Source organism: Pseudomonas sp. MWU13-2100, from assembly GCF_023242365.1.
In the GTDB taxonomy this organism is placed as follows: Bacteria; Pseudomonadota; Gammaproteobacteria; order Pseudomonadales; family Pseudomonadaceae; genus Aquipseudomonas.
Genome location: NZ_JALLIX010000021.1, coordinates 1 through 56,834, shown reverse-complemented (window position 1 = coordinate 56,834; position 56,834 = coordinate 1). Strand labels below are relative to the sequence as shown.

Annotated in this window: 52 protein-coding genes and 2 tRNA genes (1 of these 54 running past the window's edge); 32 read left to right on the top strand and 22 right to left on the bottom strand. The window is 61.8% G+C overall.

The features are described from left to right. The 14 genes from folP to M5B99_RS16110 form a co-directional block, all read left to right on the top strand. Positions 1-707: the 3' portion of a dihydropteroate synthase gene (gene folP / locus M5B99_RS16175; RefSeq protein ID WP_248804984.1), read on the top strand. It extends 145 nt beyond the left edge of the window; 707 of the gene's 852 nt are visible here — the last part of the coding sequence; its start codon lies beyond the left edge, outside the window; the stop codon is at positions 705-707. A 16-nt stretch (positions 708-723) separates the two neighbouring features. After that, positions 724-2,061, top strand: a complete 1,338-nt coding sequence (gene glmM, locus M5B99_RS16170) for a phosphoglucosamine mutase (RefSeq protein WP_248804983.1) — start codon at positions 724-726, stop codon at positions 2,059-2,061. A gap of 66 nt (positions 2,062-2,127) precedes the next feature. Further along, the gene (tpiA, locus tag M5B99_RS16165) at positions 2,128-2,883 is read left to right on the top strand and encodes a triose-phosphate isomerase (protein WP_248804982.1); all 756 of its coding nucleotides are present in this window, start codon (positions 2,128-2,130) and stop codon (positions 2,881-2,883) included. Between the two features lie 4 nt (positions 2,884-2,887). Further along, positions 2,888-3,268: a preprotein translocase subunit SecG gene (gene secG, locus M5B99_RS16160; RefSeq protein WP_248804981.1), complete on the top strand. Its 381-nt coding sequence runs from the start codon at positions 2,888-2,890 to the stop codon at positions 3,266-3,268. A gap of 29 nt (positions 3,269-3,297) precedes the next feature. Then, positions 3,298-3,383 (top strand) — tRNA-Leu (locus tag M5B99_RS16155). A 96-nt stretch (positions 3,384-3,479) separates the two neighbouring features. Further along, a tRNA-Met gene (locus M5B99_RS16150) sits at positions 3,480-3,556 on the top strand. Between the two features lie 143 nt (positions 3,557-3,699). Beyond that, positions 3,700-4,158: a ribosome maturation factor RimP gene (rimP, locus tag M5B99_RS16145; RefSeq protein ID WP_157815186.1), complete on the top strand. Its 459-nt coding sequence runs from the start codon at positions 3,700-3,702 to the stop codon at positions 4,156-4,158. Positions 4,159-4,205: 47 nt separating this feature from the next. After that, a complete protein-coding gene (nusA, locus tag M5B99_RS16140; RefSeq protein ID WP_100939596.1) occupies positions 4,206-5,687 on the top strand; it encodes a transcription termination factor NusA in 1,482 nt (493 codons plus the stop codon). A gap of 27 nt (positions 5,688-5,714) precedes the next feature. Beyond that, on the top strand, positions 5,715-8,240 hold the full coding sequence (gene infB / locus M5B99_RS16135) for a translation initiation factor IF-2 (RefSeq protein WP_248804980.1): 2,526 nt from the start codon (positions 5,715-5,717) through the stop codon (positions 8,238-8,240). A 158-nt stretch (positions 8,241-8,398) separates the two neighbouring features. Then, the gene (gene rbfA, locus M5B99_RS16130; RefSeq protein ID WP_248804979.1) at positions 8,399-8,815 is read left to right on the top strand and encodes a 30S ribosome-binding factor RbfA; all 417 of its coding nucleotides are present in this window, start codon (positions 8,399-8,401) and stop codon (positions 8,813-8,815) included. 3 nt (positions 8,816-8,818) lie between these two features. Continuing rightward, positions 8,819-9,736, top strand: coding sequence for a tRNA pseudouridine(55) synthase TruB (truB, locus tag M5B99_RS16125; RefSeq protein WP_248804978.1), 918 nt, complete (start codon positions 8,819-8,821; stop codon positions 9,734-9,736). Positions 9,737-9,879: 143 nt separating this feature from the next. Next, the gene (rpsO, locus tag M5B99_RS16120; protein ID WP_002555121.1) at positions 9,880-10,149 is read left to right on the top strand and encodes a 30S ribosomal protein S15; all 270 of its coding nucleotides are present in this window, start codon (positions 9,880-9,882) and stop codon (positions 10,147-10,149) included. Positions 10,150-10,360: 211 nt separating this feature from the next. Then, on the top strand, positions 10,361-12,466 hold the full coding sequence (gene pnp, locus M5B99_RS16115; protein ID WP_248804977.1) for a polyribonucleotide nucleotidyltransferase: 2,106 nt from the start codon (positions 10,361-10,363) through the stop codon (positions 12,464-12,466). Positions 12,467-12,760: 294 nt separating this feature from the next. Then, positions 12,761-13,114 carry a BON domain-containing protein gene (locus M5B99_RS16110; protein WP_248804976.1) on the top strand — a complete coding sequence of 118 codons (354 nt, stop codon included), beginning with the start codon at positions 12,761-12,763 and terminating at the stop codon, positions 13,112-13,114. Positions 13,115-13,387: 273 nt separating this feature from the next. Here M5B99_RS16110 and M5B99_RS16105 read toward each other — a convergent pair whose 3' ends face one another. The 16 genes from M5B99_RS16105 to dksA all read right to left on the bottom strand — a co-directional run bounded on the left by M5B99_RS16105 (position 13,388) and on the right by dksA (position 34,067). Next, positions 13,388-13,687: a DUF2845 domain-containing protein gene (locus M5B99_RS16105; RefSeq protein WP_248804975.1), complete on the bottom strand. Its 300-nt coding sequence runs from the start codon at positions 13,685-13,687 to the stop codon at positions 13,388-13,390. Beyond that, positions 13,684-16,614 carry a DUF748 domain-containing protein gene (locus tag M5B99_RS16100; protein WP_248804974.1) on the bottom strand — a complete coding sequence of 977 codons (2,931 nt, stop codon included), beginning with the start codon at positions 16,612-16,614 and terminating at the stop codon, positions 13,684-13,686. Before M5B99_RS16100 ends, M5B99_RS16105 begins: the two co-directional genes overlap by 4 nt. Before the next feature lie 108 nt (positions 16,615-16,722). Further along, positions 16,723-17,739: a class I SAM-dependent rRNA methyltransferase gene (locus tag M5B99_RS16095; protein ID WP_248804973.1), complete on the bottom strand. Its 1,017-nt coding sequence runs from the start codon at positions 17,737-17,739 to the stop codon at positions 16,723-16,725. A 46-nt stretch (positions 17,740-17,785) separates the two neighbouring features. Then, entirely contained in the window at positions 17,786-18,658 is an 873-nt protein-coding gene (locus M5B99_RS16090) for an oxygenase MpaB family protein (RefSeq protein WP_248804972.1), read from the bottom strand. Between the two features lie 48 nt (positions 18,659-18,706). Beyond that, positions 18,707-20,644, bottom strand: a complete 1,938-nt coding sequence (gene acs / locus M5B99_RS16085; protein WP_248804971.1) for an acetate--CoA ligase — start codon at positions 20,642-20,644, stop codon at positions 18,707-18,709. A gap of 201 nt (positions 20,645-20,845) precedes the next feature. Next, the gene (pgi, locus tag M5B99_RS16080; protein ID WP_248804970.1) at positions 20,846-22,510 is read right to left on the bottom strand and encodes a glucose-6-phosphate isomerase; all 1,665 of its coding nucleotides are present in this window, start codon (positions 22,508-22,510) and stop codon (positions 20,846-20,848) included. A gap of 248 nt (positions 22,511-22,758) precedes the next feature. Beyond that, positions 22,759-23,139: an aspartate 1-decarboxylase gene (gene panD, locus M5B99_RS16075; RefSeq protein ID WP_248804969.1), complete on the bottom strand. Its 381-nt coding sequence runs from the start codon at positions 23,137-23,139 to the stop codon at positions 22,759-22,761. A gap of 104 nt (positions 23,140-23,243) precedes the next feature. Then, positions 23,244-24,104: a pantoate--beta-alanine ligase gene (panC, locus tag M5B99_RS16070; protein WP_248804968.1), complete on the bottom strand. Its 861-nt coding sequence runs from the start codon at positions 24,102-24,104 to the stop codon at positions 23,244-23,246. After that, positions 24,101-24,901 carry a 3-methyl-2-oxobutanoate hydroxymethyltransferase gene (gene panB, locus M5B99_RS16065; RefSeq protein ID WP_248804967.1) on the bottom strand — a complete coding sequence of 267 codons (801 nt, stop codon included), beginning with the start codon at positions 24,899-24,901 and terminating at the stop codon, positions 24,101-24,103. The genes panC and panB overlap by 4 nt, the downstream gene beginning before the upstream one ends. Positions 24,902-25,338: 437 nt before the next feature. Continuing rightward, positions 25,339-25,821: a 2-amino-4-hydroxy-6-hydroxymethyldihydropteridine diphosphokinase gene (folK, locus tag M5B99_RS16060; protein ID WP_248804966.1), complete on the bottom strand. Its 483-nt coding sequence runs from the start codon at positions 25,819-25,821 to the stop codon at positions 25,339-25,341. A gap of 4 nt (positions 25,822-25,825) precedes the next feature. Further along, positions 25,826-27,214, bottom strand: a complete 1,389-nt coding sequence (locus M5B99_RS16055) for a polynucleotide adenylyltransferase PcnB (protein WP_248804965.1) — start codon at positions 27,212-27,214, stop codon at positions 25,826-25,828. 762 nt (positions 27,215-27,976) lie between these two features. Continuing rightward, positions 27,977-29,413 (bottom strand): sigma-54-dependent transcriptional regulator, encoded by a 1,437-nt coding sequence (locus M5B99_RS16050; RefSeq protein WP_248804964.1) that lies wholly within the window; start codon positions 29,411-29,413, stop codon positions 27,977-27,979. 22 nt (positions 29,414-29,435) lie between these two features. Beyond that, positions 29,436-32,390 (bottom strand): sensor histidine kinase, encoded by a 2,955-nt coding sequence (locus M5B99_RS16045; RefSeq protein WP_248804963.1) that lies wholly within the window; start codon positions 32,388-32,390, stop codon positions 29,436-29,438. Then, positions 32,374-32,550, bottom strand: a complete 177-nt coding sequence (locus M5B99_RS16040) for a hypothetical protein (RefSeq protein ID WP_003176118.1) — start codon at positions 32,548-32,550, stop codon at positions 32,374-32,376. Before M5B99_RS16040 ends, M5B99_RS16045 begins: the two co-directional genes overlap by 17 nt. A 77-nt stretch (positions 32,551-32,627) precedes the next feature. Further along, positions 32,628-33,518 carry a tRNA glutamyl-Q(34) synthetase GluQRS gene (gene gluQRS / locus M5B99_RS16035; protein WP_248804962.1) on the bottom strand — a complete coding sequence of 297 codons (891 nt, stop codon included), beginning with the start codon at positions 33,516-33,518 and terminating at the stop codon, positions 32,628-32,630. A gap of 102 nt (positions 33,519-33,620) precedes the next feature. Next, a complete protein-coding gene (dksA, locus tag M5B99_RS16030) occupies positions 33,621-34,067 on the bottom strand; it encodes an RNA polymerase-binding protein DksA (RefSeq protein WP_100939578.1) in 447 nt (148 codons plus the stop codon). Positions 34,068-34,404: 337 nt separating this feature from the next. Here dksA and M5B99_RS16025 point away from each other — a divergent pair, with 337 nt between their 5' ends. Further along, positions 34,405-35,577 (top strand): pyridoxal phosphate-dependent aminotransferase, encoded by a 1,173-nt coding sequence (locus M5B99_RS16025; RefSeq protein WP_248804961.1) that lies wholly within the window; start codon positions 34,405-34,407, stop codon positions 35,575-35,577. After that, positions 35,577-36,284, top strand: coding sequence for a DNA/RNA nuclease SfsA (sfsA, locus tag M5B99_RS16020; protein ID WP_248804960.1), 708 nt, complete (start codon positions 35,577-35,579; stop codon positions 36,282-36,284). Before M5B99_RS16025 ends, sfsA begins: the two co-directional genes overlap by 1 nt. A gap of 4 nt (positions 36,285-36,288) precedes the next feature. Here sfsA and M5B99_RS16015 read toward each other — a convergent pair whose 3' ends face one another. Next, on the bottom strand, positions 36,289-36,606 hold the full coding sequence (locus M5B99_RS16015) for a Rieske (2Fe-2S) protein (protein ID WP_248804959.1): 318 nt from the start codon (positions 36,604-36,606) through the stop codon (positions 36,289-36,291). A 207-nt stretch (positions 36,607-36,813) separates the two neighbouring features. Here M5B99_RS16015 and deoC point away from each other — a divergent pair, with 207 nt between their 5' ends. Beyond that, positions 36,814-37,596 carry a deoxyribose-phosphate aldolase gene (gene deoC, locus M5B99_RS16010; RefSeq protein WP_248804958.1) on the top strand — a complete coding sequence of 261 codons (783 nt, stop codon included), beginning with the start codon at positions 36,814-36,816 and terminating at the stop codon, positions 37,594-37,596. 258 nt (positions 37,597-37,854) lie between these two features. Here the strand turns inward: deoC and M5B99_RS16005 are convergent, their stop codons facing one another. The 4 genes from M5B99_RS16005 to M5B99_RS15990 all read right to left on the bottom strand — a co-directional run bounded on the left by M5B99_RS16005 (position 37,855) and on the right by M5B99_RS15990 (position 41,187). Next, positions 37,855-38,655, bottom strand: coding sequence for a Crp/Fnr family transcriptional regulator (locus tag M5B99_RS16005; RefSeq protein ID WP_248804957.1), 801 nt, complete (start codon positions 38,653-38,655; stop codon positions 37,855-37,857). A gap of 15 nt (positions 38,656-38,670) precedes the next feature. Continuing rightward, on the bottom strand, positions 38,671-38,943 hold the full coding sequence (locus M5B99_RS16000) for a TfoX/Sxy family protein (protein WP_100939569.1): 273 nt from the start codon (positions 38,941-38,943) through the stop codon (positions 38,671-38,673). A 260-nt stretch (positions 38,944-39,203) separates the two neighbouring features. Beyond that, positions 39,204-39,545, bottom strand: a complete 342-nt coding sequence (locus M5B99_RS15995; protein WP_248804956.1) for a pentapeptide repeat-containing protein — start codon at positions 39,543-39,545, stop codon at positions 39,204-39,206. Positions 39,546-39,633: 88 nt separating this feature from the next. Further along, on the bottom strand, positions 39,634-41,187 hold the full coding sequence (locus tag M5B99_RS15990) for an AAA family ATPase (RefSeq protein ID WP_248804955.1): 1,554 nt from the start codon (positions 41,185-41,187) through the stop codon (positions 39,634-39,636). Positions 41,188-41,303: 116 nt separating this feature from the next. Here M5B99_RS15990 and mrcB point away from each other — a divergent pair, with 116 nt between their 5' ends. The 3 genes from mrcB to M5B99_RS15975 are packed head-to-tail and all read left to right on the top strand — an operon-like array spanning position 41,304 to position 44,762. After that, positions 41,304-43,634, top strand: coding sequence for a penicillin-binding protein 1B (mrcB, locus tag M5B99_RS15985; protein ID WP_248804954.1), 2,331 nt, complete (start codon positions 41,304-41,306; stop codon positions 43,632-43,634). Positions 43,635-43,650: 16 nt separating this feature from the next. Then, positions 43,651-44,433 (top strand): tetratricopeptide repeat protein, encoded by a 783-nt coding sequence (locus tag M5B99_RS15980; RefSeq protein ID WP_248804953.1) that lies wholly within the window; start codon positions 43,651-43,653, stop codon positions 44,431-44,433. After that, entirely contained in the window at positions 44,433-44,762 is a 330-nt protein-coding gene (locus M5B99_RS15975) for a YqcC family protein (RefSeq protein ID WP_248804952.1), read from the top strand. The genes M5B99_RS15980 and M5B99_RS15975 overlap by 1 nt, the downstream gene beginning before the upstream one ends. Positions 44,763-44,849: 87 nt before the next feature. Here M5B99_RS15975 and M5B99_RS15970 read toward each other — a convergent pair whose 3' ends face one another. After that, positions 44,850-45,281 (bottom strand): DUF4124 domain-containing protein, encoded by a 432-nt coding sequence (locus M5B99_RS15970; RefSeq protein ID WP_248804951.1) that lies wholly within the window; start codon positions 45,279-45,281, stop codon positions 44,850-44,852. 402 nt (positions 45,282-45,683) lie between these two features. On the opposite strand from M5B99_RS15970, the gene M5B99_RS15965 reads away from it, so the two are divergent. From M5B99_RS15965 to msrQ, 12 genes are all read left to right on the top strand, one after another. Beyond that, the gene (locus M5B99_RS15965) at positions 45,684-47,408 is read left to right on the top strand and encodes an acetolactate synthase 3 large subunit (RefSeq protein WP_248804950.1); all 1,725 of its coding nucleotides are present in this window, start codon (positions 45,684-45,686) and stop codon (positions 47,406-47,408) included. 2 nt (positions 47,409-47,410) lie between these two features. Next, entirely contained in the window at positions 47,411-47,902 is a 492-nt protein-coding gene (gene ilvN / locus M5B99_RS15960; protein ID WP_057008762.1) for an acetolactate synthase small subunit, read from the top strand. Positions 47,903-47,950: 48 nt separating this feature from the next. Further along, positions 47,951-48,967, top strand: coding sequence for a ketol-acid reductoisomerase (gene ilvC, locus M5B99_RS15955; protein ID WP_003212125.1), 1,017 nt, complete (start codon positions 47,951-47,953; stop codon positions 48,965-48,967). A gap of 175 nt (positions 48,968-49,142) precedes the next feature. Next, complete coding sequence (locus M5B99_RS15950; RefSeq protein ID WP_248804949.1) at positions 49,143-49,814, top strand: YjfI family protein; 672 nt, start codon at positions 49,143-49,145, stop codon at positions 49,812-49,814. A gap of 22 nt (positions 49,815-49,836) precedes the next feature. After that, the gene (locus tag M5B99_RS15945) at positions 49,837-50,541 is read left to right on the top strand and encodes a PspA/IM30 family protein (RefSeq protein ID WP_248804948.1); all 705 of its coding nucleotides are present in this window, start codon (positions 49,837-49,839) and stop codon (positions 50,539-50,541) included. 97 nt (positions 50,542-50,638) lie between these two features. Then, positions 50,639-51,298, top strand: a complete 660-nt coding sequence (locus tag M5B99_RS15940; RefSeq protein ID WP_248804947.1) for a DUF2491 family protein — start codon at positions 50,639-50,641, stop codon at positions 51,296-51,298. 13 nt (positions 51,299-51,311) lie between these two features. Beyond that, entirely contained in the window at positions 51,312-51,737 is a 426-nt protein-coding gene (locus M5B99_RS15935; protein ID WP_248804946.1) for a DUF350 domain-containing protein, read from the top strand. Between the two features lie 27 nt (positions 51,738-51,764). Beyond that, the gene (locus M5B99_RS15930) at positions 51,765-52,505 is read left to right on the top strand and encodes a DUF1190 domain-containing protein (protein ID WP_248804945.1); all 741 of its coding nucleotides are present in this window, start codon (positions 51,765-51,767) and stop codon (positions 52,503-52,505) included. 13 nt (positions 52,506-52,518) lie between these two features. After that, positions 52,519-53,676 carry a glutathionylspermidine synthase family protein gene (locus M5B99_RS15925; RefSeq protein ID WP_248804944.1) on the top strand — a complete coding sequence of 386 codons (1,158 nt, stop codon included), beginning with the start codon at positions 52,519-52,521 and terminating at the stop codon, positions 53,674-53,676. A gap of 126 nt (positions 53,677-53,802) precedes the next feature. Next, positions 53,803-54,660, top strand: coding sequence for a CDP-diacylglycerol--serine O-phosphatidyltransferase (gene pssA, locus M5B99_RS15920; protein WP_248804943.1), 858 nt, complete (start codon positions 53,803-53,805; stop codon positions 54,658-54,660). A 63-nt stretch (positions 54,661-54,723) separates the two neighbouring features. Then, on the top strand, positions 54,724-55,737 hold the full coding sequence (msrP, locus tag M5B99_RS15915) for a protein-methionine-sulfoxide reductase catalytic subunit MsrP (protein ID WP_248804942.1): 1,014 nt from the start codon (positions 54,724-54,726) through the stop codon (positions 55,735-55,737). After that, on the top strand, positions 55,737-56,363 hold the full coding sequence (msrQ, locus tag M5B99_RS15910; RefSeq protein WP_248804941.1) for a protein-methionine-sulfoxide reductase heme-binding subunit MsrQ: 627 nt from the start codon (positions 55,737-55,739) through the stop codon (positions 56,361-56,363). Before msrP ends, msrQ begins: the two co-directional genes overlap by 1 nt. Positions 56,364-56,834 lie beyond the last annotated feature (471 nt).

The following is a 56,834-nucleotide window of genomic DNA, read 5'->3' as shown; positions in this document are numbered from 1 at the left end:
GCCACGCGCAGGCCATGGTCGAGGCGGGCGCGACGCTGATCGATGTCGGTGGCGAGTCGACCCGTCCTGGTGCTCCGGTGGTGTCTCCTCTCGAGGAATTGGAGCGTGTCGCGCCGGTGGTCGAGCGTATCCATCGAGAGCTGGATGTGATTATCTCGGTCGATACGTCCACTCCACAGGTCATGCTGGAGAGTGCCAGGTTGGGCGCGGGCCTGATCAATGATGTGCGCTCGTTGCAGCGTGACGGTGCCTTGCAGGCCGCCGCTGCGACCGGCTTGCCGGTCTGCCTGATGCACATGCTCGGTGAACCGGGCAATATGCAGGACAACCCCCATTACGACGATGTCACGCGCGAGGTGGTGGACTTTCTCGCCGAGCGCATGGCGCTGTGTGCGGCAGCCGGTATTGCCGCCGAGCGCATTGTGCTTGACCCGGGGTTTGGCTTTGCCAAGACCCTGGCGCACAACCTGAGCCTGTTCAAGCATATGGAAACATTGCACGCCCTGGGGCGGCCGCTGTTGGTCGGTGTCTCGCGCAAGAGCATGATAGGGCTGGCTCTGGGGCGCCCAGTGGGTGAGCGCCTTTACGGCGGCCTCGCCCTGGCGGCGCTGGCGATGAGTAAAGGGGCGCGGATTCTTCGCGTGCATGATGTCGCCGAAACGGTCGACGTGGTACGCATGATTGCTGCTGTTGAAGCTGCGCAATAAGAACGATGGAGCACTGATGAAAAAAAAATACTTCGGCACCGACGGTATTCGCGGGCGCGTAGGGCAATTCCCGATCACCCCTGAGTTCATGCTCAAGCTCGGCTGGGCCGCTGGCATGGCATTCCGCAAGCTGGGTGCATGCCGGGTGCTGGTCGGCAAGGACACGCGGATCTCCGGCTACATGTTCGAGTCCGCCCTGGAAGCCGGTCTTTCCGCCGCCGGCGCCGATGTGCTGCTGCTGGGGCCGATGCCGACGCCGGCCATTGCCTACCTGACCCGGACCTTTCATGCCGAGGCGGGGATCGTGATCAGTGCTTCGCACAATCCCCATGACGACAACGGCATCAAGTTCTTCTCCGGCGCGGGCACCAAGCTGCCGGATGAAGTCGAGTTGATGATCGAAGAGCTGCTCGATGCGCCGATGACCGTGGTCGAGTCGGAAAAGCTCGGCAAGGTCTCGCGGATCAATGACGCAGCCGGTCGCTATATCGAATTCTGCAAGAGCAGCGTGCCGACGGGAACCGATCTCGCGGGCCTGAAGATTGTTATCGACTGTGCCCACGGTGCTACCTACAAGGTCGCGCCGAGTGTGTTCCGCGAGCTGGGCGCGCAGGTCGTCGCCTTGTCGGCGGCGCCCAACGGGCTGAACATCAACGACAACTGCGGTTCGACGCATATGAAACCGCTGCAGGCGGCCGTGCTCGCCGAGCAGGCGGACCTGGGTATCGCGTTCGACGGCGACGGCGATCGGGTGCTGATGGTCGATCACACCGGTGCCGTGGTCGATGGTGACGAGCTGGTGTTCATCATTGCCCGGGACATGGCCGAGCGCGGCAAGCTCAATGGTGGCGTGGTCGGTACCCTGATGAGCAACCTGGGCCTCGAGCTGGCCTTCAAGGAATTGGATATTCCGTTCGTGCGCGCCAATGTCGGCGACCGCTATGTGATTGCCGAGCTGCTGGAGCGCAACTGGCTGGTGGGTGGTGAAAACTCCGGGCACATTCTCTGCCTGAACCACACCACCACTGGCGATGCGATCATCGCGGCCCTGCAAACCCTGATGGCCCTGCGTCGCCGTGGCGAAAGTCTGGCCCAGGCGCGCCAGGCGTTGCGCAAGTGCCCACAGGTGTTGGTCAATGTGCGCTTCGCCGGTGGTGTCGACCCGGTCAAGCACCCGAAGGTGGTGCAGGCCTGCGATCAGGTGACCCAGGCCATGAATGGTCGCGGCCGCGTGCTGTTGCGCAAGTCCGGTACCGAGCCGCTGGTGCGGGTAATGGTCGAAGGCGAAGACGAAGTGGTGGTCCGTGGCCACGCCGATGCACTGGCAAAACTGGTGACTGAAGTTTGCGCCTGATTTCGGCTTGCCAGCCAGGATGCGGTTGGGTAACATCTGCGCCCACTTTGACCTGCGAGGTACAGCATGCGTCGCCCAATGGTAGCTGGTAACTGGAAGATGCACGGTACCCGCGCCAGCGTCGTCGAGCTGATCAAGGGCCTGCGTAACCTGGCCTTGCCGAGCGGTGTGGACGTGGCGGTATTCCCGCCTTGCCTGCATATCAGCCAAGTGGTTGAAGGCTTGAAAGGCAAATCGATTTTGGTCGGTGCGCAGAACTCGGCGGTGGAATCCATGCAGGGTGCCCTGACCGGTGAGACTGCACCGAGCCAGTTGCTCGATGCAGGATGTTCCCTGGTGTTGGTTGGGCATTCCGAGCGTCGCCTGATCATGGGCGAGTCGGATCGCACCCTCAATCGCAAGTTTGCGGCAGCGCAGGCCTGTGGTTTGATTCCGGTGCTCTGTGTAGGGGAGACCCTGGAGCAGCGTGAGGCCGGCAAGACGCTGGAAGTGGTTTCGCGTCAGCTGGGCAGTATTATCGAGGAGCTGGGTGTCGGCGCTTTTGCCAAGGCTGTCATCGCTTACGAACCGGTCTGGGCCATTGGCACCGGGCTGACAGCTTCGCCGCAACAAGCGCAGGATGTGCACGCCGCCATTCGCGCGCAGTTGGCGGCAGAGAATTCTGAGGTCGCACAAGGTGTGCGGCTTCTATACGGCGGCAGCGTGAAGGCGGCCAATGCGGTCGAACTGTTCGGCATGCCGGATATCGATGGGGGGCTCATTGGTGGGGCTTCCCTGAATGCAGATGAGTTCGGTGCGATCTGTCGCGCCGCGGGAAACTGAAAAAATGCTGGAAACAGTCGTAGTCGTTCTTCATCTGTTGGGTGCGCTGGGCGTTGTCGCTCTGGTATTGCTGCAACAGGGTAAAGGTGCGGACGCTGGTGCGTCTTTCGGGGCAGGTGCTTCAAATACTGTGTTCGGAAGCCAAGGTTCCTCTACCTTTCTTAGTAAGTTTACTGCTATACTTGCCGCAGGTTTCTTCATAACCAGCTTGGGGTTAGGTTACTTTGCTAAAGAGAAAGCTCATGAGCTGACTCAAGCAGGTTTGCCAAAACCGGCAGTGTTGGAAGTGCCAAAGCAGAAACCGGCATCTGATGATGTACCGGTGCTCCAGGAGCAGAAGTCGGCCTCACCGACTGATGTACCCAAGGCTCCAGAGCAGAAGTAAAATGGGTTTCATGCTGTAAACGTTGTATTGCCGAGGTGGTGGAATTGGTAGACACGCAACCTTGAGGTGGTTGTGCCCATAGGGTGTAGGGGTTCGAGTCCCCTTCTCGGTACCAATTATCAGGAGAGCCCGCTGTTGCGGGCTTTCTTGTAGGTGGAAGGTTACATTGACCCTGCAAGGGATCGGTCGTATACTTCCGCCCCAGCTTTGTCGCGGGGTGGAGCAGTCTGGTAGCTCGTCGGGCTCATAACCCGAAGGTCGTCGGTTCAAATCCGGCCCCCGCAACCAGTTTTAGCGGAGCCCCTTTTCAGGGGCTTTTTGTTGGCTGGGTACTTCATGACGCCGCTGTTCGACGGCGTTTCAGGGATGGGCGATTCGCCCATTTTTTGTTTATTTCAATTGCATGCACAGAGATGCACGAGGGGGTTCAGGTGTCGAGCAAGCTAGAACAGTTGCAGGCCTTGTTGGCCCCGGTGGTCGTGGCCCTTGGCTATGAATGCTGGGGTATTGAGTATTCGGCTCAAGGTCGCCATTCCGTGTTGCGCGTTTATATCGATAAAGAAGGCGGTGTGCTGGTGGACGACTGTGCCATCGTCAGCCGCCAGATCAGTGGTGTGCTGGACGTCGAAGACCCCATCACCAGTGAATACACCCTTGAGGTTTCCTCTCCTGGCATGGAACGCCCGCTGTTCACCCTTGAACAGTTTGCCTCGCATGCCGGCGAACAAGTGAAGATAAAGTTGCGCTCGCCTTTCGAAGGTCGACGTAATTTTCAGGGCCTTCTGCGCGGAGTGGAAGAGCAGGACATCGTGGTGCAGGTGGAAGACCATGAGTTTCTGTTGCCGATCGATTTGATCGACAAGGCCAACATTATTCCCAGTTTTGACTGAGACGCGGATCCCGCGGATCCAATGGCTTGCGAAAGGCGAGGCGTACGATGAGCAAAGAAGTATTGCTGGTTGTTGAGTCGGTATCCAACGAAAAGGGTGTACCGGCAAGCGTGATTTTTGAGGCGCTGGAGATTGCTCTGGCGACCGCTACCAAGAAGCGCTTTGAAGACGAAGTTGACCTGCGTGTGGAAATCAACCGCCACACCGGTGCCTATGAGACTTTCCGTCGCTGGACAGTCGTCGAGGAAGCCGATCTTGATGATCCGGCGATCGAGACCTGGCCGAGCAAGGTCGCAGAGACCCACCCGGGTGCCAAGGTCGGCGACGTCGTCGAGGACAAGATCGAGTCCATCGAATTCGGTCGTATCGCCGCTCAGACCGCCAAGCAAGTCATTGTGCAGAAGGTTCGCGAAGCCGAGCGCGCACAGGTTGTCGACGCCTATCGCGAGCGCCTGGGGGAAATCATCTCCGGCACCGTGAAGAAAGTCACCCGCGACAACGTCATCGTTGACCTGGGTAACAATGCCGAAGCGCTGCTGGCCCGCGAAGACATCATTTCCCGCGAGACTTTCCGCGTCGGTGTGCGCGTGCGCGCCCTGCTCAAGGAAATCCGCACCGAGAACCGCGGCCCTCAGCTGATCCTGTCGCGTACCGCGCCGGAAATGCTGATCGAGCTGTTCCGCATCGAAGTGCCGGAAATCGCCGAAGGCCTGATCGAAGTGATGGCCGCCTCCCGTGACCCGGGTTCGCGTGCCAAGATCGCGGTCCGCTCCAAGGACAAACGCATCGACCCGCAAGGCGCGTGCATTGGTATGCGCGGTTCGCGCGTCCAGGCCGTCTCCGGCGAGTTGGGTGGCGAGCGCGTGGACATCGTCCTGTGGGACGACAACCCGGCGCAGTTCGTGATCAACGCCATGTCGCCGGCGGAAGTCGCGGCAATTATCGTTGACGAGGATGCCCATGCAATGGACATCGCCGTCGGCGCAGACAATCTGGCTCAGGCCATCGGTCGCGGTGGTCAGAACGTGCGTCTGGCCAGCCAGTTGACCGGCTGGACCCTGAACGTGATGACCGAATCGGACATCCAGGCTAAGCAGCAAGCAGAGACCGGTGACATTCTGCGCAACTTCATCGACGAGCTGGAAGTCGACGAAGATCTGGCGCAGGTACTGGTTGATGAAGGCTTTACCAGCCTGGAAGAGATTGCCTACGTACCGTTGGAGGAAATGCTCAACATCGATGGCTTTGACGAAGACACCGTCAACGAGCTTCGCGCTCGGGCCAAGGATCGTTTGTTGACTAAAGCCATCGCTACTGAGGAAAAGCTGGCAGACGCCCATCCGGCCGAAGACCTGCTCTCGCTTGAGGGTATGGACAAGGATTTGGCGATGGAACTGGCGGTGCGCGGCGTAATTACCCGCGAAGACCTGGCCGAGCAGTCTATTGACGACCTGCTCGACATCGACGGCATCGACGACGATCGTGCCGGCAAGTTGATCATGGCCGCCCGAGCCCATTGGTTCGAGTAATTAGGCGCGGCCTGAGGAGAGAAGTGCATGACGCAAGTCACGGTGAAACAACTGGCCGATGAGGTCAAAACACCGGTAGAGCGCCTGTTGCAGCAGATGCGTGAGGCAGGTCTGCCGCACACCGCCGCCGAGGAACATGTGACCGACAGTGAGAAGCAATCGCTGCTGACTCACCTGAAAAGCAGCCACAAGGCGAAAGTGGAAGAGCCGCGCAAGATTACCTTGCAGCGCAAGACCACCAGCACCCTGCGTGTTGCCGGTAGCAAAAGCATCAGCGTTGAAGTACGCAAGAAGAAAGTCTTCGTACAACGCAGCCCGGAAGAAATCGAAGCCGAGCGCAAGCGTGAGCTGGAAGAACGTCGTGCCGTAGAGAATGCGGCCCGTCAAAAGGCTGAAGAAGAAGCCAAGCGTCGCGCCGAAGAAGAAGCGCGCCGCCAGCCTGCTGCTGCTCCGGGGAACGCTGCGGTGGTCGACGCGGTTGCCCAGGCACCTGTTGTCGCTGCCGAGCCTGTTCGCGAAGCCGTGGCGGCCGCTCCTGCGCCGGCCGTCGAGCGCAAGCGCGAAGAGCCGCGTCGTCCAGACAAGCCGCGTGCCGACGATAGCAATCGTCGTAGCGGCGGAGCTGATGGCGAGCGCAAGAACGCTCCGCATCGTGCTTCGGTCAAGGAAAAGGCTCCGGCGCCACGTGTGGCTCCGCGCACTACCGACGAAGAAAGCGACGGTTTCCGTCGTGGCGGTCGCGGCAAGGCCAAGCTGAAGAAACGCAACGCTCACGGTTTCCAGAGCCCTACCGGCCCTATCGTGCGTGAAGTGAAGATCGGCGAGACCATCACTGTTGGCGATCTCGCCCAGCAGATGTCGGTCAAGGCTGCCGAAATCATCAAGTTCATGTTCAAACTGGGTACCCCAGCCACCATCAACCAGGTACTGGACCAGGAAACTGCCCAACTGGTTGCTGAAGAACTGGGCCACAAAGTGACCCTGGTCAGCGACACCGCCCTGGAAGATTCCCTGGCCGAGTCCCTGAAGTTCGAAGGTGAAGCGTTCTCCCGTGCACCGGTTGTGACCGTCATGGGCCACGTCGACCACGGTAAGACCTCGCTGCTCGACTACATCCGTCGTGCCAAGGTTGCTGCCGGCGAAGCCGGTGGTATCACCCAGCACATCGGCGCGTACCACGTTGAAACCGATCGCGGCATGGTCACGTTCCTCGACACCCCGGGTCACGCCGCGTTTACCGCGATGCGTGCCCGTGGTGCCAAGGCCACTGACATCGTGATCCTGGTGGTTGCAGCGGACGACGGCGTGATGCCGCAGACCATTGAAGCGGTCCAGCACGCCAAGGCTGCCGGTGTTCCGCTGGTGGTCGCGGTGAACAAGATCGACAAGCCGGGCGCCGATCTCGATCGCATCCGTAGCGAGCTGTCGGTTCATGGCGTGACCTCGGAAGAGTGGGGCGGCGACACCCCGTTCGTCTCGGTTTCGGCGAAAGTCGGTACTGGCGTGGACGAGTTGCTCGAAGCGGTTCTGCTGCAAGCCGAAGTCCTGGAACTGAAAGCGACTCCATCGGCTCCTGGCCGTGGCGTCGTGGTTGAATCGCGTCTCGACAAGGGGCGTGGCCCGGTGGCAACCGTTCTGGTCCAGGACGGCACCCTGCGCCAAGGCGATATGGTCCTGGTCGGTTCGAACTATGGCCGTGTACGGGCCATGCTCGACGAGAACGGCAAGTCGATCAAGGAAGCCGGTCCTTCCATCCCTGTCGAGATCCTCGGCCTGGACGGTACCCCGGACGCTGGCGATGAGATGAGCGTGGTGGCCGACGAGAAGAAAGCCCGTGAAGTGGCTCTGTTCCGTCAAGGCAAGTTCCGCGAAGTCAAACTGGCTCGCGCCCATGCTGGCAAGCTGGAAAACATCTTCGAGAACATGGGCCAGGAAGAGAAGAAGACGCTTAACATCGTCCTCAAATCCGACGTCCGCGGTTCCTTGGAAGCGTTGAACGGCGCCTTGAACGGCCTGGGTAACGACGAAGTGCAAGTGCGTGTTGTCGGTGGCGGTGTCGGTGGTATTACCGAGTCCGATGCCAACCTGGCACTGGCCTCCAACGCTGTACTGTTCGGCTTCAACGTGCGTGCCGATGCTGGCGCACGGAAGATCGTCGAGCAGGAAGGCCTGGATATGCGTTACTACAACGTGATCTACGACATCATCGAAGACGTCAAGAAAGCGCTCACCGGTATGCTTGGCAGCGATGTTCGCGAGAACATCCTGGGTACCGCTGAAGTGCGTGACGTGTTCCGCTCGCCGAAGTTTGGCGCGATCGCCGGTTGCATGGTGATCGAAGGTGTTGTTCACCGTAACCGTCCAATCCGTGTACTGCGTGAAGACATCGTTATCTTCGAAGGCGAGCTGGAATCCCTGCGCCGCTTCAAGGATGACGCTTCCGAAGTGCGTGCCGGCATGGAATGCGGTATCGGCGTGAAGAGCTACAACGACGTCAAGGTCGGTGACAAGATCGAAGTCTTCGAGAAGGTCCAGGTTGCTCGCAGCCTCTGACTCGCGCACTTCAAGGGCCACGCCGAGCCGCCGCATGCCAATGCGCGGCACTGCGTCAGGACTCTAAACGCAACGCCCGGTCCGGCTTCTGCCAGGCCGGGCGTTTGCCGCTTTCAGACCCGCGGGTTTCACCGCAGGGCAGCTACAGGTAACAAGACATGGCAAAAGAATACAGCCGTACCCAACGTATCGGCGACCAGATGCAGCGTGAGCTCGCGCAACTGATCCGTCGTGAAGTCAAAGACCCGCGCGTCGGCCTGGTGACCATTACTGCCGTCGACGTCAGCCGTGACGTCGGCCACGCGAAGATCTTCATCACCGTGATGGGCCAGGACAACCCGGAAGACATCGCCCAGAGCATCAAGGTGCTCAATGCGGCGGCGGGCTTCCTGCGTATGCAACTGGCTCGCGAGATGAAGCTGCGCAGCGTGCCGCAGTTGCACTTCCACTATGACGAAAGCGTCGTGCGTGGCGCACACCTGTCGGCGTTGATCGAGCGTGCCGTGGCCGAAGACAATCAGCATGTCGACGGTGCGGCGCCAGCAGACAACGCTCCAGAAGACGGCCGGGAGTAATCGGTGGCTCAGGTCAAGCGTATCCGTCGTAATGTCAGTGGCATCATTCTGCTGGACAAGCCGTTGGGGTTCACCTCCAACGCCGCCTTGCAGAAGGTCCGCTGGTTGCTCAACGCCGAGAAGGCCGGCCATACCGGCAGCCTCGATCCGTTGGCCACCGGGGTGCTGCCGCTGTGCTTCGGCGAGGCCACCAAGTTCTCGCAATACCTGCTCGATTCCGACAAGGGTTACGAAACCCTCGCGCAATTGGGCAAGACCACTACCACCGCGGACGCCGAAGGCGATGTTTTGCAGACGCGCCCGGTGACCGTTGGTCGTGCCGATATCGAAGCGGTGTTGCCGGAATTTCGCGGTCAAATCAGTCAGATACCGCCGATGTACTCGGCGCTCAAACGTGACGGACAGCCGTTGTACAAGCTGGCCCGTGCCGGTGAAGTAGTGGAGCGCGAACCGCGTTCTGTTACTATTACGCGCTTGGAATTGCTCGCCTGCGAAGGTGATACTGCGCGGCTGGCGGTGGACTGCAGCAAGGGCACCTATATTCGGACCCTGGTGGAGGATATCGGTGAGAAGCTCGGGTGTGGCGCGTACGTGGCTGAATTGCGACGGACCCAGGCCGGCCCCTTCACCCTGGCCCAGACCGTCACGCTGGAAGAGCTCGAGGCGGTGCATGCCGAGGGCGGCAACGAGGCGGTTGATCGCTTCCTCATGCCTTCGGACAGCGGTCTGTTAGACTGGCCGCTGCTGCACTTTTCCGAGCACAGTGCGTTCTACTGGCTCAACGGCCAGCCGGTACGTGCGCCGGATGCGCCGAAGTTCGGCATGGTGCGGGTACAAGATCATAACGGTCGCTTTATCGGTATCGGTGAAGTGAGCGAAGACGGGCGTATCGCGCCGCGTCGACTGATTCGGTCAGAATGACCGGAAACCAGTCTGTGTCAAAGCAGGCTGGAGAGGGTGGCTGTCAACAGGCACGGTCACTACTCATTTATAGATACAGGGATTTGTCCCTGGCCTGTTGAAACTGTTTTTCTGAAACAGTTTCTTGATAAAAGGATTGCCTCATGGCTCTCAGCGTTGAAGAAAAAGCTCAAATCGTTACCGACTACCAGCAAGCCGTTGGTGATACTGGTTCGCCAGAAGTGCAAGTTGCACTGCTGACCGCCAACATCAACAAACTGCAAGGTCACTTCAAGGCCAACGGTAAAGACCACCACTCCCGTCGTGGTCTGATCCGCATGGTTAACCAGCGCCGTAAGCTGCTGGACTACCTGAAAGGCAAGGACGTGAGCCGTTACAGCGCTCTGATCGGTCGCCTGGGTCTGCGTCGCTAATCAGCGATTGCGCTATGAGGTTGGTTGTTTGCTGTGCGTCAGCGGGTTTCCCGTCGGCGCATGGCAAGCTCCCAGCCTCTAGTTTTATCTGAGTACCTGTTTTACTCCGAGACAGCATCTGGACAATGACAGTCGGGCCGATTCCCGGCGTTGCCCAAGAATTTCGCAAGAAGACAAGTTCCCCAAGAGCCACAAAAGAAGGTAGGACACCGTGAACCCGGTTATCAAAAAATTCCAGTTCGGTCAGTCGACCGTCACCCTCGAGACAGGCCGTATCGCCCGTCAGGCTTCCGGCGCAGTATTGGTCACCGTTGACGACGACGTCAGCGTATTGGTGACCGTGGTCGGTGCCAAGCAAGCGGACCCGAGCAAAGGCTTCTTCCCGCTGTCCGTGCACTACCAGGAAAAAACCTACGCTGCCGGCAAGATCCCTGGTGGCTTCTTCAAGCGTGAAGGCCGTCCTTCCGAAAAAGAAACCCTGACTTCGCGCCTGATCGACCGTCCGATCCGCCCGCTGTTCCCTGAAGGTTTCATGAACGAAGTGCAGGTTGTCTGCACCGTCGTCTCCACCAGCAAGAAGACCGATCCGGACATCGCTGCGATGATCGGTACCTCGGCAGCCCTGGCCATCTCCGGTATTCCTTTCGATGGCCCGATCGGCGCCGCGCGCGTGGCTTTCCACGAAAGCACCGGCTATCTGCTGAACCCGACTTACGAGCAACAGAAAGCCTCGAGCCTGGACATGGTCGTTGCCGGTACCTCGGAAGCGGTACTGATGGTTGAATCGGAAGCCAAAGAGCTGACCGAAGACCAGATGCTGGGCGCAGTACTGTTCGCCCACGACGAATTCCAGGTCGTCATCCAGGCCGTGAAAGAGCTGGCCGCCGAAGCTGCCAAGCCAACCTGGTCCTGGACTGCCGCGCCTGAAGCCACCGCGCTGCTGGGCGCGATCCGTGCCGAGTTCGGCGACGCGATCTCCCAGGCTTACACCATCACCGTCAAGGCCGACCGTTACGCGCGTCTGGGCGAGCTGAAAGACCAGGTGGTTGCCAAGCTGTCCGGTGAAGAAGGCCAGCCTTCTTCCAGCGAAGTGAAAGCCGCTTTCGGCGAAATCGAATACCGCACCGTTCGCGAAAACATCGTCAACGGCAAGCCACGTATCGACGGCCGCGACACCAAGACCGTACGTCCGCTGAACATCGAAGTCGGTGTGCTGCCCAAGACCCACGGTTCGGCCCTGTTCACCCGTGGCGAAACCCAGGCCCTGGTTGTGGCAACCCTGGGTACTGCCCGTGACGCCCAACTGCTGGACACCCTGGAAGGCGAGAAAAAAGACCCCTTCATGCTGCACTACAACTTCCCGCCGTTCTCGGTCGGCGAATGTGGTCGCATGGGCGGTGCCGGTCGTCGTGAAATCGGTCACGGTCGTCTGGCCCGTCGTTCGGTCCAGGCCATGCTGCCGGATGCCGCTGAATTCCCGTACACCATCCGTGTGGTTTCGGAAATCACCGAATCCAACGGTTCGAGCTCCATGGCTTCGGTCTGCGGCGCTTCCCTGGCCCTGATGGACGCCGGTGTACCGATGAAGGCACCGGTTGCCGGTATCGCCATGGGTCTGGTCAAGGAAGGCGAGAAATTCGCCATCCTGACCGACATCCTGGGTGACGAAGACCACCTCGGCGACATGGACTTCAAGGTAGCCGGTACCGCCAAAGGCGTGACCGCGCTGCAGATGGACATCAAGATCAAGGGCATTACCGAAGAGATCATGGAGATCGCCCTGGGCCAAGCCCTGGAAGCGCGCCTGAACATCCTCGGTCAGATGAACCAGATCATTGGTCAGTCCCGCACCGAACTGTCGGAAAATGCTCCGACCATGATCGCGATGAAAATCGACACCGATAAAATCCGCGATGTCATCGGTAAAGGCGGCGCGACCATTCGTGCGATCTGTGAAGAGACCAAGGCTTCGATCGACATCGAAGACGACGGCTCGATCAAGATCTTCGGCGAAACCAAGGAAGCGGCTGAAGCGGCTCGTCAGCGCGTCCTGGGCATCACCGCGGAAGCTGAAATCGGCAAGATCTACGTCGGTAAGGTTGAGCGCATCGTCGACTTCGGCGCATTCGTCAACATCCTGCCGGGCAAGGACGGTCTGGTGCACATCTCCATGCTGAGCGACGCTCGGGTAGAGAAAGTCACCGACATCCTGAAAGAAGGCCAGGAAGTGGAAGTGCTGGTACTGGACGTGGACAACCGCGGCCGTATCAAGCTGTCCATCAAGGACGTTGCAGCAGCCAAGGCCTCGGGCGTTTAATCGCGCTCGGACTTCACGCTGAGAAAAAGCACCCCCCCGGGGTGCTTTTTTTATGCGCATTGGAAAAGCCCCATGTTCCCGCGGCGTGCTCGTCGCGCAAACCCGCAACTTGCACGCAGTTTGGCGACCGGTCATGCAATCTGCACGATTACGATTTTTGCGTTAAATCTTAACTTATTGATTTGTATGGTTTTATTATGTTTTCGTGGGTTGGCACAGCGCCTGCAACCTTACAGATAACCCTGCCGCCAGGACTACGGCGCAGACTTTTCCAGAAGAACAGGAGTTACTTGTATGAAGAAGTTCGCTATCGCTGCCGCCACTGCCACCGCGCTGACCCTGACCTTGGCCAATGCTGCATTCGCCGCTCAACCGACTTCTCAAGCTCCGATGGTTGTCGCGGCCGGTGAAGTCACCAAGGCCAAGGAAGAGACTTCCGACACCTGGATCACCACCAAGGTCAAGGCCGACCTGATCACCGAAAAAGGCATCCCGGGTACCGACATCAAGGTTGAAACCAACAAAGGCGTGGTTTCCCTGTCATCCATGACCCCAGTGACCTCCGCGCAGAAGGACATGGCAGTGGCCATCACCAAGAAAATCAAAGGTGTCAAAGACGTTTCGGCCGCCGGCCTGAAAACCGAGTAATACGCATGGATTTCACCTGAACGCGCCTTAGGGGGAAGCAAGTGGTGTTGCAATACGCTTGCTGAGCCTTGACGTTCAGGTGACGGGTCACAGGGAGTGACCAACCGCGGGCTCCGACGTTATGCGTCGGGGCCCGTTTTATTGTGGCGGACGAAATCGACGCTTTGCACGGCCCCCTGTAGGAGCTGGCTTGCCAGCGATGAGGCCCTGGAGCCTTGCGTCGCTCTAACGGGTGCCATCGCCGGCAAGCCAGCTCCCGCAGGGGGCGTGGGGTCAGTTGCCGCGCTTGCTGTCGATGCGCTCCAGGCGCCCGCCGACAAAACGCAGGTATTGGACCATGCCGCCGCTTTGCGGATAGACCCACTCTTCAATCTGCACCTCGGTGCGTCGGTCGAAGCTGCGTTGGTAGCCCACCAGGTCCTGGGAGCGCGGCTCACCGCATTTGTCGAGCACCTCCGACTTGCGGTCGCCCACGCTGATCAACCGGCTGCCACAACGCAAGGTGTCGGCCTGGGCCTGGCCGGCGAGCACCGCCAGTGCCAGGCCGAACATCAGCGGGCTGACCCGGTTCATTCGCTATCCAGATGCAGCGGCGTCACCACGCGACCGTCTTTTTGCGCCTCGCCGAGGTTGGCGTCGATGAAGTACACGCGGTCATCGGCCAACTGCCCCTTGTCCACCAGGAAGTCCTTGATGCTGCTGGCGCGGTCCTGACCCAGTTTGCGCAGCAGCGGCTCATTACCGCTCCAGGCGCTGATCACCCCGGCCTTCAGTTTGGCGGTACGTTCGGCGTTACCCAGCTTGGCCCACTCGGCAGGCGGTTGCTGCTTGAGCAGGGTGCGGTAGATGCCTTCGAGCATCGGTGCTTTCTCGCCTTCCGGCACCTGGATCATCGAGGCCTGGGCCGGCACCTTGTCGCCACGGCGCTGGAGCATCTTGTAGTAGGTGGCCTGGTATTCCTGTTCCAGGCGCTGCTGGGCGATCAATGCGCCGTCGCTGTTCTGGGCTGCGGTGCCTTCGATCTCAAGGCGCAGGTTGGGGCGTTCCTTCAAGGCCGCGGCGAGCTTGGTCAGGGACGACTGGGCGTCACCGCTCAGCTCGCTGGAGCCAGGTGCGAAGGACACATTGCTCAGGTCCTGGGAGTCGCCGCCGGAGATCAGCCCGCCAATGAACTTGAAGGGCGCGGTGGCGGCGCGCACGATCAGATTGCGCAGGGTCTGCCAGATGATCGGCATCACGCTGAACTGCGGGTTGTTGAGGTCGCCGCTCACCGGCAGCTCGATGGAGATCTTGCCGTCGGAGTCCTTGAGCAGGGCAATCGCCAGCTTGATCGGCAGGTCCACGGCATCCGGGCTGTCGACTTTCTCACCCAGTTGCAGTTGTTCGACCACCAGCTTGTTTTCGGCTTTCAGCTGGCCCTTGGTGATCAGGTAGTGCACGTCGAGGTTGAGCCGGCCCTTGCGGATGCGGTAGCCGGCGAACTTGCCGGAGTAGGGGGTCAGCGTGGTCAGTTCAACGCGCTTGAAGCTGGTAGCGATATCCAGGCTGGCCATCGGGTCGAACGGGTTGAGCGCGCCCTTGATGGTCACCGGTGCATAGCGGTCGACCTTGCCTTTGACATCGACGTCCGCCGGTTTCGGCTGGCGGCTGTCGATGGTACCGATCTGGCCGTTGAGCTGCTGGACCGCCGTGGCGAAGTGCGGGGTCAGGCTGAAGTCGGCAAAGTTGGCCGAGCCGTCATTGATTGCAATGCCGCCGACATGGATGCCCAGCGGTTTGCTGTTCGATGCGGCAGCGGGTGCCTTGGCTTTTTCCGCCGACTTGCTCGCCGGCGGTTGCGGGATCAGCAGGTCATCGATGTTGGTGGTGCGGTCATCGTTGATCATGAAACGGGCATAGGGTTGCAGCAGGTTGACCTTGTCGATCGAGAGGCTGTCACCGTGCTGATAGTTGAGGCCATCGATTGTCAGCTTCTGCCACTTCACGAAGTCGCGGCTCTTGAGGGTGTCGAGGGTGTGCAACTGGTCGACCTGGGCCTTGCCGGTGACGCTGAAGGCCAACGGGTCGACGCTCTTGAGGTTGACCGCCAGGTCGCTGCCGAGCATGCCGCTGCGCACTTCCAGGCGAATGAACGGTTCGACATAGGCCTGGGCGACCCGCAGGTCGATGTCCTGGGTATTGACCTTGAGCTTGGCGCTGACCGGGTTCAGGTTGACTTCGCCGCTGGCGAGAATCTTGCCCTGCTTGCCCAGCCCGGTGTCGAGCTTGAGGGTGAAGGGCGACTGGTTGAGGCTGTCGAAATTCTCCAGGTCCAGGTTCAGCGGACCGAGTTCCAGGGCCACCTGGGTTTTCGGCACGCGGTCGGCCAGGTGTACGCGGTAGTCGCGCAGTTGCACGTCCTTGAGCAGGACCTGCCAGGGCTTGCTCGGCGCCGGCACCGGCGCTGCAGCCTTGGCGTCGGAGGCGGCCGGGGCTTCCTTGGGCGCCGGTTTGGCCGGTTGCGCGGCAAAGAGTTTCTGCCAGTCGAGTTGCCCGTCCTGCTCACGGGCGGCCCAGGTTTCAAGCTTGTTGCTGCGGATCTTGCCGACCGTCACCTGTTGCTTGGCCAGGTCGACGCTGGTTTCGCTGAGGTCCAGGCGCTCCAGGCGCACCAGCGGGCGCCCATCCGGCGCTTTCACGGCAAAGGGGGCGACGCTGACGGCGGCGTTGCTCAGCAGCAGCTCGGTGCCTTTGGCGAGGCTGAACTTGTAGTCGGTGCTGAGGTTGACGACGCCGTGCTCCAGCACCAGCGGCAGGGCATCGCGCACATAAGGCCACCAGCCTTTCATATGGCTGTCGGTGATCTTGAGCGTGCCCTCGGAAGCGACCGGCACCAGGCTGAAGTTGCCTTTCCAGTCGATCCGTCCGCTATCGCCGCCGATGGCCACCAGGGTCATGTCGGCGTTGTCTTCCGGCAGGGTACTGAGGTTCTTCAGCGCCAGGTCCATCGGGGTGTAGGTGAATTCGATCGGCTCGCTGGGGCGCAGGTCCTGGAAATGCAGGCGTCCGCCGGCCACTTCGATCAGGTCGATGCGTACGGGGAACGGCTTGCCGTTGGGATCGGCCGGGGTCGGTTCGCTGGGCGGCAGCTTGAACAGCTGGGCGAGGTTCAGAGTGCCGTCCTTGCTGAACGTCACCTCGGTGTTGGGTTTGTCCAGCTGGATATCGGTCAGGTGCAGGGCGTGGGTCCAGAGACTGTCGATCTGCAGATTGACATAGAGGCGTTCGAAGGCGACCTGTTCCTTGCCCGGTTCACCGATATTCAGCCCCCACAGGGTCAGCTCGAGACTGAAGGGATTGAACTCCAGGCGCTGCAGGCTGGCGGGTACCGTGGCGTAGTGCGCCAACTGCTGGTTGGCGATGCGCAGGCCGACGCCGGGGATGATCAGGAACCCGAGCACGGTGTACAGCGCGAGGCCGGTCAACAAGGCGCCGAGGGCGCATTTCAATCCTTTGGGCATGTGAGGCGTCGTCTCTCTCAATCGCAGATGCCTTGGAGTATGGCATGCGTTTGCGGTTCCGAAGCAAGCCCTTGCCGCGACGGAATAATGGGTGTTTGCGAGTCATTCCTACAACTGCAGAACCAGGGTCTTGAGTGGCGGTTGCAGGTCGCGGGAGGGGAAGTCGGCAGCGGGGGCCAGTACCTGCCATTCGCGGACCGGGCGCCCGGCTTTTTCCGCGCAGCGCAGGACCTGTTCGCGCCAGTCTTCCAGGCTGACTTTCGCCAGGTTGTTGCAGCAGATCAGCACGCCGTCGTCGGCGGTCGCCAGCAAGGCCGGCTTGAGCAGGCTCTGGTAGTCGCGCAGCAGGTCGACGGTACCGAAGGCGCTCTTGGCCCAGGCCGGCGGGTCGAGCAGCACCAGGTCGTACTGGCGCTGTTCCAGGCGCTGGTAGCTGGGCAGCTTCTGCCCGCGGCGCTGGCTGATGGGCAGGCCGGCGAGCTGGCGGATGGCGGGGAAGTAGTCGGACTGGATGAAGTCCATCGGCGACAGGTGCGGGTTGAGCTGGCCGTTCTCCCGGCCGACCGCCAGGTTGCCTTCGGCGAAGTCCAGGTTGCAGACCTCCCGGGCCCCGCCGGCCGCGGCGCTGAGGCCGACGCCGCAGGTATAGGCGAAGAGGTTCAGCACACTCTTGCCGGCGCTGTGCTGGCGGACCCAGGCGCGGGCGTTGCGCAGGTCGAGGAACAGCAGTGGGTCCTGGCCGGCGTGACGGCCACGGACGCGGTAGTTCAGACCGCCTTCATGGCCGACCAGGTCGGCGAGGGCGGCCTCGTCGGCGCGATAGACCGGGTCTTCGCGATCGATCCGTGAGTTGCCCCGGGAGCGGTCGTTGTAGACCAGCAGGGTGTCCAGGGCCAGGTACTGGTTGATCGCCGCGTGCAGGGCGAGCAGGTCTTCGCGCTCCAGGGTCTGGTGGAAGGTCTGCACCATCAGCTGTGGGCCGTAGCGGTCGATGGTCAGGCCGCCGGCGCCTTCCTGGCTGCCGTGGAACAGGCGATAGCAGTCGGTGCCCTGGCTGTGCAGCTCGGCGAGCAGGTCCTGGCGATGATCGAGGGCGGCGCGCAGCGCCTGGTTCAAGGAAGACATGCACGGCGCCTTGGGGGTCGGATTTGGCGCGCAAGTTTACCAGCCTTCAGGGAATCAGGCCCATGCGGCGTTTGGCGCGTTGGGCGGAGCCGTTGCGCATGGCCCAGCGCAACAATGGCGCGCTGCGTTTGACGCCGGCGCGGATGACCTGGCGTTGCAGCGGGTTTTGCGATTGGCCGAGCATCTCGCCGGCCCAGTCCGGCAGCAGGTCGATGCCGGCCTGCATCATCAGGTTGCCGAATGGCTGGGCCAGGCGACTCGGCGCGGGGGCGGCGAGCAGCAGGCGCAACACCTCGCGGCTGCGGGCATCGCAGAGCAGTTGCGGGCGCATGCGTTGCAGGTATTCGGCGATGGCCTGGCGTGAGCGGGGGACATCCCGCGCGCCGAGGCGTTCGGCGATCAGGGCGATTTCATCGTAATAACGGTCCTGGTCCGCAGCGGACAAATGCGGATTGCGGTAGCGCAGATGGGCCTTGAGAAAGCTGCTGACCTCGGCCACATGCACCCAGGTCAGCAACTCCGGATCGCTGGCGGCATAGGGCCGGCCATCCGGCGCGGTGCCGACCACCTGCAGGTGGATGGTGCGCACCTTGTCGATCAGCCACTCGGCGTCCTGGCGTGAGCCGAAGGTGGTCCCGGCAATGAACTGGCTGGTGCGGCGCAAGCGCCCGAGCATGTCCTGGCGAAAGTTCGAATGGTCCCAGACCCCGGCCAGCGCCAGTGGGTGCAGGGCTTGCAGCATCAACGCGCTGATGCCGCCGATCAGCATGCTGCTGAAGTCACCATGGACCTGCCAGCACACCGAGTCCGGGCCGAAGAGGCCGGGGTCGCCCTTGGGGTTTTCCAGGTCGAGCATGCCCAGGGACAGGCCGGTCAGGCTCATGATCTGGGTTTCGATGCGGCTGCGAAGAAATTCCATAGTGGGGCTCGGTCGATCAGGCGGCGAACAGTGTTCGCCGCCCGGGGGTCAGGGATTCAGGCGCTGTTCGATCAGGCTGTCGACCACGCCGGGGTCGGCCAGGGTCGAGGTATCGCCCAGGTTGTCCAGTTCGTTGCTGGCAATCTTGCGCAGGATACGCCGCATGATCTTGCCCGAACGGGTTTTCGGCAAGGCCGGGGCCCACTGGATCAGGTCCGGCTTGGCAAAGCTGCCGATCTCCTTGCCGACCAGGGCCAGCAGTGCCTTCTTGAGTGAATCATCCGCTTCCACCCCCTTCATCGGCGTGACAAAGGCATACAGGCCCTGACCCTTGAGGTCATGGGGATAACCGACCACCGCGGCTTCGGCGATGCTGTCATGCAGCACCAGGGCGCTTTCCACTTCGGCGGTGCCGATGCGGTGCCCGGAGACATTGATCACGTCATCGATGCGGCCGGTGATCCAGTAGTCGCCGTCCTCGTCGCGGCGGGCGCCGTCGCCCGTGAAGTAGTAGCCGGGGTAGGGCTTGAAATAGGTTTCGAGCATGCGCTGCGGGTCGCCGTAGACACTGCGGATCTGCCCCGGCCAGCTACTTTTCAGGGCGAACACGCCGCTGCCGGCACCGCTGATTTCCTGACCCTGGTCATCCAGCAGGACCGGCAGCACGCCGAACATCGGCTGGGTCGCACAGCCGGGTTTGATCCGGCTGTTGGCGATCAGCGGGGTGAGCATGATGCCGCCGGTCTCGGTCTGCCACCAGGTGTCGACGATGGGGCAGCGCTGCTCGCCGACGGCGTTGAAATACCATTCCCAGGCTTCCGGGTTGATCGGCTCGCCGACACTGCCGAGCAGGCGCAGGCTGGCCCGCGAGGTGTTTTCCAAGGGGCGCGGGCCTTCGCGCATCAAGGCGCGCAGGGCGGTGGGCGCGGTGTAGAAGATATTCACCTGGTGCTTGTCGATGACCTGCCAGAAGCGCGAGGCATCCGGATAGTTCGGCACGCCTTCGTAGATCAGGCTGGTCGCGCCGTTGGCCAGCGGGCCATAGACGATATAGCTGTGGCCGGTGACCCAGCCGACATCGGCGGTGCACCAGAAGACTTCGCCGGGGCGATAGTCGAACACGTACTGGAAGGTCATGGCGACCTGCAACAGATAGCCGCCGGTGCTGTGCAGCACGCCCTTGGGTTTGCCGGTGCTGCCGGAGGTGTAGAGGATGAACAGCGGGTCTTCGGCGTCCATCGGTTCGGCCGGGCAGTCGGTGCTGATGCCATGCAGGGCTTCGTGGTACCAGAGGTCGCGACCCGCGACCCAGTTCACCTCGGCCTGGGTGCGCTCCACCACCAGCACGGTGCTGACATCCGGACAACTGAGCAGCGCCTGGTCGACATTCTGCTTGAGGGGCACGTATTTGCCGCCGCGCACGCCCTCGTCGGCGGTGATCACCGTGCGGCAGTCAGCGTCGAGGATGCGGTCGCGCAGGGCGTCGGGGGAGAAGCCGCCGAAGACCACCGAGTGGATGGCGCCAAGGCGCGCACAGGCGAGCATGGCGTAGGTGGCTTCGGGAATCATCGGCATGTAGATGCACACCCGGTCACCTTTCTTCACGCCGCGGGCCTTGAGCGCATTGGCCAGGCGGCAGACGTTATGGTGCAGTTTGCGGTAGGTGATCTGCGCCGACTCATGGGGATTGTCGCCTTCCCAGATCAGGGCGATCTGCTCGCCACGGGTGGCGAGATGGCGGTCGATGCAGTTGTGACTGACATTCAGTTGTGCGCCGGCGAACCAACTCGCCTGGCCGGTATGCAGGTCCCAGTGCTGGACGCTGTCCCAGGGTCTGGACCAGTCGAGAAAGCGTTTGGCCTGCTCGGCCCAGAAGGTGTCGGGTTGGTCGATGGACTGGCGGTAGAGGCGCTGGTAGTCGTCCTGGCTCAACTGCGCGGCCTGGCGCACGGCGTCGGCCAGGGGATAGGTACGAAGATCGAACATGGCGATTCCTTGTTCTTGTCTACGACAAGTCTCAAGGGTGCACCCTGTTGCAGTGGGGTTCAAGCGGATAAAAGGTCGACGCAGGTCCTTGTGGGAGCGGAGCTTGCCCGCGAAGCTTTTGGCGTCCTCAAGGGCGCCTTCGCGGGCAAGCTCCGCTCCCACAGGTCCTGTGTACACACAGGCTACTGCGGGAGCAGGTGATCAACCGCGATGACGACCGCGGAAATAGTTGATCAGGCCCTGGGTCGAAGCATCTTCGGCCGAAGACTCTTCGCTGCCGGTCAGGCGGTTGTAGACACCCTTGCCCAGCTCCTTGCCCAGCTCGACGCCCCACTGATCGAAGGCGTTGATGCCCCAGATCACGCTCTGCACGAAGACTTTGTGTTCGTACATCGCCACCAGGGCGCCAAGACGACGCGGGCTGATGCGCTCGACCACCAGGGTGTTGCTCGGACGGTTGCCCGGGATCACCTTGTGTGGTGCCAGTTTCTGCACCTCGGCTTCGCTCAGGCCCTTGTCACGCAGCTCGCGCTCCGCTTCGTCGCGGGTCTTGCCGAGCATCAGCGCCTGGCTCTGCGACAGGCAGTTGGCGTACAGCCACTGGTGGTGGTCGGCGACCGGGTTGAAGCTGACGATCGGCACGATAAAGTCGGCCGGGATCAACTGGGTGCCCTGGTGCAGCAACTGGTGGTACGCGTGCTGGCCGTTGCAGCCGACACCGCCCCAGATCACCGGACCGGTATCGGTGGACACCGGCGTACCGTCCTGGCGCACGCTCTTGCCGTTGGATTCCATGTCCAACTGCTGCAGGTGCTTGGTGATGTTGCGCAGGTAGTGGTCGTACGGCAGGATCGCGTGGCTCTGCGCGCCCCAGAAGTTGCCGTACCAGACACCGAGCAGGGCCAGCAGCACCGGCATGTTCTGTTCGAACGGCGCGGTCTGGAAATGCTGGTCCATGGTGTAGGCACCGGACAGCAGTTCCTTGAAGTTCGACATGCCGATGGCCAGGGCGATCGGCAGGCCAATGGCCGACCACAGCGAGTAACGCCCGCCGACCCAGTCCCACATCGGGAAGATGTTCTCTTCACGGATACCGAAGGCCACGGCGGCGGCGTTGTTGCTCGAGACCGCAATGAAGTGCTTGTACAGCTCCGCTTCAGAGCCGCCCTGGGCCAGATACCAGTCACGTGCGGCACGGGCGTTCTTCAGGGTTTCGAGGGTGGTGAAGGTTTTCGACGAGACGATGAACAGGGTGGTCTCGGCGCGGATCTTGGCGGACAGCTCGTGGAACTCACTGCCATCGATATTCGCCAGGTAATGGCAGCGCACGCCTTTATGGGCGTAGGACAGCAACGCTTCGGAAACCAGTTCCGGACCGAGGAACGAACCACCGATACCGATGTTCACCACGTCGGTGATCGGCTTCTCGGTGTAGCCGCGCCACAGGCCGTCGTGGATTTTTCCGACCAGCTCGGTCATCTGGTTCAGCACTTTGTGCACGTCGGGCATCACGTTGACGCCGTTGACCGAGAGCTTGTCGCCAACCGGGCGGCGCAGGGCGGTGTGCAGGGCCGGGCGACCTTCGGAGGCGTTGACCAGTTCACCGGCAAACAGCGACTTGATCGCGCCTTGCAGGTCGACTTCATTGGCCAGGCCCACCAGCAGGTTGCGGGTTTCCTGGGTGATCAGGTTCTTCGAGTAGTCGAGAAACAACCCGCAGCTGCTGAGGGTGAATTGATTGAAGCGCTGCGGATCGGCATTGAAAGCTTCGCGCATGCTGAAATCGTGCATGTTGTCGCGGTGTTGGTTCAACGCCTGCCAAGCGGGCAGGGCGGTCACGTCGTGAGGAGTGCGGTAGTACGCCATCGCTGCGGGTTTCCTTTTACGAGAGCTGCCTTTTGGACATTTGGCTTTTTGGACATCAGAAACGCCGGAACGTCCTGCTTTTGTCGCTGGCAGTGTCCGGCAACCTGCGTCAGCACGGTTGAATGATGCAGGGGCGATTACAGTACCGCTCGCGCCTGCATCTGTCTTGGCTTTGTCTGACCTTTACTCGGTACTTTTTCGCACTCTCGGGGCCGAAAGGCGTTTTCGCGTGCTCGGTCGGATGGCGATCAGGCGAGCTGCACCGGGATCGAGTGGCTGGTGTGGCTCAGTTCGTTGCCCGGGGCCATATACAGCATGCGTGGTTTGAAATCGACCAGCTCGGCCTCGCTGTAATGGGCGTAGGCGCAGATGATCACCCGGTCGCCGACACCGGCCTTGTGGGCGGCGGCGCCATTTACCGAGATGATCCGCGAACCTTCCTCGCCGCGAATGGCGTAGGTGGTGAAGCGCTCGCCGTTGTCGACGTTGTAGATCTGGATCTGTTCGTACTCGCGGATCCCGGCCAGGTCCAGCCACTCGCCGTCGATGGCGCAGGAACCTTCGTAGTCGAGCACCGCGTGGGTCACTTCGGCGCGATGCAATTTGGCTTTGAGCATGATGGCGTGCATGGATGTTTCCTTGGTCGGATCCTCGTGCGGCGCCACGCATTTGTGCTGCATGGCGCCGGGCCGCGGCAGTTTGCCCGAAGCCGTGGGGCCGGGCAATCGGGCTGTCAGGCCGGGCTGTCGAGGTTCAGGTGCAGGTTGTCGATCAGGCGCGTGGTGCCGAGGAAGGCTGCGACCAGGATCACCAGGTCACGGTCTTCGGCTGTCGCCGGGCGCAGGTTCAAGGCGTGGCGGATTTCCAGGTAGTCTGGCCGGAAACCGGCGCTTTCGATCTGGCGGCTCTGCTCGGCCAGCAGCTTGGGGTAGTCGCGCTCGCCCTGTTCGATGGCCTCGGCGATCTGCTTCAGGCTGCGATACAGCGCCGGTGCCTTGGCCCGTTGTTCTTCGCTGAGGAAGCCGTTGCGCGAGGACAGCGCCAGGCCGTCGGCGGCGCGCACGGTCGGTTCGCCGATGATCTGGATCGGCATGTTCAGGTCGTGCACCAGTTGGCGGATCACCGCCAGTTGCTGGAAATCCTTCTGGCCGAACACCGCGAGGTCCGGCTGGACCATGTTGAACAGTTTGCTGACCACCGTCGCCACGCCTTCGAAATGCCCGGGACGGCTGGCGCCGCAGAGGCCTTCGGAGAGTTGCGGGACGCTGACGCGGGTCTGGCCGCCCATGCCGCCGGGGTACATTTCCTCGACGCTGGGGGCGAACAGCAGATGGCAGCCGGCCTGGAGCAGTTTCTCCTGGTCGGCGACGAGGGTCCGCGGGTATTTGTCGAGGTCTTCGTTGGCGCCGAATTGCAGCGGGTTGACGAAAATACTCGCCACCACGAAGTCCGCGCGCTGGGCGGCCTTGGTCACCAGGGCCGCGTGGCCGCTGTGCAGGTTGCCCATGGTCGGCACGAAACCGATGCGTTTGCCTTCACTGCGGGCGCGAGCCACGGCGGCGCGCAGTTCGCGAACGGTCTTGACTGTATTCATGCGCTGAACCCGTGTTCGATCCCAGGGAAAGTGGCGGCCTTGACTTCGCTGACATAGGCGCTCAGGGCACCATGCAGGCTGTCCTGGCCGACCATGAAGTTCTTCACGAACTTGGGCACGCGACCGCTGATGGACAGGCCGAGCATGTCGTGCAGGACCAGGACCTGGCCGTCGGTGGCGCTGCCGGCACCGATACCGATCACTGGGACCTTTACCGCCTGGGTGATTTCCGCGGCCAGTTCGCTCGGCACGCATTCGAGCAGGATCATCGCCGCGCCGGCCTGTTCCAGGGCAATGGCGTCGGCGCGCATCTGCCGCGCCTGGGCTTCGCCGCGACCCTGGACCTTGTAGCCGCCGAAGATGTTCACCGACTGCGGGGTCAGGCCCATGTGTACGCACACCGGGACGCCACGTTCGGCCAACTGACGGATGGATTCGGCGAGCCAGGCGGCGCCTTCGACCTTGACCATGTGCGCACCGGCCTGCATCAGCAGGCCGCTGTTGTGAAAGGTCTGCTCGAGGGTGGCGTAGGCCATGAATGGCAGGTCGGCAATGATAAAGGCGCCCTGGTTGCCGCGTTTGACACTTGCCGTGTGATAGCAGATGTCGGCGACGGTAACGGGCAGGGTGCTGTCATGCCCTTGGGTAACCATGCCCAGCGAATCGCCGATCAGCAGCACCTCGACGCCGGCTGCGCAGCTGGCGTGGGCGAAGGTCGCGTCGTAGCAGGTCAGCATGGTGATTTTTTCACCCTTTTGCTTGAGGCCTTGCAGGGTGGTCAGGGTAATGTCTGGCATGAAAAAGTCCTCATTCAGGCGCCGTGCAAATGACTGCGAGTAACGCGCGTGATTCGTCGTGTATACAGGTGCACGTTCTGGTGTCGTGCTTGCAAAGCCTGGATTGCGCCCTTCAAACGCCGCAGGGGCGGCAACGGGACGCCTATAGTCGTGAGGAGAACTGGGGAAGTCAATCGTGTGTGTTACCGCAATGTTACGCCGTGAGTGTTACCGGCATGACTGATGCGATTCAGCTGCGGGGGGAGCAGGCAGTCTGGTTGGCAACGCCGGCTTTTTGTGGGAGCGGAGCTTGCCCGCGAAGGGGCCCTCAAGGGCGCTAAAAGCTTCGCGGGCAAGCTCCGCTCCCACAGGTTCCGTGTTTCTCCCATAGGCGTTGTGTTTTCCCACAGGTTCCGTGTTTCTCCCATGGGCTTTGTGTTTTCCCACAGGGTTTGTGCTTACTGCGGAAGGCGTTCCAGGCCGACGAACGGACAGTCCGCCAGCAGCGCCTTCAGGCTGCGGCCATCGGCCAGTTGCAAATTGGCCGGCGCCAGTTCCGCCAGTGGATAGAGCACGAACGCCCGGGCCTGCATATGGTAATGCGGGACTTTCAGGCGCGGCTCGTCGATCAGGCGTTCACCGAACAACAGGATATCCAGGTCGAGGGTCCGTGGCCCCCAGCGCTCATGCCGTTCACGACCCTGGTCGATTTCGATGGCTTGCAGCGCATCCAGCAGCGCCAGGGGCGCGAGATCGCTGTCGAGGGCGGCGACGGCATTGGTATAGCGCGGCTGGCCGGGCAGCAGCGAATCGCTCTGGTAGAACGCGGAAACCCCCACCAGCAGCGTGTCGGGCAACTGCCCCAAGGCCTGGATGGCGTTGCGCAACTGCTCCGCTGGGTCCGCCAGATTGCTGCCCAGGCCGATATACACGCGATCCATCGATTTACTCGTCCGTACCGGTGGCACGCTTGCGCTTGCCGGCCGTGCTACGCCGACGTTTGCGCGGACCCGTGCCGGTGCCGTCGTCCTTGCTGCCCAGGTCGCGGATCATGTCACGCCGACCGGCATCGTGGGCGTCCTGGTAGTCCGTCCACCATTCGCCCAGGCCATCGGTCTGCTCTCCGGCGGTTTCGCGCAGCAGCAGGAAGTCGTAGCCGGCGCGGAAACGCGGGTTGTCCAGCAGCAGGTCGGCACGCTTGCCGCTGCGCCGTGGCAGGCGTTCCTGCATGTCCCAGATCTCGCGGATCGGCAGGGTGAAGCGTTTCGGAATCGCAATCCGCTGGCACTGTTCGCTGATCAGCTCGTGGGCGGCTTCCTGCATGGCCGGAATCGGCGGCATGCCCTTTGCCTGCAAGCGCAATACCCGGCCGGGCAGGGCCGGCCAGAGCAGCGCGGCGAACAAGAACGCCGGGGTGACCGGTTTGTTCTGCTGGATGCGCAGGTCGGTGTTGATCAAGGCTTCGCTGATCAACGTGTGGGTGTAGGTCGGGTTGTGTTCCAGGGCCTCGAAGCTGGCCGGGAACAGCGGTTCGAACAGTTTGAGATCGACCAGCATTTCGAAGGTGTCGGCGGCGTAACCCGAGAGGAACAGCTTGAGCACTTCTTCGAACAGACGCGCCGACGGGATCTCGCGCAGCATCGGCGCCAGCTTGCGAATCGGCGCGACGGTGTGTTTCTCGATACCGAAGTCCAGCTTGGCGGCGAAGCGCACGGCCCGCAGCATCCGAACCGGGTCTTCCTGGTAGCGCTGGGTCGGGTCGCCGATCAGGCGGACCAGGCGGTTACGGATATCGTGTACGCCGTTGGCGTAGTCGAGAATGCGCTCGCTGACCGGATCGTAATACAGGGCATTGATGGTGAAGTCGCGGCGCTGGGCATCGTCTTCGAGGGTGCCGTAGACGTTGTCGCGCAGAATCCGCCCGCTTTCGTTACGCGAGGACTGATTGCTGTCCTCGTCTTCGTCTTGCGGGTGGTTGGCGCGAAAGGTCGCAACCTCGATGATTTCCCGACCGAAGTGGATATGCACCAGCTTGAAGCGACGACCGATAATCCGGGCGTTGCGGAATTCGGCGCGGATCTGTTCCGGCGTGGCGCTGGTGGCGACGTCGAAATCCTTGGGTGTGATGTTGAGCAGCATGTCGCGCACGCAACCGCCGACCAGATAGGCCTGGTAGCCGGCGTTCTGCAGGCGTTCGACGATATTCACCGCATACCGGCTGAACTGGGCCTTTTGCAGCGAGTGCTGGCCGCTGTTGAGCACTTCAGGGGTGCTGCGTTTATGTTGCGTTCGACGCGAGGGAGAACGTAATGACTGGAACAGCTTCTTCAGCATGGGAGGCACTGTTTGAAGGAATATTCGGCCACCTCAAAGAATGACCGCATGATGGGCGAGGATTCTAGCATTTAGTCGAGGGATGGTGTAGGAAGCCGCCGCAGTATCGGCACGGAGCAGGGCGAAGGGCTTGCGGGGCGTTGCGACGGCTGCAAATCACTCGGTCGCGGGCGGGGTGAGGAGCGGTCGGTATCGCGGAAACTACAAGGGGAGCCGAAGCTCCCCCAGAAGTAGTTGCATGCTCTATTTTTATTATGGTTGCGGGCTTCTTGTTTTTGTTGATCGCCCTGTGCCACATGGCTTCAAGCCTGTGGGCTCTCCCAATCGGGAGCCAAGAGCAAACGGATTGCTTTGATCGCTGTAGTGTCATGATCCAGAGGATCCAACCAGTTCAGGCGCTGCTTTGAGGGCAGTTTTTGTTGTTCTCGGCCTGGTCGTGGGGCAAGCCCCAATTACAGTACTTCTCCAAAAGAATCAGTTAGCTGCGTCTCTCGCCGTGTTGTTTTTATTGTGCGTGAGTCGATACGTCTTGTTTTTATTGTCTGGTGCATTGCTTGTTATTGTTCTTGTACCAAAGCTATAGCAGGTGCCGTGCCAACTTTTTCGAAGCCCCGTAAACATTGGGCTTTCCCGAGAAAATGGTTTTTTCAGGGCGAAAAAAAGCCGGGTCGTCGTTACCGATAGACCCGGCTTTTGTTACGAGAAAATCCTGGGGTAACAGTTTTTTCACAAAGTGCAGTGTTACCGGTGGGCGCTTGCGCTTCAGCTCTCGCTGGTCACCCCGGTCTTGCGCCGTGGAATGCCCAGACGCTGGCGGCGTTCCCACAGGCACTTGCGGCTGACCCCGAGCTTGCGTGCCAGCTCGGTCTCGGTCATGTGGTCCTGGTGTTCGAGGACAAAGTGCTGGAAGTAGTCTTCCAGAGAAAGGTCCTCGGTCGGCTCGTGGCTGGCGCTACTGGCACTGGTCTGTTGCGGTGCCAGGCCGATGAATTCTTCTTCTTCCAGGTCGCCGAGCTCGATGTCGATGCCCAGCAGGTCGGCGGAGATTTCCGGGCTTTCGCACAGGATCACCGCACGCTCGACCGCATTTTCCAGCTCGCGGACGTTACCCGGCCAAGCGTAGTGGCGAATGGCTTGTTCGGCGTCGGGAGCGAAGCGCAGGTCGGTACGACCCACCCGTGCGCTCTGGCGGGCGAGGAAGGCACTGGCGATCTCGTTGACGTCGGCGCCGCGCTCGCGCAAGGCCGGCAGCTTCAGTGCGATAACGTGCAGCCGGTAGTAAAGGTCTTCGCGGAACTGGCCGATCTTGGCCAGGCTCTTGAGGTCGCGGTGGGTCGCGGCGATCAGGCGCACATCGACTTTCTGCGACTGCACCGAGCCGACGCGACGGATCTCGCCTTCCTGCAATACCCGCAACAGGCGCGCCTGGGCTTCAAGGGGCAGCTCGCCGATTTCGTCGAGGAACAGCGTGCCGCCGTCCGCCGCTTCCACCAGGCCGGCGCGACCAGCGCTGGCCCCGGTGAAGGCGCCTTTTTCGTGGCCGAACAGTTCGGATTCGATCAGGCTTTCGGGAATCGCCGCGCAGTTGACCGAGATCATCGGTGCCTTGGCGCGCTTGGACAGGTTGTGCAGGGCGCGTGCCACCAGCTCCTTGCCGGTACCCGACTCGCCCTGGACCAGGACGTTGGAGTCGGTGGGCGCGACTTTGCGGATCTTGCTGTAGAGGTCCTGCATCGGTGGGCAGGAGCCGATGATGCCGATTTCGCCGTTGCTGTTGCCAGCGGCCACTTTTTCCGCGGCGCCATTGCCCTTGCCGGCGACTTTCTCTGCTGGCGCGCCTTGCCCGCCCTGGCGATCGCGGAGGATGCGGGCCACGGCCTGGAGCATCTCGTCGTGGTCGAACGGCTTGGCGATGTAGTCCACCGCGCCCATCTTCATCGAGTCCACGGCCGAGCGCAGGCTGGCGTAGCTGGTCATGATCAGCACGGGGGTGCCCTGGCCGAGCTTGATCAGCTCGGTGCCGGGAGCGCCGGGCAGGCGCAGGTCGCTGACGATCAGGTCGAACGAGGGGATACTGAAACGTTCCTGGGCTTCCTGCACCGAACCGGCTTCGCTGACCTGGTACTGATTACGTTCCAGCAGGCGACGCAGGGCGGAGCGGATAATGGTTTCGTCTTCGACGATCAGAATGTGCGGCATTGATTCGGTTCTCTCGACGGTCTCAGTTCACAGCGGACGTCGCTTCGACATGACGCGGCAGGGTGACCCGGATACGGGTGCCACGTTGGCTTTGGGTGTCAGCCGGGCTGTCGATGGTGATTTGTCCATAATGCTCTTCAACGATGGAATAGACCAGAGCAAGGCCTAGTCCGGTGCCCTCGCCAGGATCCTTGGTGGTGAAGAAGGGTTCGAACAATCGGTCCATGATGTTCTTCGGGATACCCGTGCCTTCGTCCTCGACGATCAGGTCGATGGTGTGTTCGGAGGCTTCGCTCTTGACCCGCACCGCGCCGCCGGCAGGCGAGGCGTCGCGGGCGTTGGAGAGCAGGTTGATCAGTACCTGGGCCAGGCGTTGGGAATCGCCGTCGACCCAGTGCTCGGGGGCGCACAGGTTGAAGAACTGTACTTCGAAGTTGCGCCGGTTCAAGGCCAGCAGACCAATGGCATCCTGGGCGACCTCGGCCAGACAGACGGCTTCGTCGTTGTGCTGGTGGCTGCCGGCGTGGGCGAAGCTCATCAGCGACTGGACGATGCGCGAGACGCGCTTGGTCTGTTCGAGGATCTGCCCGCTGATTTCGGTCAGTTCGCTGTCGTTCTCGCGCTCTTCACGCAGATTCTGCGCCAGGCAGGCAATGCCGGTGATCGGGTTGCCGATCTCGTGGGCTACGCCGGCCGCCAGCCGGCCGATGCTCGCCAGTCGTTCGGAGTGCACCAGTTTGTCTTCGAGCATCTGCGTTTCGGTGAGGTCTTCGACCAGCAGCACCAGGCCGCTGTTGCCCGGTGCCAGCGGCTCGTCAATGGCGGCCTTGTGCAGGTTCAGCCAGCGGGTCTGGCCGTCGAGGGCCAGGTGCTGTTTGTGCAGGTGTTCGTCGGGCAGGTTGATAAAACCTTGCAGCAAGTCCTTCCACGGTTCGCCGAGGGTGCTCAGGCGTGAGCCGACCACGCGCTGCGCGGCGACCCCGGTGAGCTCTTCCATGGCCTTGTTCCACATCAGGATCTCCTGGTCCTTGGCCAGCGAGCAGACGCCCATCGGCAGTTCCTGCAGGGTCTGGCGGTGGTAGCGGCGCAGGGCGTCGAGCTCGGCGGCAAGGCCGGTGAGACGCGAGTGGTAGTCTTCCAGGCGGCTTTCGATGAAGTGGATGTCTTCGGTGACATAGCTTTCGCCGCCGGCCTTGTAGGGCAGGAAGGTTTCCACCATGTCCTGGGCCACGCTCGGCCCCATCAGCCCGGACAGGTTGGCCTCGATACGGTCGCGCAGGCGGCGCAACGCGTAGGGGCGGCGCTCGTCGAAGGGCAGGTAGAGATCGCGCAGGGCCTGTTCGACTTCTTTCTGCGCGGCCTTGGCCCCCAGCGGCTTGGCCAGTTGGGTGGCGAACTCCTGCGGCGAGGCGGCGTGCAGCTCGCGGCGTTGCGGGCGCCGCACATTGTCCACCGCACAGGCTTCGGCGGCGCTGGCCTCTTCCGGGCTGGCGCTGGTGAACAGCGAGATCAGGGTGAACATCAGCACGTTGGCGGCCAGGGAGGCGATGGCCGCCATATGCCAGCTGGTGTCGTCGAGCACATAGATCGTGTTCAGCAATGGTACGTAGAAGCCCTGCAGGTTGCCGATCAACGGCAGCAGCATGGTCACCAGCCAGACCAGGATCCCCGCCAGCAGCCCGGCGATGAAGCCGCGTCGGTTGGCGGTCGGCCAGTACAGGACCGAGAGCACGCCGGGGAGGAATTGCAGGGTCGCGACGAAGGCAACGATGCCCAGGTTGGCGAGGTCTTGTTCGGCGCCCAGCAGCAGGTAGAAACCATAGCCGGCCATGATGATGGCGACGATCAGGGCGCGGCGCGTCCACTTCAGCCAGCGATAGATATTGCCTTCGGCCGGAGGCTGGTAGAGCGGCAGTACCAAGTGGTTCAGGGCCATGCCCGACAGCGCCAGGGTGGTGACGATAATCAGTCCGCTGGCCGCCGAGAGCCCGCCGACATAGGCCAGCAGGGCCAGGGCCTCGTTGTTGGCGGCAATGCCGATGCCGAGGGTGAAGTATTCGGGGTTGGTGGTGGCGCCGAGCTTGAGTCCGGCCCAGAGAATCAACGGCACCGCCAGGCTCATCAGCAGCAGGAACAGCGGCAGGCCCCAACTGGCACTGACCAGGGAGCGCGGGTTGAGGTTCTCGGTGAAGGTCATGTGATACATGTGCGGCATCACGATGGCCGAGGCGAAGAACACCAGCAGCAGGGTGCGCCACGGACCTTCCTGCAACGGCGTGTGCAACGCGGCCAGGGCGGTCTGGTTCTGCAACAACCAAAGCTCGAGCTGCTGCGGGCCGTCGAACACGCCGTACAAGGCGTAGAGGCCAACCCCGCCGATGGCGATCAGTTTGATTACCGACTCGAAGGCAATGGCGAACACCAGGCCTTCGTGTTTTTCCCGGGTGGCGATATGACGCGAGCCGAAGAAGATGGTGAACAGGCTGATCAGCGCGCAGAAACTCAGGGCCACGCGGTGCTGCACCGGTTCGCGGGTGAGGATGCCGATGGAGTCCGCCACCGCCTGGATCTGCAGGGCCAGCAGCGGCAATACGCCGATCAGCATGAACACCGTGGTCAGGGCGCCGGCCCAGGTGCTGCGAAAGCGGAAGGCGAACAGGTCGGCCAGGGACGAGAGCTGGTAGGTGCGGGTGATCTTCAGGATCGGGTAGAGCAGCACCGGCGCCAGCAGGAAGGCGCCGGAGACCCCGAGGTAGCTGGAGAGAAAACCGTAGCCGTACTGGTAGGCCAGCCCCACCGTGCCATAAAACGCCCAGGCACTGGCGTAGACGCCCAGGGACAGGGTGTAGGTCAGCGGGTGACGGATGATCGAGCGTGGGATCACCCCGCGTTCGCTGATCCAGGCCACGCCGAACAACGCCAGCAGGTACGCGGCGCTGATCAGCAGCATCTGGGTCAGGCTAAAGCTCATCGGCATCTTTTTGGCTCTGCAGGATGAAGGTCACGACGATCAGGATCAGCCAGAGCAGATAAGGGCGATACCAGGCGCCAGTGGCGTCGATCCACCAGTCCATGATGGCTGGCGAGAACAGGTAGATCCCGACCACCAGCAGCAGGACCAAGCGATAGATGTACATCCCGGCCTCTCTTTATTGTGTGCGTGCCCGAAAACGTGCGGCGATGGTAACGGATGGGCGCCAACCTGCAAGGGGCGTCAGTGCAATTGCGCTTCGGCAAGGGTGGCTGTCCTGGGAATCAGTGTGGCATCCCAATGGCCGATACCCCAATCGAGCACCTCTCGCGGCGTGCCCTGCTCCAGTGCGGCGGGTGGGCGTTGCCCCAGTGTTCGTAGGGCGCGCATCAGCAAAGGGGTTGCCTGGTCGGCCGTCAACGGTGGCGAACGGTAGGATTTGCCGAGCTTGTGGCCGTCCGGCTGGATGATCAGCGGCACGTGCAGGTAACGCGGCTGCGGCAGCCCGAGCAGTTCCTGCAGGTAGAGTTGGCGTGGCGTGGAGTCGAGCAGGTCGGCGCCACGGACGATATCGGTGACGCCTTGCCAGGCGTCATCCAGCACCACCGCCAGTTGGTAGGCGTAGAGCCCGTCGCGCCGGCGGATCACGAAGTCGCCGGCTTCACGGCCCAGGTGCTGCTGGAACGGGCCTTGTACCCGGTCTTCGAAGCGATAGCTCAGTTCCGGTACGCGCAGGCGGATGGCGGCATTCTCGATACCGTGGCCGAGATTGCGGCACAAGCCCGGGTAGATCCCGTGGTAGGGCTCCAGGTCCTTGCGCGAGCAGGTGCAGGCGTAGGCCAGGCCCTGGCTGAACAGGCGTTCGAGGACCCGGGCATAGGCGTCATGGCGTTCGCTCTGGCGGACCAGCTCGCCGTCCCATTCGAAACCGTAGCGTTGCAGGGTATCGAGGATCGAGGCCTGGGCGCCAGGCTCTTCGCGCGGCGGATCGAGGTCTTCCATGCGCAGCAGCCAGCGTCCGCCGACCGAGCGGGCATCGAGGTACGAGGCCAGGGCGGCGACCAGTGAGCCGAAATGCAGGTGGCCGCTGGGCGTGGGAGCAAAGCGGCCGATATAGGCGGGAGTGGCAGTCATGGTTCGGATATTACTGGAAAACCCGTAGGCGATAGACGGCGTCGGCGGCGCAAACGAAAACGGAGCGTTTGCACGCTCCGTTTGCTCAGGTCTCGACGGGGATTACTTGCCGACCTGCTTTTCCTTGATTTCCGCCAGGGTCTTGCAGTCGACGCACATGTCGGCGGTCGGTCGGGCTTCCAGCCGGCGGATGCCGATCTCGACGCCACAGGACTCGCACCAGCCATACTCTTCGTCTTCGATGAGCTGCAGGGTCTTGTCGATTTTCTTGATCAGCTTGCGCTCGCGGTCGCGGGCGCGCAGTTCGAGGCTGAACTCTTCTTCCTGGCTGGCACGGTCGGCCGGGTCAGGGAAGTTAGCCGCTTCGTCCTTCATATGATCAACGGTACGGTCGACTTCATGCATCAATTCCTGCTTCCATTTCTGCAGGATCTTGGTGAAGTGCTTGCGCATGGGCTCGCCCATGTACTCCTCGCCCTTGCTTTCAACATAGGGTTCGAAGCCGCCGATCTTTGGCTCAGTGCTTTGCTGCTTTGCTTGGGTGGGCATGAATGGACCGCCTCTACTCTTCTAATCCATTGCGCAGGATTTCAACATCACCGACACCTGCCGGCCCTGCGGCTGCAAGCGGGCGAACTTACCAGATCGAATCGGGGTGCGCTACTCCCGGTTGTCGAGGCTGGACTTGTCATGACCGAACGCCGCGCTGCAGGAGCAGCCGGTCGAATGTATGCCGGATGGAAGGCGTCAGCTTCATGAAGCAATGGTTAATTGTTTATTTTAGACAATCCTGCGCGGAACGCAGGATGCTTTAAACACTCCCAGGCGACCCAGCTTGGGTAGAATCGGCCTATCGCCCACTCTCCCTTAAAATCAAGGAAGGCCCATGGCTCAGCATTACAGTGCGCGCAGTCGCGCAATCGAACCCTTTCATGTGATGGCCCTGCTGGCGCGCGCCAACGAATTGCAGGCGGCCGGGCATGATGTGATCCACCTCGAGATCGGTGAACCGGACTTCACCACCGCCGCGCCGATCATTCGCGCCGGCCAGGCCGCGCTGGAGTCGGGCAAGACCCGCTACACGGCGGCGCGCGGGCTGCCACAGTTGCGCGAGGCGATCGCGGGCTTCTATCAGCAGCGCTATGGGCTGGATATCGATCCGCAGCGCATTTTGATCACCCCGGGCGGTTCCGGCGCCTTGCTGTTGGCCACCAGCCTGCTGGTGGATCCTGGCAAACACTGGCTGCTGGCCGATCCGGGGTATCCGTGCAACCGGCACTTCCTGCGCCTGGTCGAGGGGGCCGCGCAACTGGTGCCGGTCGGTCCGGAGGTGCGGTATCAGCTCACCGCCGACCTGGTGGCCCGTCACTGGGACCAGGACAGTGTCGGTGCCCTGGTGGCATCGCCGGCCAACCCCACCGGGACCCTGCTGACGCGGGATGAGCTGGGGGCGCTGTCGGCGGCGGTCAAGGAGCGTCATGGCCATCTGGTGGTGGACGAGATCTACCATGGCCTGACCTACGGTTGCGAGGCGGCCAGCGTGCTGGAAGTCGATGACGGCGCCTTTGTGCTCAACAGCTTCTCCAAGTATTTCGGCATGACCGGCTGGCGGCTGGGTTGGCTGGTAGCGCCACCGGAAGCCGTGGCGGACCTGGAAAAGCTCGCGCAGAACCTCTACATCAGCGCGCCGAGCATGGCCCAGCATGCGGCGCTGGCCTGTTTCGAACCGGCAACCCTGAGCATTCTCGAAGAGCGCCGGGCCGAGTTCGGACGCCGTCGCGACTTCCTCCTGCCGGCCTTGCGCGAGTTGGGTTTCGGGATCGCCGTGGAGCCCCAGGGCGCTTTCTATTTGTACGCCGATATCAGCCTGTTCGGCGGCGATGCCTTCGCGTTCTGCCGACACTTCCTCGAAACCGAACACGTGGCCTTTACCCCGGGACTGGACTTCGGTCGTCACCTGGCCAGTCATCATGTGCGGTTTGCCTACACTCAGAGCCTGCCGCGACTGGAGCAGGCGGTGGAGCGGATTGCCCGGGGCCTGCGGAGCTGGCAAGGCTGATGCTTTTTTTTCCTGCCCTCGAAGAAGGTCGTCTGATCCAGCGCTACAAACGTTTCCTGGCGGACATCGAAACCACCTCTGGAGAACGGCTGACCATTCACTGTCCCAATACCGGCTCGATGCTCAATTGCATGGTCCCGGGCGGACAGGTCTGGTTCAGTCGCTCCAACGATCCCAAGCGCAAGCTGCCCGGCACCTGGGAAATCGGTGAAACCCCACAGGGCCGGCTGGCCTGCGTGAATACCGCGCGGGCCAATCCGTTGATCGAAGAGGCCCTGCGTGCCGGCGTTATCCGTGAGCTGAACGGCTTTAGCGGTTTGAAGCGTGAAGTGGCCTACGGTCAGGAGAATAGCCGGATCGATTTTCGCCTCGATTATCCGGCGGGGCCGGCGTTTGTCGAAGTCAAAAGCGTCACCCTCGGGTTCGATGGCACGGCGGTGGCGGCCTTTCCGGATGCGGTGACCCAGCGCGGCGCCAAGCATTTGCGCGAGTTGGCCGGCCTGGCGCGCGAGGGGGTGCGGGCGGTGCAGCTGTATTGCGTGAACCTGACCGGCATCGAGGCGGTGCGGCCGGCCGGGGAAATTGATCCGGGTTATGCCGCGGCCCTGGGTGAAGCGGTGGCGGCGGGGGTGGAGGTGCTGGCCTATGGGGTGAGCCTGACGCCGGAGGAGATCCGCGTCGATCGCCGTTTGCCGGTGCTGCTCTAGCGGCTCACGGTGCCAGCCAGATGCCCTGTGCGTCCTCCGTGCAGGGTATGGCTGCCAGCGACTGTCCGGCGCAAGGCCCGGCCACACACTCACCGCTCTCAATCAGGAACAGCGCGCCATGGGTCGCGCACTGGATCAGGCTGGCGCTGGGGTCGAGAAACTGGTCGGGTTGCCACTCCAGGGCGATGCCACGGTGCGGGCAGCGATTCAGGTAAACGTAGACCCGGCCGTCACGGCGCACGGCCAGCAGCGGCCGGCCGTCGACCTCAAAGCCGCGACTGCTGTTGTCGGCCAGGTTGTTCGAGTCGCAGAGAAACTTCATCGTGATCCTTGGGTGTGGGTAATGTGGGATGTTTCTTGTTCTTCTGTGAGCTGGTTCTTTGTCTTTGGCTGAGATATGCCCCGGCGCAGACGAGTCCTTTATTGTGGCTCCCATAACGTATTTCGCGCCATCCGACAGCCCTGGCTTGTGAACAGGGCGCTTCGGACGCTCGTTACGTTTATGCAACGATCCGGGTTGGGAGTGAAGATGATGCAGATGAATGAAGCCGATCAACAGTTGGCACGCCTGGCAATTAGCCTGCTCGACTTGACCTCGCTGAGTGGCGATGACGATGCCGAACGCATTGTTTCGCTGTGCCGGCGGGCGCAGACCCACTTCGGTCCGGTAGCGGCGGTGTGCGTGTTTCCGCGGTTCGTCGGTCTCGCGCGGCGGACCCTCGATAGCCTCGGTGGGCAGGCGATCCGGGTTGCCACGGTGGTCAACTTTCCCCACGGCGGGCCGAATATCGCCGCGGCGGTCGGGCAAACCCTGGAGGCGATCGCGGCCGGCGCCAATGAAGTGGATCTGGTCTACCCCTATCGCTCGTTGTTGATGGGCGATGCGCAGACCGGTATCAGCATGGTCGCCGCCTGCCGTGAGGCCTGCGCGGGCCGGGCCAGGCTCAAGGTGATCCTGGAAACCGGCGAGCTACGCGATCCGCAGATGATCCGCCAGGCCAGCCAGGACGCGATTGCCGCCGGGGCCGACTTTCTCAAGACCAGTACCGGCAAAGTCCTGGTCAATGCGACCGAGCAGGCCGTGCGCATCATGCTCGAGGCCATCGCCGAACGTGGTGGTCTGGTGGGGTTGAAGGCGTCCGGTGGCATACGCACGTTCGATGATGCGCGCACCTATATCGAACTGGCGCGCGCGCGTTTCGGCGCCGCCTGGGTCAACGCCGATCACGTGCGGCTCGGGGCTTCCGGCTTGCTGGATGAGTTGCTGGCGCGACTGGAATACCCGATGGCGCCGCTGGTCGGCGAGGCCTGATGCACCTGGGGCGCCGAGGTTTCTGACGGCTGGCTTTCGCACAGGCAAAAAAAGACCCGGCAAAAAAGCCGGGTCAATAACCGTGATTAGCCTGATGAGGAGATAATCTGAGAGTCCGAACCAGGGCCTTCCAGAAAATCCAACCGATCTCGCGATCAGTTGTGATAATCATAACGATTCTCATTCTTAAGTCAATGTCTTTTTATCCAGCGTTCGTCCGCGGCGCTGCGGAGGAGGAGGGGGCGAAGTCGCAATGCTTCAGCGCGGCGTGCCGATGGCGCTCAGGCGCGTGACTTCCTTGTTCAGCAGGTCGATGCGCCGGGCCATGCTTTCGATCAGGCTGTGGGCGATGCGCGGGTTGCTCTGGGTCAGGCTGAGGAACTGCTCCTTGGGAATCAGTATGACCGTGCAAGGCTGGCTGGCGATTACGCTGGCACTGCGTTTCTCGCCGGTGAACACGGCCATGGCGCCGAAAATCTCGTCCTTGGGTACGTCGCCGACCTTGTGCCCGTCGACAAAGGCCTCGGCGTGTCCGTCGGTAATGATGAAGACATGGTCGGCATCGTCACCCTGGCGGATCATCACCTCGCCGCTGGCCACCTGCTGGAAACCGTTGCTGCTGCGAAATTCCGGTTGTTTCAGGCGGGTGACGGCGTCGGAGAGCAGGGCGGTCTGGCCGATCAGGTAGCACAGCAGCGCTTCGGCGCGGCTTTCATCGGCGTAGATATGGGCGAAGAGTTCGCTGCGCTGGTAGGGGATCAGGCGCAGTGGGTTGTCGCTGCTCAACACGCAGCGCGGCCAGTCGATGCCCTGGCGCAACCCGACCAGGTCGCCTTCGTGCAAATAGAACAGTGCCCGTTCATCGACCCGGGCGTGCAGCAGGCCGCTGTCGATCAGGAACACTTGATCGGCGGGCAGCAAGGCACCGAGGTCGGCGATGTGCTCAATCTCAAGGGGGGGGGCGCAGGGGGGCAAGCCTTTGAGCAGTTGTGCCGGAATCGCCTGCAGGCGATTGATCAGTTCATCGGCGTAGGCCGGTTGCTCCCCGAGTAGATACATGCCAAACCTGCGAAATCAGTTTTTATGACGCGACGATATCGCGTCCAACTGTTTATTCAAGGCTTCTTTGCGTTCTTGAGGGATATCGTTCCAGTGAATGTCCATCAAGGCCCCTTCGATCGCATACAACAGCACTTTCGAGGCCCGGAATCCGCGGGTTCGTACCGCGCGGTAGGCATCCACCGCTCCCAGTCGACGCAAATCCGATGCGCTGTGGATACCCACCGCGTGCAGCCATTGCGCCGACGTCTTGCCAAGGTTCTTCAGGTGTTGCAGTTCATCGTTCATCAAGCCTCCTTGCGACGGCCGAACGCTGCGTGGACGAGAGTAGGCAAGCCTGAAAAGGAGTGTAGCGGTCAGTAGGAAAAGCGTGATTCTTTGCTTGGCGTTGGTGCAAATGCTTCTAAGCCGCGGCGTTCGCCGACGCTGGCCTGGGGAGCAGCGCAGGGGCACCAAGGGCGAAATCGTCCGGCGGGAGCGTTATCCAGGTCACGAGCATGCCACTGATGGCAGGCGTTACCGCCATCCTCGGGGCCGCGCCGCGAGGGCTAGGCGTTGTAGCGCAGGCGCGTACCGAACTGCATCGACATGAGGATCTCGGCCGGGCTCAGTTCCACCGGGAAGTAAGCACCGGAAATCTGCGCATGGGCCACGCTGGCGCCGGCCAGGATGGCTTTCTGCAGATCTACGCCACGCAGATCGGCGGAGCGGAAGTAGGCATCGGTAAAGTCGATCCCCTCGGCATTCAGTTCACGCAGGTCCAGGCCGCGGAAGTCACCGCCGCGCATGTCGATCGGACCGTCCTTGGGGCGCGCCTTGTTGAAACCGGCGATGTCATCCTTGTGCAGCAAGGCAAACAACGGTGAGTCAAGCAGCTTGGGATGGCTCATGAGACGTCTCCTGTTGGATTTATGACGCCAGTATAATGCCACTATGTTTCAGCCGTGAAGCACTTGCGACCCCACGGCTGAAATAGTTTTACAGGCCCGGCAGGCGCTGGCGAATCTGCTCGACCAGGGCGTCGAGGCTCCCGCTTTCATGGGTTTCGACGCGCTTGGTGCGCAGCACTTCATCGGCGCCCAAGGCTTCGCGGCTCGCTTGCTGGGCGGCGATCACTTCCAGTGTAGCGTCGGATGGATCGACGGCATCCGCCTGGCGCCGGGCCAGCCAGCTTTCGATCACGACCTGTGGCGCGTTGCAGTCGAGGATCAGGCACGGTACGCCGGTGGCTTCGGCAACCTTGGCGGCGGCGTCGCGTTGTTCGCGCTTGAGGTAAGTGGCGTCGATCACCACCGGGAAGCCGGCGCGCAGGACGATCTCGGCGATTTCATGCAAGCGCTGGTAGGTGCTCGCGCTGGCATCGCGGCTATAGATACCGTCGCCGACGTTGTTCCCGCCCGACTGTTCACCGAACAGGCGCTTGCGTTCGACATCCGAGCGCAGGCGCACGGCGCCCAGGGCTTCCACCAGGCGCAGGGCGACGTGGCTCTTGCCGACGGCGGAGACGCCGCTGGTGATGGCCAGGAAGCGCGAAGGAATGGTGCTGTAGCTTTCCGCCAGATTGGCGTAGTTGCGGTACTGGCGCATGCTGCTGGCGCGTTGCACCGGATCTTCGGCCGGCATGCTGAACAGCGCGACCTTGGCGCGCACCAGGGCGCGATAGGCTTTATAGAAGTTCAGCAGGGCCAGGCCCTGGTAGTCGCCAGTCAGTTCCAGGTATTGGCTGATAAAGCGTCGGGCCAGGCTCTTGAGGCCACGGTCTTCAAGGTCCATCGCGAGGAAGCCGGTGTCGGCGTAGACGTCGGTGAAGCGGAAGGGTTCGTTGAACTCGATGCAGTCGAAGATCACCACCTGGCCATCGATTAGGGTGGCGTTGCCCAGGTGGATGTCGCCGTGGCATTCACGAATGAAGCCCTCGGCCTTGCGCCGGGCCAGCAGCGGCTTGAGGCGTTCGAAGCTGGTTTCGGCCCAGGCTTGCAGGGCGTCGAGTTGCAGCAGGTCGGCCTTTTCGCTGAGGAACGGGCGGATCTGCTCGAAGTTCTGCCTGACCGGGTCCATGACCGCTTCCGGAGTGCCCTGGTAATGGTCTTTCGGCACTTCGGGGGCGCTCTGGTGGAACGCGGCGATCTGTTGGGCCATGGCATCGATGTGCGTGGCGGTCAGCTCGCCGTTGGCCTGCAGGGTGCTCAGCAGCTGGCTCTGCGGGAACTGGCGCATTTTCAGCGCATATTCGATGGCCGGGCCGCTGCCGCCCAGTACCGGTGCCTCGACGCTGCCGGTGATCGGCAGGACTTCCAGGTACAGGTCATGGGTCAGGCGCTGGTTCAGGCGCAGCTCTTCCGCGCAAAAGTGTGCGCGACCGCTCAGTTCGGTGAAGTCGAGGAAGCCGAAGTTGACCGGTTTCTTGATCTTGTAGGCATACGGTCCGGTGAGCAGGACCCAGGAAATATGGGTTTCGATAACCTGGAAACCTTCCACCGGATGCGGATAGAGGGCCGGGTTTTGCAGGGCGGTAATCAGGGACTGGCTCACTGGCGATCCTTCAAGGGGCGGTAAATTCAAGGCCGTCATTATGGCCGCTGCGGGCTCGGGTGCAAACCGCCGGACGTACATGTTGATCATGAATAAAGTGCGTATAATCCGCCGCCATGACTCGTACCCGATCCCCCCGTTCCCGCGCCAAATCCAAACCTCCCGCTGGCCGCCTGCGCCCCTGGCTTGGCTGGGCGATCAAGCTCAGCCTGGTTGGCCTCGTCGTGCTGGCCGGTTTTGCCATCTACCTCGATGCCATCGTGCAGGAGAAATTCTCCGGCAAGCGCTGGACCATCCCGGCCAAGGTCTATGCCCGGCCGCTGGAGCTGTTCGCCGGCCAGAAGCTGAGCAAGGAAGATTTCCTGACCGAACTCGATGCCCTCGGCTATCGACGCGAAGCCGTGGCCAATGGCCCGGGGGCGGCGGCGGTCAACGGCAATACCGTGGATCTGAACACCCGTGGCTTCCAGTTCTATGAAGGCCTGGAGACGGCCCAGCCGGTACGGGTGCGCTTCTCCGGCGACTATGTGGCCGAGCTGTCCTCGCTCAACGGGGCGAAGCTCTCGGTGGTGCGCCTTGAGCCGCTGTTGATCGGCGGCTTGTACCCGAAGAATCTCGAAGACCGCATCCTGATCAAGATCGACCAGGTGCCGCCGTACCTGCTCGATACCCTGGTGGCGGTCGAGGACCGGGACTTCTATCACCACTTCGGCGTCTCGCCCAAGTCGATTGCCCGCGCCATCTGGGTCAATACCTCGGCCGGGCAGATGCGCCAGGGCGGCAGTACCCTGACCCAGCAGTTGGTCAAGAACTTCTTCCTGACCAACGAGCGCAGCCTGAGCCGCAAGCTCACCGAGGCCATGATGGCCCTGTTGCTGGAGCTGCATTACAACAAGCAGGAGATTCTCGAGGCCTATCTCAACGAGGTCTTTATCGGCCAAGACGGCCAGCGCGCGGTGCACGGCTTCGGCCTGGCCAGCCAGTTCTTCTTCAGCCAGCCCCTGGCGGAGCTGAAGTTGCATCAGGTGGCGTTGTTGGTGGGCATGGTCAAGGGGCCGTCCTATTACAATCCGCGGCGTTACCCGGATCGTGCGCTGGAGCGGCGCAACCTGGTGCTCGACTTGCTCGAACAGCAGGGCGTGGCCAGCGCCGAACAAGTGGCGGCGGCGAAGAAGATGCCGTTGGGGGTGACTGCCCGCGGCAGTCTGGCGGACAGTTCGTTCCCCGGCTTCCTCGACCTGGTCAAGCGGCAGCTGCGTCAGGACTACCGCGACGAAGACTTGACCGAGGAAGGCCTGCGTATCTTCACCAGTTTCGACCCGATCCTGCAGATGAAGGCCGAGGCCTCGGTCAACGACACCTTCAAACGTCTGGGCGGGCGCAAGGGGGGGGACGATGTCGAGGCGGCCATGGTGGTGACCAATCCGGAAACCGGTGAGGTCCAGGCCATGATCGGCAGTCGCCAGTCCAGTTTTGCCGGGTTCAACCGGGCGCTGGATGCAGTCCGCCCGGTGGGTTCGCTGATCAAGCCAGCGGTATATCTGACGGCGCTGGAGAAACCCAGCCAGTACACGCTGACCAGTTGGTTGTCGGACGAAGCCCTCTCGGTGAAAGGTGCCGACGGACAGGTCTGGAAGCCGCAGAACTTCGATCGTCGTTCCCACGGCACGGTTTTCCTGTATCAGGGACTGGCGCACTCCTACAACCTGGCGACCGCTCGATTGGGCCTGGAAGTCGGCGTGCCGAATGTCCTCAAGACCCTCGGACGCCTCGGCGTCACTCGCGAGTTCCCGGCCTTTCCGTCGATGCTGCTGGGGGCTGCCAGCATGACGCCGATGGATATCGCGACCATGTACCAGACCCTGGCCAACGGCGGCTTCAATACGCCGATGCGCGGGATTCGCAGTGTCCTGACGGCCGAGGGCCAACCGCTCAAGCGTTATCCGTTCCAGGTCCAGCAGCGTTTCGATCCGGGTTCGATCTACCTGATCCAGGCGGCGATGCAACGGGTGATGCGCGAGGGTACCGGGAGTGGGGTCTACAACGTCCTGCCCAAGACCCTGACCCTGGCCGGCAAGACCGGTACCAGCAACGACTCGCGGGACAGCTGGTTCGCCGGTTTCGGCCAGGACCTGTTGGCGGTGGTCTGGCTCGGCCGCGACGACAACGGCAAGACGCCGTTCACCGGTGCCAGCGGCGCCTTGCAGGTCTGGACCAGTTTCATGCGCAAGGCCGATCCGCTGCCATTGGATATGCCGCAACCGGATAACGTGGTCCAGGCCTGGGTCGATCCGCATACCGGGCAAGGCTCCGATGCCAATTGCCCGGGAGCGGTGCGGATGCCGTATATTCGCGGCAGTGAACCCGTGCCCGGTACGGCGTGTGGTGGCGTGGCGCCTGCGCCGGCCACTGAAGTGATGGATTGGGTCAAGGGCTGGTTGAATTGAGCGAAGAGGGTTTGACGTGAACAAGTGGTGGATTCCAGCTTTTGCCGCATTGACCGTGCTGGGCGGTTGCTCCAGCGTGCCACGGGGTTCGATCCCGGTGGTGGATTCGGGGACCGCGGTCTCCAACAACGAGCGGATCTCGTCCACCGGCGGTTTCCGCAAGACGGTGGTCAAGGGGCCGGTACCGAGCCAGACCCAGGCGGTTCCGCAGGATTCCGGCGTGGTGGTAATGATTCCGGGCGGCGGGGCGGCAGCGTCGGCGCCGATCAGCACCGAACCGTTCACGCCCGGGCCGATTACTCCGGGCCCGGCGAACAATGCGCCGATCCAGAACGCCCCGGTCGACTCGGGGGCCTATAACCAGGGCGCGTACAACCCGCCGGTCAATCAGGGCAGCTACAACATGCCGAGCCCGGTGGCGCCGAGCGGTATTCCTTCGAACAGCAACAGCGGCGGCCTGTCCGCTGACGAGCAGTTGGATGGCCCGGTGCTGGCGTTGTTGACCACGGCCCAACAGCAGCAATCCAGCGGCGACCTCAACGGTGCCTCGTCCAGTCTTGAGCGCGCTCAGCGCGTGGCGCCGCGTGAGCCGCAAGTGCTTTATCGCCTGGCCCAGGTGCGCATGGCCCAGGGCGATGCGCCGCAAGCCGAGCAACTGGCCCGTCGCGGCCTGAGTTTTGCCAATGGACGCCCGGATCTGCAAGCCAACCTCTGGGGCATCATTGCCCAGGCGCGGAGCAAGCAGGGTGATGCCGCGGGAGCCGCCCAGGCGCAGCAGAAGGCCAGGGTCGGTTACTGATGGATGTACGTTTTCCGTTGATTGCCGAGCAATTGCTGCTGATCGAGCGGGAGCTGCGGCTCCAGGGTTGCTGGGATGAGGTGCCGCCCAGCGCCGAGGCCCTGGCCAGCGTCGAGCCTTTCAGTGTCGATACGCTGGAGTTCGAGCAGTGGCTGCAATGGATCTTCCTGCCGAGGATGAAGGTGATCCTCGAGGAGGATCTGCCGCTGCCCAATGCTTCCGGGATTCTGGCCATGGCGGAAATGGTCTATGCCCAGCGGCCGGGGCAAGGGCGGGGCCTGCAGCGGTTGCTGGCGCGGTTCGACCAGTTGATTGCCCAGACTCGCTGATCTGCAGGAGCCGGCTTGCTGGCGATGAGGCCCTTGAGGCGCGCAGCGATCTTCCGGCAGTCATCGCTGGCAAGCCGGCTCCCACAGTTACGAGCAGTTTTCTTCGATGGCCTTGCGCGTCTCTACCAGGCGCGCCTGGCGCTCTTCTTCGGTCAGGCGGCGCAGTTCGCCATTGATCTCTTCACGCACCCGCGCATTGTTTTCCAGTTGGGCCAGGTTGGTCCGCGCTTTCTCGCAATAGGCCTTGCGCGCCACTTCCTGATCGGCGATCTGCTTCTTGACCTTGGCGTCCACCGCCTGCTGGTCGCCCACCGGCGTGCTCGCGGGCACGGCGGGGCGGGGCGGCGGGGCGGGGACATTGCCGATTGCCGGGGTTACCACGGTCGCCGCTTGTCCGGCTGGCGGCTGTGCATCGAAATGCGTCTGGCCCTGGGCATCGATCCATTTGTAGATCGGCCCGGCCTGGCACAGCGGGCTCAAGGCGAGCAGCAGGCCCGTCATCAGAATGCTTCTACGCATCAGGTTTCCTTGTCAGACAATGCGATAAGCAACGTAGCACATTCCCTTGGGAAAGGTTTTCTTCTGCGTTGTCATGCGCTTAGTTCGAAGAAAGCGCACAAGATGACTTGACTTGGGCCGGACGAATCAGAACAATCCAAAGTCCGCTGTAGAGGGACTGCCAGAAGCAGGCCCACTCGGCAGATCATGAGGCGCATATCCGCGCCGACCTGTTACACCCGCAACGCGTTACCTCGCGCTGGGTGGGAAACCCCCGCAACACTTGGGGCACTCCCAATACTTGCTCAGTCAGTGCTGACGTAGTCGGCGACCACCGTCGCTCATGCTCTGCTGAGAAGTAAACCTATTAAGACCCGTCTCCAGTGTGTGGGACGGTATTCTGGCGTTTTAGAGGTGAACAACGTGGAGCTTTTATCTGGCGGTGAGATGCTCGTCCGCTTTTTGCGTGACGAAGGCGTCAAGTACATCTACGGGTACCCGGGTGGTGCTCTCCTTCATGTCTACGATGCCCTGTTCAAGGAGCCGGATGTCACCCACATCCTGGTTCGTCATGAGCAGGCCGCGACCCATATGGCCGACGGCTACGCCCGTGCCACCGGTAAAGCCGGCGTGGTCCTGGTGACTTCCGGTCCTGGCGCAACCAATGCCATCACCGGTATCGCCACGGCGTACATGGACTCCATTCCGATGGTGATCATCTCCGGTCAGGTGCCAAGCACCCTGGTCGGTACCGATGCGTTCCAGGAAACCGACATGATCGGTATCTCCCGGCCGATCGTGAAGCACAGCTTCATGATCAAGCACGCCTCGGAAATCCCGGAAGTCATGAAGAAGGCGTTCTACCTGGCGCAATCCGGTCGTCCTGGTCCTGTCGTTGTCGATATCCCGAAAGACATGACCAATCCGGCCGAGAAATTCGAATACATCTTTCCGAAAAAAGCCAAGCTGCGTTCCTACAGCCCGGCGGTACGTGGCCACTCCGGCCAGATCCGCAAGGCGGCCGAAATGCTCCTGGCGGCCAAGCGTCCGGTGCTCTACTCGGGCGGCGGTGTGATCCTCGGTGGTGGCTCCGCGCCCCTGACCGAGCTGGCGAAAATGCTCAACCTGCCCGTGACCAACACCCTGATGGGTCTCGGTGCCTACCCGGGTACCGACCGGCAGTTCGTCGGCATGCTCGGCATGCACGGCAGCTACACCGCCAACCTGACCATGCACCACGCCGATGTGATTCTGGCCGTGGGCGCGCGCTTCGATGACCGGGTGATCAACGGACCCGCGAAGTTCTGCCCGAACGCCAAGATCATCCACATCGACATCGACCCGGCATCGATCTCCAAGACCATCAAGGCAGACGTGCCTATCGTGGGGCCGGTGGAGAGCGTGCTGACCGAGATGGTCGCGACCCTCAAGGAAATCGGCGAGACTCCGAACAAGGAGTCGGTGGCCAGTTGGTGGAAGCAGATCGACGAATGGCGCGGCGACCGCGGCCTGTTCCCTTACGACAAGGGCGACGGCAGTATCATCAAGCCACAGACCGTGATCGAGACCCTCTGCGAAGTGACCAAGGGCGATGCCTTTGTGACCTCCGACGTGGGCCAGCACCAGATGTTCGCGGCGCAGTACTACAAGTTCAACAAGCCTAACCGCTGGATCAACTCCGGTGGCCTGGGCACCATGGGCTTCGGCTTCCCGGCCGCCATGGGTGTGAAGCTGAGTTTTCCGGACGCAGACGTCGCTTGCGTCACCGGCGAAGGCAGCATCCAGATGAACATCCAGGAGTTGTCGACTTGCCTGCAGTACGGCCTGCCGGTGAAGATCGTCAGCCTGAACAACGGCGTGCTCGGCATGGTCCGCCAATGGCAGGACATGAGCTACGGCAGCCGTCACTCGCACTCGTACATGGAATCGCTGCCTGACTTCGTCAAGCTGGTCGAGGCCTACGGTCACGTCGGCATCCGTATCACGGATCTGAAAGACCTGAAGCCGAAGATGGAAGAAGCGTTCGCGATGAAAGATCGCCTGGTGTTCCTCGATATCCAGGTCGACACCAGCGAGCACGTCTACCCGATGCAGATCAAAGACGGCTCCATGCGCGATATGTGGCTGAGCAAGACGGAGCGTACCTAATCATGCGGCACATCATTTCCCTGCTTCTGGAAAACGAACCTGGCGCTCTGTCTCGTGTGGTTGGCCTGTTTTCGCAACGCAACTACAACATCGAAAGCCTGACCGTGGCCCCGACCGAAGACCCGACCCTGTCGCGTCTGACGCTGACCACCGTGGGGCATGACGAAGTCATCGAGCAGATCACCAAGAACCTGAACAAGCTGATCGAAGTGGTCAAGCTGGTGGACCTGTCGGAAAGTGCTCATATCGAGCGTGAACTGATGCTGGTCAAGGTCAAGGCTACTGGCGCCCAGCGCGCCGAGATCAAACGCACCACCGATATCTATCGTGGTCAGATCGTCGATGTCAGCGCCAGCGTTTATACCGTGCAACTGACCGGTACAAGCGACAAACTGGACAGCTTCATCCAGTCGATCGGGACGGCCTCGATTCTGGAAACCGTACGTAGCGGCGTCACCGGGATTGCCCGTGGCGACAAAGTACTGAGCGTTTAACTTAATTTAGCGAATGGCCTGAACGGCCTGGATATAGAGGAGAATTTCATGAAGGTTTACTACGATAAAGACTGCGACCTGTCGATCATCCAGGGCAAGAAAGTCGCCATCATCGGTTACGGCTCCCAGGGGCACGCACAAGCGTGCAACCTGAAAGACTCCGGCGTCGACGTGACCGTGGGCCTGCGTAAAGGTTCGGCCACCGTGGCCAAGGCCGAGGCCCATGGCCTGAAAGTGACCGACGTGGCCAGCGCTGTTGCCGCTGCCGACCTGGTCATGATCCTGACCCCGGACGAGTTCCAGTCCGCGCTGTACAAGAACGAAATCGAGCCGAACATCAAGAAAGGCGCCACCCTGGCCTTCTCCCACGGCTTCGCGATCCACTACAACCAGGTTGTGCCGCGCGCCGACCTCGACGTGATCATGATCGCGCCGAAGGCTCCAGGCCACACCGTGCGTTCCGAGTTCGTCAAAGGCGGCGGTATCCCTGACCTGATCGCTATCTACCAGGACGCCTCGGGCAACGCCAAGAACGTTGCACTGTCCTACGCCGCCGGCGTTGGCGGTGGCCGTACCGGCATCATCGAAACCACCTTCAAGGACGAGACCGAAACCGACCTGTTCGGCGAACAAGCCGTTCTGTGCGGCGGTACCGTCGAGTTGGTCAAAGCCGGTTTTGAAACCCTGGTTGAAGCCGGCTACGCGCCGGAAATGGCCTACTTCGAGTGCCTGCACGAACTGAAGCTGATCGTTGACCTCATGTACGAAGGCGGTATCGCCAACATGAACTACTCGATCTCCAACAACGCCGAGTACGGCGAGTACGTGACCGGCCCTGAAGTCATCAACGCCGAATCCCGCCAAGCCATGCGCAACGCTCTGAAGCGCATCCAGGACGGTGAATACGCGAAGATGTTCATCAGCGAGGGTGCTACCGGCTACCCATCGATGACCGCCAAGCGTCGTAACAACGCCGCGCACGGTATCGAGATCATCGGCGAACAACTGCGTTCGATGATGCCGTGGATCGGTGCGAACAAGATCGTCGACAAAGCCAAGAACTGAGTCGACGCTCAGCCGGTTGCCCGGCCCTTTGGGGCTGGGCGACGGTATGTGCTGCACACCAACGCCCCGACTTGTCGGGGCGTTTTATTTTGTCACATAAACCTTTCATGTCAGATGTTGAACATTCCGGATAGAAGTCGTAGTTTACTTACATGTAAGATTTTTCGGAGGACAGATGCCTCGTAGAAAAGCAGCGGATGACAAGCCTCTGTCGGGCGGCAAAACGTCATCACCGGCCAAGCCCAAGACCACCGCCGACTACGTTCGCGATATGCGCACGCGCTTGCGCGATGCCGGTCTGGTGAAGCGGGAATTCTGGATTCTTCCCGAGAATGCGACGGCCCTGCGGGGTATCGAAAAGGCGTTACGCCAGCCCTTCCTGGGTGAACGGATCAAACTGGAGGCTTTCATGACTGAGAACATCAACTGGACGATCAACTCGCTGCACAAGGCGCTGTCGGAGCTGGAGGTCGTGTCCAGTGGCGAGATTGTGCTGACCCTCGCCGAAAACGCCGAGCAGAGCATCAAACTGAGCATGACCGAGTTCGGCGACCTGCCACTCTACCTGGCGGTGTCCGGTGACCAGATCCTGGTGGACGCGACCCTGGTCGAAGTGAGCCGGGTCAAGGATCCGGCCGTCTTCAACAACCTGGTGCTGCGCAGCCGCGACCTGTTCCCGCTGTCCTCCGTGGGTATCGAGCGGGTCGGCGACGGTACCGAGGTCTACTGCATGTTCGGCGCGCTGAGCGCGGCTTCCACGATCACCGTGATCGTCCAGGAGATCTTCACCCTGGCCGAGAACGTGATCCGTGCGGTGGAAGCCTTTGAAGACCACATCCACGTTTAACGAAGTCCCCAAGGAGTTTTCGATGAGTATCTGGAAGAAAGTCATAACGGCCATTCGTGGTGGTGTTTCCGAAGTCGGTGAGACCATCGTCGACGCCAACGCCATTCGCATCCTCGAGCAGGAACAACGCGACGCCGAGAATGCCGTGGCCAAGGCCAAGAACGGCCTGGTGGACATCAAGGCTCGCTACAAACTGTCGCAACAGCGCCTCGACGGCCTGAACAACGACATCGCCAACTGGGAAGGCAAGGCCATGGCCGCGCTGGACAAAGGCTCGGAAAGCCTGGCCGGCGAGTGCGCCAACAAAGTGGCCGAGATCGAGGCCCAGCGCGACCAGGAAAAACTCCTGGCCGATCAGTTCGGCGCCCAGGTCGAGATGCTGCATGCCCAGGTGATCAAGGCGGAAAACCAGATCAAGGGTTTGAAGCAACAGGTCGAAATGGCCAAGGCCCGCGAGACCGTCCAGCAGGCGCGTGTTGCGACCGCCGCCGCTACCGGCGGAGCGAATGGCAAGCTGGAAACCGCAGTCGGTTCGCTGGCGCGGATCAAACAGCGCCAGGATGAGCGCGATGCCAAGCTGGATGCGGCGCAGGAATTGGCCGACGAGTCCAATGGCGGCGATCTGGAGCGTCGCCTGCAGGACGCCGGTATCGGCGCCAAGTCGGGCAGTGGTAGCGATGTACTGGCGCGGCTGAAGGCTCGGCAGAATCCTGGCGCGGGCCAGTAAGTTGCGGTCATGGGGCAAGCGCGTGAGCGCCTTGCCCCTTTTGCCGTCTGAAAAACCGGCTGGGTAGTGCGTTGTCGCGACAGCAAGGAGAGACACGATGAGTTGGATCAAACGTGCCATGGGGTTGGAGGCACCGAAGCCCGCCGCGGGTGCGACCTCGGTAGTGCTGGGCAATCCCCTGGGGCTGGCCTCGGGGCGGATGCTGTGCCTGGATCGCTCCTTGAAGCTGTTGCTCGAGGGACAGTCCCATGTGGTGGTGCCCGGTGACGAAAAAGTATGGGCGGTCGGCGATATCGACCTTGGGCAGTCGATGCGCTTGCAGCGGTTTTACCTCGATAACGAGGATTACTTCCTGCAAGTGGTCATGAACGGTCCTGCGGCCGAGGACATTCAGGACCTGATCCTGTTTGGCTACCACGACGTCACCACGATCAACAGCAAGGAACAGTTGCTGCAGCTGACCGGCCCGAATGCGAAGATCGGCATGCCGCTCTACGAGCTCGAAGGCGAGGAATATGGTCGGCTATGGGGGGGGGAAGACGGGCAGACCGAACTCACACCCATGCAGGAGTTCGTCAAGAGTCCGGAAGGCGCCTACTCGATCAAGCACCTGAGCATGCTCTATTCCCGCGAGATCGGCTTGCTCAATCGCCGGGAATTCCTGCTCTTCTCGGTCGAGGAAGACGAGGAGGGGGTCATCACCCTGTCCACTGCCGTTGGCGTGACGCTGCAAATCACCGATATCGAAGTTCTCTGACAAGGAAATCATCATGCTCGACGCGCTGCGCCTGTCGCTCAACGCCACCGCGGTATTCGGCTTCATCCTCTATATGGCGGTGGCGGCTGTACTGTTCGTGTTGTTTCAATTCATCTACACCCTGATCACGCCCCACAAGGAGTTCGCCCTGATCCGCGAGGGCAATACCGCCGCGGCGGTCGCCCTGGGCGGTTCGTTGGTGGGCTTTGCCCTGCCGGCGAGCAATATCATCGCCAACAGCATCAGCGTCGTCGACGTGGTGGTCTGGGTGCTGATTGCGGCTGTGGTGCAATTGCTGGCATTTGTCGTGACCAGCCTGGTGCTCAAGGGGTTGTCCGCGCGTATCGTGCGCGGCGAGCTGGCGGCGGCGATCTATTCGGCGTCGGTGGCCATCAGTGTCGGGCTGCTGAATTCGGCCTGCATGACGCCGTCGACCTGAGCCCAGGGCAAGGATAAGGATCATTCGATGAGAACCCGTAGCTCCGTAAAACTGGTCCTGGCCGGGACCCTGCCGTTGGCGCTTTCCGCCTGCGGTCCGTCCCAGGACAACGTTGCCGTGACCACGAAGAGCAATTTCAAGTCGGTCGAGGAATGTGTGGCGACGAAAGTGCCGGTGGAGGTCTGTTCCGACGCGTTCATGCAGGCGCTGGCCGATCATCGGCGTATTGCGCCGACCTATGACGACCAGGCCTCCTGCGACAGTGACTTCGTCCCCGGCTATTGCCAGGTCACCCCGGACGGCAAGTACATGCCGAAGATGGGCGGCTTTGAACTGGCAATGTCCGGTAACGTACCGCGCAAGGACCTTGAAAAGGCCCAGCAACAAGCCGCTGTACAGTCGGGCGGCAACTCCGGCGGTGGTAATGGCGGTCTGCTGACCGGGTTGTTGCTTGGCAATCTGCTCAGCAACAGCGGTGGTGGCGGTCGTTACTATTCCCAGCCGATCTACGACAGTCGCGACAATCGCGGTACCTACACCAGTTCGACGCTGTCGCGGCAGATCGAGGAGGGCAAGTCGTTCAGTCGTTCGACCCAGGCCCGCAGCAGTTCCACCAACACCTACACCCCGGCGACCCTCGGCAAGAGCCTGGGCAGCGGTTCCGGCTCGGTGTCCTCGACGGTCTCGCGCGGCGGTTTCGGCAGCCAGGCGACCGCGCGCAGCGGTTGGGGCGGCAAGAGCAGCAGTATCTTCAGTTCCGGCGGTTGAGGGGGCGGCGAGGGTGAAAAAGATCGCTATCGAAGAGCGCCCGCACTGGCGCGAAAGCGTCGAACGCGAAGGTTTCGGTTTCCACACTATCGGTGGCGAGCGCTACTGGGATGAGCGTGGTTATTACCTGTTCACCGAAGAGCAGATCAGCCGCGATCTGGAAGCGCCGACCAAGGCACTGCATGACCTGTGCCTGGATGTGGTCGAGCGTGTCGTCGACAGTGAAGAGCTACTGGCGGGCCTGGCCATACCGCCGGCGTTTTTCGACCTGGTCCGCGACTCATGGAAGCAAGGGCATCCGCATTTGTACGGGCGCTTCGACCTGGCGTATGACGGCAGCGGCCCGGCCAAGTGCCTGGAAGCCAATTACGATACACCTACCAGTCTGCTCGAGGCCGGTTCCGTGCAATTGCTCTGGCTTGAGGAGCAAATCGGCCGGGGTGTGCTGCCGGCGCAGGCGAATCAGTTCAACACGATTGCCGAAGATCTGGTCAGGGCCTTCGCCGCGTTTCCGCCCGGAGGAGCGTTCTACTTCTCGGCCATGTCGGGGTCGCAGGAGGATCGCGGAACCACGGACTTCCTGGGCAAGATGGCCGCGCATGCGGGGATCGAGGCGCGGCATATCGATATTGAGGACATCGGTCTCTGCGCCCAGGGACACTTTGTCGATCTGGACGGGCACTGGATCGAGCGGCTGTTCAAGCTGCATGCCTGGGAACATATCTTCCATGAGGCGTTCGGCTTGGCGGTGCCTGGCTGTGATACCCAGTTTATCGAACCAGCGTGGAAAGCCATTGTCAGTAACAAAGGCATATTGCCGCTGCTGTGGAAATTCCACGAAGGCCATCCCAACCTGCTGCCTGCCTACGTCGACCAGAATCCGCAGCGGCCGGTGCCCAGGGGCTGGGTGCGCAAACCGTTCTTTTCCCGCGAGGGCGCGAACATCGAGATCCGTACCGGCGACGATCAGGTAGTGGTCGAAGATGGGCCTTACACTGATGCACCTTATATCCTGCAGGCTTTTTCCCCATTGCCGAAGTTTGGCGACAGCTACACCGTGATCGGTTCATGGGTGGTGGGGGATGTGGCGGCCGGGATCGGTATTCGCGAAGACAACAGCCTGATTACCAAGGACAGCAGTCGATTCCTGCCCCACGTTGTCCTGGGCTGATCGATCTGTCTACCCCGGGTTTTTCCGCAGGCCGGGGCGCTTCTGGTATAAAGCGGGATCGTTTTGCGGTCCAAGAGCGGTCGCCGAGTGCTGTTGAAACCATTCATTTAGCTACAAGGTAATGTCATGACTGAACGTCCCGAAGAGCCTGGTCAGGGCTCCGACGCCGAAAGCCTGCTGCCCATCGACGAACATGTCGAAGAAGGGCATGACGCTGACGGCCAGAAAGTCCGCCATCGCGGTATCTATCTGTTGCCGAACCTGTTCACAACCGCGAACCTGTTCGCCGGTTTTTACGCCATCATCAGTGCGATGAGTGCGCAGAGCGCCGCGAGCGCCGGGGACCCGGCGGGGGCGAGCAAGTATTTCGCGTTTTCCGCCATCGCGATCTTTGTCGCCATGGTGCTCGACGGCCTCGACGGTCGCGTGGCGCGTATGACCAATACCCAAAGTGCCTTCGGCGCCGAGTATGACTCGCTGTCCGATATGGTCGCCTTCGGTGTCGCCCCGGCGCTGCTGGCATTCGGCTGGGCGCTGGGGGATATGGGCAAGGTCGGCTGGATGGTCGCCTTTATTTATGTGGCCGGTGCGGCATTGCGTCTGGCGCGCTTCAATACCCAGGTCGGGACTGCCGACAAGCGCTACTTCATCGGCTTGGCCAGTCCGGCGGCGGCTGGGGTGGTGGCGGGTACGGTGTGGGCATTCAGCGACTACGGGATCCAGGGTTCGAAGATGTCGTTCCTGGTGGCCTTGCTGGTGGCGGGGGCTGGGATGCTGATGGTCAGCAACATCAAGTACAACAGCTTCAAGGAGCTGGATCTCAAGGGCCGCGTGCCCTTTGTGGCGATTCTCGCCGTGGTGCTGGTGTTCGCCGTGGTGTTCAGCGATCCGCCACGCATCCTGCTGCTGATTTTCCTCGCCTATGCGGCCTCGGGTCCCATCCAGTACCTGTTGCATCTTCGTCGGCACAAAGCCGGCGAGTGATGTAATTTCCCGCAGACTCCGTAGTCTATTGGTGCATCAGTCCTCCAATGCTACGGAGTTGCCATGCTTATCAAGCTTCCCAAGCGATCCGATTGCCAAGAATCGGACGTCACGTCCGAATCCCTCTATCTCTCCCGTCGTGCATTGCTCGGTGCCTCTGTTGCCGGGCTGGCGATTGGTAGTCTGCCGCGTTGGGCCAGCGCCGCCGAGGCGGCGCGTTATGCCGATGTGGACGCGGGGAATGCGCCGGCCTGGTTGGCCGGGAAGCTGCCCGAGACCCAATGGGGGGCGGTGACGGTCAAGGGGGAGGCGATTACTCCCTATAAGGATGCGACCCACTACAACAACTTCTATGAGTTCGGTACCGACAAGGGCGATCCGGCGCAGAACGCCGGGAGCCTGAAGACTGAGCCCTGGTCGGTGGTGGTGGATGGTGAAGTCGGCAAGCCGGGGCGTTATGCCCTGGAAGACTTCATGAAACCTTACCAGTTGGAGGAGCGGATCTATCGCCTGCGCTGTGTCGAGGCCTGGTCCATGGTGATTCCCTGGATCGGCTTTCCGATTTCGGCGCTGCTCAAGCAGGTCGAGCCGACCTCGAAGGCCAAGTACATTCGCTTCGAAACCCTGCAGGACCCCAAGAGCATGCCGGGCCAGCGTTCGGGGTTCGCGCTGATCGACTGGCCTTATGTAGAGGGCTTGCGGCTGGACGAGGCGATGAACCCCTTGGCGATTCTGGCGGTTGGCATGTATGGGCGGGAGTTGCCGAATCAGAACGGCGCGCCTTTGCGTCTGGTGGTGCCGTGGAAGTACGGGTTCAAGAGCGTGAAATCCATTGTGCGCATCAGCCTGGTGGAAGAACAGCCCAAGACCACCTGGCAAAGCATCGCCTCGGACGAGTATGGCTTCTATGCCAATGTGAACCCTACGGTCGACCATCCGCGCTGGACCCAGGCCCGGGAGCGGCGTTTGCCCAGCGGGCTGTTCAGTCCCAATGTGCGCGAGACGCAGATGTTCAACGGCTACTCGGAAGAGGTTGCCTCTTTATATAGTGGCCTGGATCTGCGGAAGAACTACTGATGCGCTATCCGTTCTGGCGTGTGGGCGTTTTTATTGCGACGGCGATCTGGCCCTTGCTCTGGTTGTATCAGGCCTGGAGCCTGGCCCTGGGGCCGGACCCGGGAAAGGTCATGGTTGATCGCTTGGGCCTGGGTACGCTGATTCTGTTGTTGGTGACCTTGAGCATGACGCCGTTGCAGAAGCTCAGTGGCTGGCCGGGCTGGATCGCCGTGCGGCGTCAATTGGGTCTGTGGTGTTTTGCCTATGTGGTGCTGCATCTGGCGGCTTACCTGGTGTTTGTGCTCGGGTTGGACTGGTCGCAATTGGCTGTCGAGTTGCGCAAGCGGCCTTACATCATTGTCGGTGCACTGGGGTTCCTCTGCTTGTTGGCGCTTTCCGTGACGTCGAACCGTTACAGCCAGCGTCGCCTGGGGACGCGTTGGAAGAAGTTGCACCGGCTGGTCTATGTGATTCTCGGGTTGGGGCTGCTGCATATGTTGTGGATCGTGCGTGCGGATCTGAAAGAGTGGACGGTGTATGCCTCTGTCGGTGTGTTGCTGTTGGTGTTGCGTATCCCGGTGGTGGCGCGTCGAATTCCTCGCCTTGTGGCAAAAAAGCCGCTCTCCACAACAACGCGGTCCCTGTAGGCCCCGGCTTGCGGGCGATGGCGTTCTTGAGGGTGCTAAAAGCTTCGCGGGCAAGCTCCGCTCCCACAGTGTCGGGGGCTGACCGAGGGTTTGCGGTGTGACACGGTCCCTGTAGGAGCCGGCTTGCGGGCGATGGCGTCCTTGAGGCCGCTAAAAGCTTCGCGGGCAAGCTCCGCTCCCACAGTGTCGGGGGCTGACCGAGGATTTGCGGTGTGACATGGTCCCTGTAGGAGCCGGCTTGCCGGCGATGGCGTCCTTGAGGTCGCTAAAAGCTTCGCGGGCAAGCTCCGCTCCCACAGTGTTCGGGGCTGATCCGGAGTTTGCGGTGTGACGCGGTCCCTGTGGGAGCGGAGCTTGTCGGATCGCCGCACCGCCGCGAAGAGGCCAGTTTGAACACTGCAAAACCTGGGGTTTCTATACCGTTTCCCACGCTTATGACAGAAAAGTGAAAATAAGCGTTGACGGGAAATT

Bases quoted from the DNA above. Each gene is read 5' to 3' on its own strand.
- glmM (WP_248804983.1), top strand. From the start codon at position 724: ATGAAAAAAAAATACTTCGGCACCGACGGTATTCGCGGGCGCGTAGGG.
- tpiA (WP_248804982.1), top strand. From the start codon at position 2,128: ATGCGTCGCCCAATGGTAGCTGGTAACTGGAAGATGCACGGTACCCGC.
- secG (WP_248804981.1), top strand. From the start codon at position 2,888: ATGCTGGAAACAGTCGTAGTCGTTCTTCATCTGTTGGGTGCGCTGGGC.
- nusA (WP_100939596.1), top strand. From the start codon at position 4,206: ATGAGCAAAGAAGTATTGCTGGTTGTTGAGTCGGTATCCAACGAAAAG.
- infB (WP_248804980.1), top strand. From the start codon at position 5,715: ATGACGCAAGTCACGGTGAAACAACTGGCCGATGAGGTCAAAACACCG.
- rbfA (WP_248804979.1), top strand. From the start codon at position 8,399: ATGGCAAAAGAATACAGCCGTACCCAACGTATCGGCGACCAGATGCAG.
- rpsO (WP_002555121.1), top strand. From the start codon at position 9,880: ATGGCTCTCAGCGTTGAAGAAAAAGCTCAAATCGTTACCGACTACCAG.
- M5B99_RS16110 (WP_248804976.1), top strand. From the start codon at position 12,761: ATGAAGAAGTTCGCTATCGCTGCCGCCACTGCCACCGCGCTGACCCTG.
- M5B99_RS16105 (WP_248804975.1), bottom strand. From the start codon at position 13,687: ATGAACCGGGTCAGCCCGCTGATGTTCGGCCTGGCACTGGCGGTGCTC.
- M5B99_RS16100 (WP_248804974.1), bottom strand. From the start codon at position 16,614: ATGCCCAAAGGATTGAAATGCGCCCTCGGCGCCTTGTTGACCGGCCTC.
- M5B99_RS16095 (WP_248804973.1), bottom strand. From the start codon at position 17,739: ATGTCTTCCTTGAACCAGGCGCTGCGCGCCGCCCTCGATCATCGCCAG.
- M5B99_RS16090 (WP_248804972.1), bottom strand. From the start codon at position 18,658: ATGGAATTTCTTCGCAGCCGCATCGAAACCCAGATCATGAGCCTGACC.
- acs (WP_248804971.1), bottom strand. From the start codon at position 20,644: ATGTTCGATCTTCGTACCTATCCCCTGGCCGACGCCGTGCGCCAGGCC.
- pgi (WP_248804970.1), bottom strand. From the start codon at position 22,510: ATGGCGTACTACCGCACTCCTCACGACGTGACCGCCCTGCCCGCTTGG.
- panD (WP_248804969.1), bottom strand. From the start codon at position 23,139: ATGCACGCCATCATGCTCAAAGCCAAATTGCATCGCGCCGAAGTGACC.
- panC (WP_248804968.1), bottom strand. From the start codon at position 24,104: ATGAATACAGTCAAGACCGTTCGCGAACTGCGCGCCGCCGTGGCTCGC.
- panB (WP_248804967.1), bottom strand. From the start codon at position 24,901: ATGCCAGACATTACCCTGACCACCCTGCAAGGCCTCAAGCAAAAGGGT.
- folK (WP_248804966.1), bottom strand. From the start codon at position 25,821: ATGGATCGCGTGTATATCGGCCTGGGCAGCAATCTGGCGGACCCAGCG.
- M5B99_RS16055 (WP_248804965.1), bottom strand. From the start codon at position 27,214: ATGCTGAAGAAGCTGTTCCAGTCATTACGTTCTCCCTCGCGTCGAACG.
- M5B99_RS16050 (WP_248804964.1), bottom strand. From the start codon at position 29,413: ATGCCGCACATTCTGATCGTCGAAGACGAAACCATTATCCGCTCCGCC.
- M5B99_RS16045 (WP_248804963.1), bottom strand. From the start codon at position 32,390: ATGCCGATGAGCTTTAGCCTGACCCAGATGCTGCTGATCAGCGCCGCG.
- M5B99_RS16040 (WP_003176118.1), bottom strand. From the start codon at position 32,550: ATGTACATCTATCGCTTGGTCCTGCTGCTGGTGGTCGGGATCTACCTG.
- gluQRS (WP_248804962.1), bottom strand. From the start codon at position 33,518: ATGACTGCCACTCCCGCCTATATCGGCCGCTTTGCTCCCACGCCCAGC.
- dksA (WP_100939578.1), bottom strand. From the start codon at position 34,067: ATGCCCACCCAAGCAAAGCAGCAAAGCACTGAGCCAAAGATCGGCGGC.
- M5B99_RS16025 (WP_248804961.1), top strand. From the start codon at position 34,405: ATGGCTCAGCATTACAGTGCGCGCAGTCGCGCAATCGAACCCTTTCAT.
- sfsA (WP_248804960.1), top strand. From the start codon at position 35,577: ATGCTTTTTTTTCCTGCCCTCGAAGAAGGTCGTCTGATCCAGCGCTAC.
- M5B99_RS16015 (WP_248804959.1), bottom strand. From the start codon at position 36,606: ATGAAGTTTCTCTGCGACTCGAACAACCTGGCCGACAACAGCAGTCGC.
- deoC (WP_248804958.1), top strand. From the start codon at position 36,814: ATGATGCAGATGAATGAAGCCGATCAACAGTTGGCACGCCTGGCAATT.
- M5B99_RS16005 (WP_248804957.1), bottom strand. From the start codon at position 38,655: ATGTATCTACTCGGGGAGCAACCGGCCTACGCCGATGAACTGATCAAT.
- M5B99_RS16000 (WP_100939569.1), bottom strand. From the start codon at position 38,943: ATGAACGATGAACTGCAACACCTGAAGAACCTTGGCAAGACGTCGGCG.
- M5B99_RS15995 (WP_248804956.1), bottom strand. From the start codon at position 39,545: ATGAGCCATCCCAAGCTGCTTGACTCACCGTTGTTTGCCTTGCTGCAC.
- mrcB (WP_248804954.1), top strand. From the start codon at position 41,304: ATGACTCGTACCCGATCCCCCCGTTCCCGCGCCAAATCCAAACCTCCC.
- M5B99_RS15975 (WP_248804952.1), top strand. From the start codon at position 44,433: ATGGATGTACGTTTTCCGTTGATTGCCGAGCAATTGCTGCTGATCGAG.
- M5B99_RS15970 (WP_248804951.1), bottom strand. From the start codon at position 45,281: ATGCGTAGAAGCATTCTGATGACGGGCCTGCTGCTCGCCTTGAGCCCG.
- ilvN (WP_057008762.1), top strand. From the start codon at position 47,411: ATGCGGCACATCATTTCCCTGCTTCTGGAAAACGAACCTGGCGCTCTG.
- ilvC (WP_003212125.1), top strand. From the start codon at position 47,951: ATGAAGGTTTACTACGATAAAGACTGCGACCTGTCGATCATCCAGGGC.
- M5B99_RS15950 (WP_248804949.1), top strand. From the start codon at position 49,143: ATGCCTCGTAGAAAAGCAGCGGATGACAAGCCTCTGTCGGGCGGCAAA.
- M5B99_RS15945 (WP_248804948.1), top strand. From the start codon at position 49,837: ATGAGTATCTGGAAGAAAGTCATAACGGCCATTCGTGGTGGTGTTTCC.
- M5B99_RS15940 (WP_248804947.1), top strand. From the start codon at position 50,639: ATGAGTTGGATCAAACGTGCCATGGGGTTGGAGGCACCGAAGCCCGCC.
- M5B99_RS15935 (WP_248804946.1), top strand. From the start codon at position 51,312: ATGCTCGACGCGCTGCGCCTGTCGCTCAACGCCACCGCGGTATTCGGC.
- M5B99_RS15930 (WP_248804945.1), top strand. From the start codon at position 51,765: ATGAGAACCCGTAGCTCCGTAAAACTGGTCCTGGCCGGGACCCTGCCG.
- pssA (WP_248804943.1), top strand. From the start codon at position 53,803: ATGACTGAACGTCCCGAAGAGCCTGGTCAGGGCTCCGACGCCGAAAGC.
- msrP (WP_248804942.1), top strand. From the start codon at position 54,724: ATGCTTATCAAGCTTCCCAAGCGATCCGATTGCCAAGAATCGGACGTC.
- msrQ (WP_248804941.1), top strand. From the start codon at position 55,737: ATGCGCTATCCGTTCTGGCGTGTGGGCGTTTTTATTGCGACGGCGATC.